This is a genomic window from Clostridium sp. 16K-1-R1 (genome assembly GCF_023921145.1).
Lineage (GTDB): Bacteria > Bacillota > Clostridia > Clostridiales > Clostridiaceae > Sarcina > Sarcina perfringens.
This window is the reverse complement of sequence record NZ_CP046515.1, coordinates 2,710,555-2,768,225: the sequence shown is the minus strand read 5'-3', so window position 1 is coordinate 2,768,225 and position 57,671 is coordinate 2,710,555. Positions and strand designations below refer to the sequence as shown.

The following is a 57,671-nucleotide window of genomic DNA, read 5'->3' as shown; positions in this document are numbered from 1 at the left end:
GTATTTTCTTTGTAATTAGTGGATTTGATCACATAAATAATAATAAATTAGGATTGGGAGATAAATTTAAAGAGGGTATGATATCCATGGGATCAATAGCTATATCCATGGTAGGGATATATTCTCTTTCGCCTTTAATAGGAGAAGGCATAGGATTCTTATTAACTCCAATAAGCAATTTTATAGGAATTGATTCATCCATATTTCCATCAATGTTTTTAGCTGTAGATATGGGAGCCTTAGGGATTGCAGAAAGTTTATCATCAAATATTCACATGTATTGGATTTCTGGGGTAATAATAGCTTCGACTTTAGGGGCTACCATAAGCTTTTCTATTCCCTTAGCTTTAGGAATTATAGAGGAGAAGTATCTTGAAGACCTAACAACAGGTTTATTATATGGAATAATGACTTTACCTATAGCGCCAATAGTTGCAGGTTTATTTTTAGGAGTTGATATTAAATTATTACTATTTAATATTTTGCCATTAATAATATTTGCTATATTATTAGCAGTTTTTATGAATAGGTTTAAAGATACGACAGTGAAATTCTTTATTAAATTAGGTAAGCTTATACAGCTTGTTAGTATATTAGGGCTTTTAGTTTTAGGATTTTTATCTATTATAGGAATAAAGCCTATAGGAAGTATTTTACCTATAGATGAGGCTTTAAGTGTGGTTGGTAAAATAGCTATATTCTTAGGAGGAGCATATCCTTTAATTAATTTTATAACAGAAAAGTTTTCAAAGGTCTTAAGTAAAATAGGAGAAAAGATAAATATAGATGAGTTTTCTATTGCGGCTTTTTTAGGAACTCTTGCTTCAAATATAATATTATTCCAAAGTTTTAATAAGATGAGCTCTAAGGGAAGAATAGCCTTAACTGCTTTTAGCGTAAGTGGAGCCTTTGTAATTGGAGGACAGCTAGGTTTTGTATCTCTTAAGACACCTGAGATTATAAATATTTATATAGCATCAAAATTAATAGCTGGTATAAGTGCCATGGTTGTAGCTTTAATAGTACATAGAAAGACAGAAGAAAACTTAAATGATGAAAATCAAAGTGAAGAGAATATTCCAGTTTTAGAATCTTAATTTTTTAAGGATAAAGTCCTATAGTTTTTTTAAAAATAAACATTTAATTAGAACATAGCTTTTTATTTAAAGGAAATATTAATTTTAATAAAAAGCTATGTTTTAATAATTTATATAAATTTTTGTTTAATTTGCTATTTTAAAAGAATTATCAAGTAATTTAAAATTATTTTTTAGTCCCTTTGATATGAAGATTTCTTTAGATTTAGTTACAAAAATACCTTCTATTTCAGGAAGTGATTCAATTAGCTCTAAGCCATCTGAAAGGCCCATACCAAAGGTTGAGGTGGAAAGGGCATCACCATCTATAGATTTTGAAGAAACTATGGTTACAGAAGCTAAATTATTATCATAGGGATATCCAGTTTTAGGGTTTAAAATGTGATGATATTTAGTATTATTAATTTCTAAATAACGTTCATAGATCCCAGAGGTAACTACTGATTTATTGCATATACTTAAAGTTCCTAGGGGAGCACCTCTGTTTTCAAAAGGATTTTGTATTCCTATTGTCCAATTTTCATTTTTATTTTTCTCACCTAGGGCAAAAATATTGCCACCTAAATCAATAATAGCTTTAGATACACCTTCATCTATTAATATATCTGAAATAAGATCTGCTATATATCCCTTAGCTATAGCACCTAAGTCTAAAACCATATTTTCTTCTTTTAAAAATACAGTGGTATTTTCCTTATCTAAAATAATATTTTCATAATTTATTAATTTTATAGTATCTAGTATTTCATTATCATCAGGAACTCTTGCATCTTCACTTCCTATTCCCCATAGCTTAACTAAAGGCCCAATAGTTATATCAAAGTTTCCTTTAGAAGCTTTAGAGTATTCTAGTGATTTTTCTATTATGTCAAAGGTAGTTTTGGTAACTTTTACTGGTTCTATACCAGACTTTTCATTTGTTTTATTAATTTCAGAGTTTTGTATATTTAAACTTAACAATGATTCAATTTCACTTATTTTATTAAATACCTTATCTATGATTCCTTCATCAAATTTATCATATAAAGTTATATTTACTATTGTCCCCATAAAAAAACTAGATTTACTTATAGGTTCTTTTTTTATGGAGCATCCATTTAAAGTGAAAGTTAAAACCATACATAGAAAAATACAAATATGTCTTAAGTTTTCCATTTTACCCTCCTAGAAATAAGATAATATGTTTTAACTAGTCTACTAAAGTTGCTTCAGTTTTTCCCTCTTCAGCATTCTTTAATACTTTCTCAGCTAATTTTTTGAATTGATCAGAAGAACTTGTTGCTCCTGTAATAACATCTATGTTAGAAGATTGTTTTTCTATTAAGGCTTTCTCAAGTTGAGGTTCATATTCAGCAGGTCCAATTCCTGAAACTCCTGTCATTTTTTCATTATAATCTTTATCTTCACGTTTCATAGCATTAGTTTCACCATTAAATTCATTATATTTTGCTTCAGTTATTTTACCATCTGAAACTTTTATACTTAGTTTAGCCTTATAGCCATGGTCATCAGCCTTAGCAGTTTCTACAGTATAGTCCCCATCTTTTAATTTAGAGTTGTTTAAAGCTCCACAAGCAATAAAGTTAGAAGCTACTAAAGTAGATAATATAAGAGCAAAAAATTTCTTTTTCATAAATTCCTCCTAAATAATTTTGTTACTATAAATATACTTTTTAATATTAAAAAAATTCCTTAAAGAGCAATAAAACAAATAATTTTAACTTTAAAATCATATATACATAACAAGGAACTGTTAATAGGGGAGAGTTTATTATGAAAAAGTGGGATTTGATTATAATTATAGTTTTAATAATTCTATCTTTAATGCCTATTAGACTTCTTATTTCAAGTAATAATAGTGGAGATTTAAAAAGAGTAATTATAAGTGTTAATGGAGAAGAATATGAAAGTTTAGAGCTTAAGGAAAATCTTAATAAGATTATTAAAATTGAAGAGGGATTAGGGGTTAATGAGATTTGTATAAATAAAGGACAGGTATATATGAATCATTCAAATTGTACAGATAAAGTGTGTATGAGACAAGGAAAGATAAGTAAGATAGGAGAAAGTATAGTATGTCTACCTAATAGGGTTTTTATTGAAATTAAAGGTGAGGAAGAAGGAGAATGCATATTATCTTACTAAGAAATTAAGTTTAAATCAAAAAGCTTAGGATTTAAATTTTATAATACTATAGAATTTTAGTAACAAAATTTAGTATTTAATAAAATAGAATTCTAATAAGGTGCAACAGCTAAGATGGCTAAGACAATACGGTGTTTAATAAAATAAAATTCTAATTGGAGTATTAATAATTAAAAAGGGGAGTTATATATCATGAAGACTAAAAAGTTAATTTATATAGGGGTATTAGTTGCACAAGCTTTAGTTTTATATATTTTTGAAAGTATGATACCTATGCCTTTTATTACTCCAGGAGCAAAGTTAGGATTAGCTAATTTAATAGTAGTTATAGGACTAAATACCTTAGACAATTATAAAGAATGCCTATGGTTAATATTTTTAAAATTAATTTTATCAACCCTTATTATGGGATCAGTTTCTACATTTATTTTTGGATTAGGAGGAACAATTTTAAGCTTCTTAGGAATGATTTTAACTAAAAATATATTAAAAGAAAAGGTGTCGGCTATTGGAGTTAGTACTGTTGGGGGAGTATTTCATAATTTAGGACAATTAATTGTTACAGCTATAGTAATTAAAAATATAGGCATACTAAGTTATCTTCCTTTTTTATCTATAGCAGGTATAGGAACTGGCATTTTTATTGGAATAACAGCTAACTACCTATTAAAGCATATGAAAGCTTTAAATAACTTAGATTATCATAGAAACATGGCAAATTAAATTGCTTTTAGGAAAAATTATAAAGTTATCAATTAAAATATCTTTATGAAAATAAAAACTTATAAATAATATTAAGATAATATTTAAATGAATTTTAGATATTAATCTAGTTTATAAAATAATTGGTATAAAGTTTTAAATTAAACTTTAGACTTTCGGTTAAAATTCATTAATTCTCATAATATATTTATAAGTTTTATTTATTAACTGTAATTTTTAAAAAAATAAATTTTTATGCTTTTATTAATGAGTTTTTAGAGATTTCTATTACCTTCTTATATACCTCTAAGGTTTTCTTTGCTGTTTTTTCCCAAGTAAATTCTTTGCTTCTTTCAAAACATATATCTTCTAAATTATTTCTAAGTTTTGAATCATTTAATAGATTTTCTAGTTTTGAAGATAATTCCTTAGGATTATTTGGATTAACTAAGCTTTCTTTAAAGGGAACCACTTCAGGAATAGAAGTTATATTTGAGGTTAAAACGGCAGTCTTACAACTCATAGCTTCTAAAGGAGGTAAACCAAAGCCTTCATATAGAGAAGGATAAACAAAGAGGGTAGTTGCGTTATACAAGGTTGGTAAATATTCATCCTCTATAAATCCAGTGAAAATAACCTTATCTTTTATAGGTAAACTTTCAGTATAGGCCTTTAATTTTAATCCCTCGTCTCTTAATCCACCTACAATTAAAAGTTTATAATTTTCATCAATATTTTTATGAATATTGTTAAAGGCATCAACTAGTCCCTTAACATTTTTTCTTAAGCTAAAGCCACCTATATACATAATAAATGGTCCATTGAAATTAAATCTTTTATTAACATCAAATAGGCATTTTTCCTTATCTAGAGGTTTATAATTTTCATTAGCTGCTAGTGGAGTTACAAAAATATTTTCAGCAGGAAAGTGTGGGAAAAATCTTAGAATATCACTTTTAGAGTATTCTGATACAGTGATTATTCCTGTTGAATTATCAATTATTTCAGGCATACTTTGAAGAAATTTTTTTAAGTAACCTTTACCAACGGTTTCAGGTAAAATGTAAGGAATTAAGTCATGAATAGTAACCAATTTTGCAAAGTTTCCTTCAGAGGAAAGTCCAAGTCCATTTTGAGGAAGGTGAAGTAAATCTATATCCTCTTTTATTCCATAGGATGGTATATAGTAATCTTCAAAAAAACGTTGATGTTTTCTAGAAGACATTATTATTTTAGTATTTTCAGTTTCAAACTCAGGTATTTTTTTTCCAGAGCATAATAAATCATAAGATGAATCCTTATCTAATTTTAATATGTTTGTTAATAGGTTATATGTGTATGTTCCTATACCTGTCCCTCTATACCAAGTTGCACCTCTTGCATCTATTAAGTTATACATTAAGATTCCACTCCTTAGAAATATAATCATTATAATTAATAATATTAATAAATAATATAAAATGTGCATGTAACAAGAAGAATTTAAGGAACATATACTAATTAAAAAGTGAAAGTAGGAGTAAGTTTATGGAACATGATTATATAAAGGATAAAATCTTACTTAACTATGGTATAGAAGTCAAAGAAGTAATAAAAGTGAAAAACACATATAAAATTATAACCAGTGATGAGGAGTATTGTTTGAAGGTAATAAAGTATCAATATCCTCATTTTTATTTTATAGTTTCTGCTCAAAAGCATCTTATGAAAAATGGCTTTAATTCAATTCCTAAAATATTAGATACTATTGATGGAAAAGATTATGTAAGGCTAGATGATAAATTAGCTTATTTAACTCCTTGGGTAAAATGTAGAGAATGTGATTATAAAAATAAGTGGGATTTAAGCTTAGCAGTGAAAAAGCTTAGTGAACTACATAATAGTAGTGAAGGGTTTGTTATAAATAGAGATCTTAAGCCTAGAATAGCATGGGGTAAGTGGTATAAGATCTTTGAGACAAGGGGAGAAGAAATTCTTGATTTTAAAAAAAGAATATATCAGAAAGCATATATGTCAGACTTTGATAAGTTATATCTTTCTATTATGGATGAGGAGTTAAAAAGAGTTGAGAGAACACTTTTTCATATAAAAACTAGTGGATATTTTGACTATATGAAAAAGGAAGTTAAAAAATTAGGCTTTTGTCATCATGATTATGCAAATCATAATGTGCTTTTATTAGAAAACAATGAAATAAATATAATAGACTTTGATTACTGTATTTTAGATTCTCACTTACATGATTTAAGCAGCCTATGCATTAGAACAATGAAAGAGGGGAGATGGGACTTAAATTTATTTAAATATATAATAGAGAGTTATTCAAAGAATAAAGAAGTAAGAAATGAAGATTTCCCTATTATGGCTTCTTTTATTGAATTTCCTCAAGCTTATTGGCAATTAGGACTTCAATATTATTGGGAACAACAGCCTTGGGAAGAAGAACATTTTTTAAAGAAACTAGGTAAATACGAAAAAGATAGAGAGTTTAGACAGAACTTTGTTTATGAATTAAGCAATTTTACTTTGAGGTGATTTAAATTTGAGTGAAAAATTAGGATTGTTTTTAAGAGAAAATAATATAGAGGTATTACCTAGAAAAGAAATAGAAAGAGAAAAAAGAGAATTAAGATTTTATGATCCATTAGAGTATTTAAATACACTAAGTGAGATTCACAAGGAATTTTTAAAAGAGGAAAATAGGATAAGATTTAAATTTAGAAATGATATATGGAAACAGGTTCAAATTTTTAAACTTTGGAGTAGAAGAGTAGAGAGATTAGAAGACAGTAATAAATTGATTAATAAGGCCTTAGATGCCTCAAAAAAAAGTTTAGAATGTATTTATAATATTAGTTATAAAGAGCTTATAAGAAGAGCTATGGAAAGGGAAGAAGTATGTATTGGTAGGATATATTATGAAGTTAAGAATGGGGAGAAAAGGATTTTTATAAAAAATACAGAGGATATAAAATTTAATATGGTGGAAGAGGATTATTATAACTATTTAAAAAAGATAAGAGGAAACTATAAGGATGAATTAAAGGATTTACTTCTTGAAGTAGTAGAGAAAGAAAGCTTAGATTTTAAAAGTTATGTTTATATAAACTCATTGATTCAGTATCCATATAATTCAATGAGGTATTTGCAAAATAATTATATAAAGGATTTAAAGATTAAAAGTAATGAATTAGAAGAATTATTACTTAAAGATTATCTTATATAGTAGGGGGAGAGGTTTATGAATAAGATTAGATATAAAGATGAGAAATATTTATGTAGATATGATTTAGATATTAAATTATTTGAAGCTTTAGGACTAGATATATTTGATTTAAGACCAAATAGAAATGTATTTTTATTAGATACAAAGCAAGGTAAGAAGATTTTAAAGATGATAAATTATGATGATGACAGATTAAACTTCATAATCCATTCAACAGAGTACTTAAGGGAAAGATATGATGGTATATTAAAAATAAATAAGCTTCCAAATGGAGAGTGGAGATTCAAATGGAAAGGAAATTATTATATATTATTAGACTACTTTGAAGGAACTGAATTTAATATAGCTAATCCAATCGAATTAGAAATAATAACAGATGCAGTAGCTAAACTTCATAATGCAGGAATGGGAATTCAAGAGGCTACTTCAAAGGAAATGAATGAAAAAAATAGTGAGCTTTTTAAGTTAAAAGATTATTTTAAAAATAGTAAAAAAGATTTAGAAAAACTAAAGGAAATAGTGGGAAGCTATAAGTATAAAAATGAATTTGATGAAATCTTTATAAAAGAAGTAGATTATCATTTAAGTGATGTAGAGAAGTGTATAGATTTATTAGAAAAGAGTAAATATGATGACTTATGTAGAGATAAAGAAAAAATAACTTTATGCCATAATGATCTTGCCTATCATAATATATTATTTAATCAAAATAAGGTAAGCTTTATAGACTTTGATTATTGCAATATAAATTTAAGGGTAATAGACTTATGTAATTTTATAATTAAGAGTATAAAAAGATTTGGATTTAGTTTAGAAATGTATGATTCTATTATAGAAAAGTATGATAAGTTAAACAACTTATCAAAGGAAGAAAAAGAGTTAATGTATATATATTTAAGATTTCCTCATGATTTTTATACTGTTTCAATGCAATATTATTATAAATTAAAGGATTGGAAATATGAGTCCTTCTTAAATAAATTAGAAAGGAAATTAGAATATACAAAGGAAAAGGAAATTTTATTAAATCATATAAATAACTAATAAAACTAAGTAAAAGGTACCGTATAAAATAACTAATAAAACTTATAAATTGATTCTTAGAAGTAAGAAATTCTATTAAAGTTTATAAGTTTTATGTTTAAATTTTTATACAGTACCTTTTCATTTTAAAATAATAAATTTTTTTATAAGACATATTAGAACTAAATTTTAGAGAGTATATTTTAAATTTGTGAAGAAATATGTTTGTAGACCTCAAGTGTATTATAAGCAGTTTTTTTCCAATTAAATTTACTTGAATGACTTAGCCCTTTATAAATCATAAGGGAATAAAATTTATGGTTATTTAATAAGGTCAGTATATTTTCCTTTATTTCATCAACATCATAAGGATCAACTAAAAGAGCAGCATCTTGGCATACCTCAGGCATTGAGGTTAAATTAGATGCTATTACAGGGGTTCCGCAGGCCATGCATTCTATAGGAGGTAATCCAAAGCCTTCATAAAAAGAAGGATAAACTAATGCTTTACTAGCACTATAGAATATAGGCATATCATTTATAGGAATAAATCCAGTAAAAATAACAGATGAAGATAAATTTAACTCATCTACTTTTTTTCTGTAAATTTCATATGAAGGTCCCTTAGTTCCTATAATAACAAGCTTTAAATCTCTTTTATAAGAATTTTTTACTAAGTTAAAGGCTTCAATAAGTCCTAAAATATTTTTTCTAGGGCTAAAACCACCTACATATAATAAAAAATCCCTATCTATACCATAGTGTTTTTTTAGATATTGAGATGAGTGGAATTTATTTAATGGGGTATATATTTCTTCAGCAGCCAAATGAGTAACAAATATTTTTTCCTTTGGGTAAGAAAAAGTTTTACTTATATCTTCTTTAGAAAAGTTAGAAACTGTAATAATTCCATCTGTGTTATTTAAAATATTTTGTATATTTTCATTAAAAATTTTTAAAAAGGTTTCACTAACTGTATCAGGCATTTTCATAGGGATAATATCATGTAGGGTAATTACGGTCTTTATATCATTAGGTTTTGAAAAGCCTATACCATTTTGAGGAATATGATATATATCACCTATAATATTTTCTTTAGGATTTTTTGTATTTATAAATTCCCAAAAGTTTTTCTTATCATTTGTACTTGAGGATAAATAATTAAAGTTATTCTTTTTAGGTAATTTTAGAGAGGATGCTTCTGGAGTAAGTATGTTATATTCATTTAAAAAATCTATCTGGTGTAGATTATTTATTATTTGATAAGTGTAGTTACCAATTCCAGTACCACGGTATAAGGTAGCTGCCCTTCCATCAATACATATTTTCATAGCATATGTCCTTTCAGTATAAATATATATTATTATATTTATATATGGAATAAAATGTTAATAAAACAAGAGGTTGTTACATATAAATATGGTAGGGGGTGAATAGATATGATGAGAGAGTTTGAAATAGAAAGACAATTTGATATTAAAATAGAAAAATTAAAACCTAATAAGGGTGTATATTATTTAAAGAGTAATAAGGGTGACAGGTGTTTAAAAAGGATAAACTATGGAACTCAAAAACTTCTTTTCGTTTATGGAGCAAAGGAGCATTTAGCTAAAAATGGATTTGAACATATAGATAGATATTTCTTAAATATTGAGGGTGAACCTTATGCTCTAGTAAATGAGGATTTATATACTCTTTCAAATTGGATAAAGGGAAGAGAGTGTGATTTCACTAACATAGAAGAGGTTAAATTAGCTGCTAAAAAGTTAGCTGAATTACATGAAGCCAGCAAGGGATATGATCCACCAGAAAACTCAAAATTAAAAAGTGACTTAGGAAGATGGCCATATCTTATGGAGAAGAGAGGAAAAGCCTTAGAAAAAATGAGAGGAATGGCTAGAAAGAAAAATTTAAAAAAAGATTTTGACATTATTTATATAAAAAATGTTGATTTTTATAAGGAGTTAGCAATAAGAGCCACAAAAATATTAAATAATTCAAAGTATTTAAGTTTATGTGAGGAAGCAGAGGCTGAGAAAGTATTTTGTCATCATGATTATACTTATCACAATATAATAATTGGAGATGATAATGAAGTATATATAATAGACTTTGATTATTGTAAAAGAGAAATAAGAACATATGACATAGCTAACTTCATGAAGAAGGTTTTAAAAAGAGTTGACTGGAATATTGAATATGCAGAGGCCATAATAGATGCTTATAATACAGTAAGTCCATTAAGAGAAGAAGAATATGAGGTATTATATGCATACTTGTTATTCCCACAAAGATATTGGAGACTTGCAAATAGATACTATTATAATGAAGTTATGTGGGGACAAAATATCTTTATAAATAAAATAAACAACATAATTAATGAGAAAGAAAGTTATATGAAATTTATTGAAGAATTTAAAAGTAAATATAACCAAGTTGGATAATTATATTTTAGGTGCCTACTAATTAGGCACCATTTTTTATTTTGCTTTATAGTTGATTTAATATTATATTGGATTTTTAATAGATATTTTTTAATTTAAATAAAAAAAACAATAAATTACATGAGTATATAGTATCAGCACACTTACAAATAAATCTTCATATTATGATAATAGGACTATATAAGTTAGGAGAAGGTATATGAAAGTTGGAGATTTAGTAGTAAGAAAATCATATAGTAAGGATATAACTTTTAAAATTATAGATATTAAAGAAAATGATGAAGGAATAACTTATATTTTAAAGGGGCTTCATATAAGGATAATAGCTGACTCTAAGGGAGAGGATTTAGAAAAAGTTGAGGATGACTTTGCTGGAGATAAAGATAAATCCTTTGATTCTAAAATGAATGATATCATTAAAAAAGTAATTTTGAGTAGAGAACAGAAAAATAATCAATTAATGACAAGAGGAAGTGAAGAGGATAATTTAAAAAGGACAGAAAAAGAAAAAGGGTTGGTATTTGGAAGGCCTGGGAGAATACTTCATATAGATGGAGATCCATCATATATGGAAACCTGCTTAAAGGCGTACAAGCAATTAAACTTAAATGCTGTAGGAATAGCAGTATCTGAAAGAGAACAACCTTTAAAAATTTTATCTTTAGTTAAGGAATATAATCCAGATATAGTTGTATTAACTGGCCATGATGGGGTTCTTAAAGATTCCAAGGGAATGCTTGATTTAAATAATTATAGAAACTCAAAGTATTTTATTGAATCTGTAAAAATTTTAAGAAATTATAATTCAAGTTATGATGAGCTTGTTATTTTTGCTGGTGCTTGTCAATCTTGTTATGAAAGTATTTTAGAAGCAGGGGCTAATTTTGCAAGTTCACCTAATAGAGTACTTATACATTGTTTAGATCCAGTTTTAGTATGTGAAAGAGTTGCATATACAAGAATAGATGAAATTGTTTCAATAAAAGATGTTATAGAAAATACAATAACTGGAATAAAGGGAGTTGGTGGATTACAAACTAGAGGAAAATATAGAGAAGGTTATCCAAAATCCCTATATTTAAATTAATAGAATAAAATAAGACATTTAAGTTAATAATATAATTGGATGTTTTAGTTTAAATATAGTATATTTTTGTTGACAAGACATGGACTTATATAGTAAAATTATTTATTTATTGAAAAAACATCCCCTTTAGTGTATAATGTATAATAGAAAGAGGGTGTTAAAATGAGTACCAGACTTACATTGAATTCCATCAGAAAAAGCATAGAAGATCACGTAGGTGAGAAAGTTAAGCTAAGAGCTAATGGTGGAAGAAAAAAGATTTTGGAAAATGAAGGAATACTAGAAAGTGTTCACCCAAGTATTTTTGTAGTTAGATTACAAAAAGACACCCAAAGGAAAGTGACATACAGTTATTCAGATGTACTTACAAAAACGGTTCAACTAGATTTTGTTGGTTAAATAAAAAAGTTAGCTAATTAATTAGCTAACTTTTTTGTTTTATTTATTTAACAAAAAAAAGAAAGATGGTGGGTTTCCATCTTTCAACTATGGTATAAAAGGGTATTGAGAATTTATGAGAGGTTATATGGTCAATAACCATCTTTATAATACGACATATTTTTTAGTATGTCAACACTTTTAATAAAAAAATGTCGAAAAAAGATAAAAAATTTTAATTTTACTTTAAAAAGTTATGTAAACGTTTATAAAATATGGGTTTCAATAAAAAATAAATAAAGTATCAATAATAAGAATTATCATAAATTAATTATCATACATATATATTATAGTATTAGATTATTTAGGAGGGATAAATTTGGTTAATTTAGATATTATTAAAGAAAGTCTTGGGTTTGAGAAGGTCTTAAGTGAAAACTCTTTAGATATACCTTTTAGAGAAGAATACTTAATACCAGATACTCAACCAGATGTTCATGATGTACTTTCAGTTGATACTAAAGTATATGTACTTAACAGAGAAGTTCAAAGTGATAGAGTATTATTAGAATATGAAGTTGAGTGTAATATTATGTACTTAGCTAGAGAAGAAGAAGGTTTAGGGATAAATAGCGTTATTTATAAAGAAAAAAATTCTAGCTTTATTGATATAGCTGGGGCTGAACATAGTATGATGTGTGATATGGAATGTGATTTAGAACATATCGATGCGAACATAATCAATGAAAGAAAGATAAGAGTAGAAGGAAAACTAAGAACCAAGTACAGGGTTTATAAAGAAGAAAAAATAGATGTTGTTAAAGAATTAGATGGTTTAGGAGATTTACAAATAAAAAGAAAACCAGAAAGTATAGAGAAAAATATTACAAATATGGTTTGTTCAATGAGTGGAGAATTACCTATAAACGTAGGTATGGATAAACCTCAAATAGGAAAAATAATAAAATGTGGATATATGCTTCATAGACAAGAGATAAAATTAGGAGAAGATAAAGTACAAGCATCTTGCTTGGCTAAAATTAACGTTCTTTATAGAGCTTATGATTCTAGAGAAGTTGTAGCTTTAGAAGAGGATTTATATTTATCTAATGATGAAGAGGTTGTAGGTGTAAATTCAGATATGAATTGTAATGGATATTTTGAAATCAAAGGTCATGATGTGAAGATTTCTCAAAATGATTTAGGGGAAAGTAGAATAATAGATGTTAATTTATCTGTTGATGCAAATGTTGCAATATCAAAATTAGAATTTGCAGAAACAGTTGAGGACTTATATTCACCAACGCAAAATGTAATGCCTTTAAAAGAAGTTTGCAAGATTAATATGGCTGTTAGTGAAAATTCAAATGAATCAGTAATAAAAGGAAATATAGACTTAGGAAAAAATGGAGTAGATGCTACTCAAACAGTTGATTGTAAAGGTAAAATAGTAGATATGGAAAGCTATTTTATGGATCAAAAGGTTGTTATAAAAGGTAATTTATCTGTTGAATCAATATACAAGACAACTGATGAGGAAAAGGGACTTAATAAAGTAAGTGGAGAAATTCCTTTTGAAGTTGCTTTAGATATGCCAAATTCTCAGTCTGGTATGACTTTTGATACTAAGGCTAATTTAGAAGATTTACAATGTAGTATAGAAGGAAATAGCTTAGCAGTTAAAGCAGTAGTATATTTTTATGCTAAATGTTCAGATGTTTTTGATAAAGAATATGTTAAAGACATTGAACAAAATGATGACACTGTTGAAAAGAAAGCATCCATTACTATATACACAATTCAAAAAGGTGATACTTTGTGGAATTTAGCAAAAAAATACAAGACAACAATAGATACTTTAGTTAAATTAAATGATATAGAAGATCCAGATTCTATATATGCTGGCGATAAAATTATGATTCCAGGAAGAGCAGTTTTATAAAAAAAAGAGTTTTACGATATTATGTCGTAAAACTCTTTTTTATGAATAAATATAAATTTTATGGCAAAAATAAGAAATGCATGATTTGAGGTGAATAATTTGAAAAGTAGTAGTAAAAAAAATTTAATAATAATAGGTGGAGCAGAAGATAAAAAAGGGGAAAAGATTATATTAAATTTTGTAGCAGATAAATTTAAAGAATCTGAAGGAATTATGTTGATTGCAACCATAGCTACAGAATCACCTAATATAGTCATAGAACAGTATAAAAATATATTTTCAAGTATGGGGATAAGGGAAATCAAAGAGCTTCGTGTCATAGAAAGAGAAGAAGCTTTTGATGAAAATAATATTTCTTTAGTAAATGAGGCTTCAGTAATATTTTTTACTGGAGGAGATCAGCTTAGAATAACTAGTTTAATTGGGGGAACTCCTCTTTATGATACATTACAAAAAAGAAGTAATGAGGGATGTTACTTTGTAGGAACATCAGCAGGGGCTTCTGTTATGAGTGATGTTATGATAGTTGGTGGAGAAGAAGAGGAATCACCTAAAAAGAGTACACTAAATATGTCTGCAGGATTAGGTTTAATTAAAAATACTCTTATAGATCAACACTTTGCTCAAAGAGGAAGGATAGGTAGATTATTATCAGGAGTGTGTCAAAATCCTGAAGTTTTAGGAATTGGTATAGATGAAGATACTGCTATAGTAATTAATGATGATGAATTAACTGTAATTGGTAGTGGAGCAGTTTATTTTGTAGATGGAAGAAATATTGAATATACAAATGTATCTGAGAAAAAACAAGATGAGGTATTTAGTATATTTAATATAAAGTTACATGTATTAACAGCAGGCAAAAAAATGAATTTATCAACTAGGGTGCCTTTTGAGGAGGAAAGAAATAAAAATGAAGATAAATAATCAACGTATCTTTGAGGGAAGAAACATATATTCACATAGAAAATGTATTAGATTAGATGTTGATTTAGAGGGATATTGTGAAACTCCTACTAAAGATATTGATGGATTCAATGAAAGGTTATTAAGTTATGTTCCAGAGTTATATACTCATAGGTGTGGAATAGACATAGAAGGTGGATTTGTTCAGCGTTTAAAAGAGGGAACATACTTAGCTCATGTTTGTGAACATACAATTATAGGAATACATAATAAACTAGGTATAGATATAAAATACGGAAAAGCAAGAGAAATAAAGGATGATTTTTATTACATAATATTTGAATATAAATTAAAAAGAACAGCAATATTAATAGCTGAATTAGCCATAGATCTGATAAATTCAATAATAAAGAAAAAAGATATTAACTTTGATGAAAGAATAGAAATAATAAAGAGAGTTATTATGGAAGAGAGCATAGGGCCATCAACAAAGGCTATATGTGATGCGGCTAAAGAAGTTGGTCTTCCTATAATTACAGTAGGAAACGAAAATTTATACCAAATAGGTTATGGAAAAGCAGGAAAGAGGTTTAGTGCCACTATTGGCAATAATACAAAGGGAATTGCTATAGATATAGCCTGTGATAAAATGCTTACAAAAGAACTTTTAGATATACAGAACTTGCCTGTTGCCAGAGGAGAAAAGGTATTTAACACAATACATCTTCTTGAAGTGGTTAATAGAATTGGGTATCCTGTAGTATTAAAACCACAATGGGGAAGCAAGGGGAATGGAGTTTTTGTAAATATAAATAGTGAAAAAGAACTTTTAAGAGCCTATGCTGAAATCACAAAAGAATGTAAAGAAATAATGATAGAAGAATATAAGGTTGGAAATGACTATAGAGTAATGTTAGTGGATTATAAGGTAGTAGCAGTTTCTTTAAGAAAACCTCCATATATAACAGGTGATGGAGTAAGAACTATTAGAGATTTAATAGAAGCTATGAATGCTAATCCACTAAGAGGAGAAGGACATGAAAAACCTTTAACAAAGGTTAAAATAGATGAAGAATTAATAAATAGATTAAGCAAGCTAGGATATTCTCTAAACTCAGTTTTAGAGTATGGAGAAAAAGTTACCTTAAGAGGAAATGCAAATCTTTCTACAGGTGGAAGTGCTGAGGACTATACTGACTTAATATGTAAAGAAAATATTGAAATTTGTGAAAGAGCAGCTAAAACTATTGGATTAGATATATGTGGTATAGATATTTGTGCAAAATCGATAGCAGAACCTCTATATGAAAATGATGGAATAATCTTAGAAGTTAACGCAGCCCCAGGAATAAGAATGCATCATTTTCCTACTATAGGCAAAGAAAGAAATGTAGGAAGAAAAATTTTAGATAATATGTTTAAAGAGAATTATTCTAATATTCCTGTTATTTCAGTTACGGGAACAAATGGAAAAACTACTACAGTAAGATTAATATCTTATGTTTTAAATTTAATTGGATTTAATGTAGGGTGTACAACGACTTCCGGAGTTAAAATAGGAAATAAGTATATACATAAAGGTGATGACACAGGATATAATAGTGCAAGGTCTGTATTATTAAATCCAGAGGTTGATATAGCAGTTTTAGAAAGTGCAAGAGGTGGCTTGGTAAGAAGAGGATTAGCTTATGATTTAGCAGATGTAGGAGTAATAACTAACATAAGAGAGGATCATTTAGGAATAGATGGAATAAATGATATGGAAGATTTGTCTTTTGTAAAATCTTTAGTTGGTGAAGCTGTAAAAGATAATGGATATTCAGTTATAAATGCTGATGATGAATGGAGCTTAAAAGTTTTAGATAGAATTAAAAAGCCTAAAATATTATTTTCAATGAATGAAAATAATAAATATCTACAGGAAAATTTAAAACATGGAAATCCTATTGTGTTTTATAGAGATGAAACTATATATGTAAAAAATAGAAGTAAAGAATACAAAATAGCTTCTGCAGAGGAAATGAAGTTTACTATGAATGGTAAACTAAAGCATAACATAGAGAATGCTATGGCAGCTTGTGCAGCCTTAGTTGGGATAGAAGTTGATTATTGCATCATATCTAAAGGGCTGAAACAGTTTAAATCTTGTGAAGAAGACAACAGAGGAAGATTTAATATGTTTGACGTTAATGGTATAAATGTAATATTAGATTATGGTCATAATATTGATGGATACAAGGTGGTTATAGACTCTCTTAAAAATCTTGGTTTAAAAAATATAACTGGAATAATAGGGGTTCCTGGAGATAGAGATTTAAATACTATGAAAGAAGTCGGTAGAATAAGTGGAGACTTTTTTGATTCCATAGTTATAAAAGAGGATAAAGACTTAAGAGGAAAAGATAAAGGTGAGGTTGCTAGTATAATAAACGAAGGTGTATTATCATCAAATAGAAAAGATTTAAATGTAAAAATCATATTGTCAGAGGAAGAAGCACTTAGAGAAACTTTAAAGTTAGCTAAAAAAGGTGAAACTATTATAATGTTTTTTGAAGATTACGAATCTCTATATGATATAATAAATGAATTTAAAAATAAGGGCACAAAAGATTTAAAAAGTGCTAGCATATAGTAAAAATAATTTAAAAGAGAAATCTTCTAGTAGGTAATTTAGAAGATTTCTCTTTATTTTAATTAACTCTTTATGTTTTTAGAAGAAAATAATATAATTATATTTAGCTTTAATTAATGTAAGAAGGGTGATTATATGAAAATGAAGGCTTATGCAAAAATAAATATAGCCTTAGATGCTATTGGAAAAAGAGAAGATAACTATCATTTATTAAGAATGATAATGCAAACAGTAGATTTGTATGACGTTATAGATATAGAGAAAAGTAATGATAGTAATATAAGCATTTCTTGTAATAAGCATTATGTCCCTACAGATGAAAGAAACTTAGCATACAAAGCGGCAGTGTTATTTAGAGATGAATTTAATATAAAAGATGGTGTAAAAATTAATATTAAGAAGAATATACCTGTAGCTGCAGGTATGGCTGGTGGAAGTACTAATGCGGCGGCAGTTTTAGTTATAATGAATAAGCTTTTTAATGTAAATGCTAGTTTAGAAGTGTTAAAAGAAATAGGACTAAAAATAGGAGCAGATGTTCCATATTGTATTGAAGGTGGAACTGCTTTATGTGAAGGAATTGGAGAGATTATAACACCTTTAAAACCTTTTGAAAATAAAATATTAGTTGTATTAAAACCTAATTTTGGGGTATCTACTAAAGAAGTTTATACAAATTTAGATATAAATAAGATAAGAAAACATGTTAATATAGAAGGCTTAATTCAAGCTATGGAAAATGATGATTTAGATTATGTATCAAAAAATATGAAAAATGTTTTAGAAAATGTAACTTTAAAGAAGCATACTATATTAAAAAATATAAAAGAAGATATGAGAAAAAGTGGAGCCTTAGGTGCAATGATGAGTGGAAGTGGACCTACTGTATTTGCTTTTTTTGATGATATGCTAACAGCTCAAAGAGCTTTTGAATTTTTAAAAGGAAAATATAAATATTCAGATGTATATATAACAAGAACTATAAATAGCAATAATTTATAAAAAAATATTTTTTTATTGTATATAAAAAATACTCCTTGGTAATAATCAAGGTATCAGGGGGTGTTTGTTATGAAAAAAATATTATCAGTTTTATTTTTAGGAGTTATATGTTTATTTATAGTAGGAAGTTCTTTAAATATTAAACAAGCTTTAGGTGTTACAGAGGAAAATGTTGTTGAGGATATAAGTGAAAAGTTAATAAGATTTCATGTTTTAGCCAATAGTGATAGTGATATAGATCAAGACTTAAAACTTAGAGTTAAAGATGAGGTATTAAAATATATTTCACCTATATTAAATGAATCACAAAGTTTAGAGGAATCTAGAGAAATATTAAAAAGAGAAGATAAAAACATTATAAAAATAGCTGAAGATTATATTAAATCACAGGGATTTGATTATACTGTTGAAACAACATTAACAAGAGAAAATTTTCCTGTTAAAGAATATGGCAATATAGTTTTACCACAAGGAGAATATGAGGCTTATAGAATACTAATTGGCGAAGGAAAAGGTCAAAATTGGTGGTGTGTTATGTTTCCACCTTTATGCTTCATAGATGTTACTAAGGGACAAGTTGCCTATGATGAAACAGAGAAAAAGATGAAGGATGTATTATCAGAAGAAGAATTTAAGAGTGTTAATAAAAAGGAAAATAACGTAAATTTTGAATTTAAGGTAATTGATTTATTTAAATAAAAGAATTAACATATGATAATAAAGTGATTTTTAGGAGGAAAAAATATGACTAGAGCATTAGCCATGGTTTCAGGTGGATTAGATAGTATATTAGCTGCAAAGTTAATAAAGGATCAAGGAATAGAGGTAATAGGAATATGTTTTAAATCTTATTTCTTTAATGAAGAGAATGCAAAGAGAATGTGTAAACAAATAGATATGCCTTTAGAGGTAGTAGATTTTTCAGAAGAACATTTTGAAATGGTTAAGGACCCTAAACATGGTAGAGGAAAAAATATGAACCCATGTATAGATTGTCATGCAATGATGATGAGATATTCAGGAGAATTATTAAAAAAGTTTGACGCTGACTTTATAATAACTGGTGAAGTTTTAAATCAAAGACCAATGTCTCAAAATAGACAAGCATTAAATACTGTTAAAAAAGAATCAGGATTTAGTGAAAAAATCTTAAGACCATTATGTGCTTTAAACTTAGAGCCTACAGAGATGGAGTTAAATGGCTTAGTAGATAGAGAAAAATTATTAAAAATATCAGGTAGAAGTAGAAAGACTCAAATGGAGCTTGCTGAAAAGTGGAATATAGTTGATTATCCATCACCTGCAGGGGGATGTAAATTAACAGAGCCTGGATATGCAATAAGATTAAGTGATTTACTTGATAATCAAGAAACAGTAGCTAAGGATGAAATTGAAGTTCTTAAGTATGGTAGACATATGAGAATATCACCAAAAAATAAAGTTATAGTAGCTAGAAATGGTGAAGAGTGGAAAGAAATAGTTAAGTTTAAAAAAGAAGATGATATTTTAGTAACATCTAAAAATTCTACTGGGGCTCCTGTTATATTAAGAGGAGAATTTAATAAAGAAGATTTAGAAACTGCTGCTAGAATATGCGGAAGATATTGTAAAGAAAAAGATAGCGACGCTGTTGAAATAAATTATGAGAAAAATGGAGAGATTAATACAATAACAATAACTCCATTTAAAGATGAAGAACTTAAAAAATATATGATAAATCAATAATTGATTTAGAAAGGATATTATTATGAGTAAAAAAGCTATAATATCAATATGTAGCACTCAAGATATTGGAGAAAAAGAAAAAATAGAAGTTGTAACTGTTGGAGAATTTTCTATTAATGGAGATGAATTTATAGCTACTTATGATGAAACTGAGATATCAGGAATGGAAGGAACAAAAACAACTCTAAAAATAAAGGGCGATAAAGTTGTATTACATAGAGAAGGAACAACTAGCACAAAGATGGAATTCCAAAAAGATAATACACAAGTGGCTCTTTATAATACTCCTTATGGAATGTTAGAGCTTAAGACATCAACAAAAGAGTTAGATTTAGATGTTAATGAAAAGGGAGGAAATATATCTATAAAATATCATCTAATAGCTGGTGGACAAGAACCTATAAAAACAAATCTTGATATGAAAATAAAAGTAGAAGATTAGTCTATAAATAGATAAATAAGGCTGTACCTTTTGGTACAGCCTTATTTTTATAAATTATTTATTTTTAAAATAAAAAAAGTTGAAACTAATTTCAACTTATGAATTCCAATATTAATAATTAATTTTATTAAATGTGAGCAAAATATAAATAGTAAACGTTCTATAAATAAAAAATTTAAAAAACACAAAAAAAGTACTAGACTTCTACATTAACTTTTGATAGAATATCTACTATGTTATTAAAACAAGCAATAAAAAACCCATTCTAAATGAGGTAATTATCATTATAAATGAAATAAAGAACGATGTCAAGAATAAATTTACATTAGGAGGAAGAGATATGAGCAAAAATACTAAGTATGTATTTGTAACAGGTGGAGTTGTTTCTTCATTAGGAAAAGGAATAACAGCTGCTTCATTAGGAAGATTATTAAAAAACAGAGGATTAAGTGTAAGTATTCAAAAATTTGATCCATACCTAAACATTGACCCAGGTACAATGAGCCCATACCAACATGGAGAAGTTTTCGTAACTGATGATGGTGCTGAAACAGACTTAGACTTAGGTCACTATGAAAGATTCATAGATGAAAACTTAACTCAAAACTCAAACGTTACTTCAGGTAGAGTTTACTGGTCAGTAATATCAAAAGAGAGAAAAGGTGAATACTTAGGAGGTACTGTACAAGTTATACCTCACATAACTAATGCTATAAAAGATAGAGTACATAGAGTAGGAAAAGAAAGAGATGTAGATGTAGTAATCACTGAGATCGGTGGAACAATAGGTGATATCGAATCATTACCTTTCTTAGAAGCTATAAGACAAATCAAGTATGATGTAGGTAAAGAAAATGTTTGTTTCATACATGTTACATTAGTACCTTACTTAGGAAAAGCTGGTGAGTTAAAAACAAAACCAACTCAACACTCAGTTAAAGAGTTAAGAAGTATAGGAATTCAACCAGACATAATAGTTTGTAGATCAGAAAAAGAATTATCAGAAGATATCAAAAAGAAAATCGGATTATTCTGTAATATAGATGCAAGCGAAGTTATCCAAAACTTAGATGCAGAGCATTTATACGCTGTTCCTCTAATGTTACACAAAGAAGGATTAGATAGATTAGTTTGTGAAAAATTAGGTCTTGGATGCAGAGACATAGATAATGCTGAATGGATAGACATGGTTCATAGAATAACTCACTTAACTCATACAACTAAGATTGCTTTAGTTGGTAAATATGTTGAGTTACATGATGCATACATATCAGTAGTTGAAGCTTTAAATCATGGTGGATTAAGCAATGACACTAATGTTGAAATAGAGTGGATAAATGCTGAAGATGTAACTAAAGAAAATGTTGATGAATTATTAAGTGGAGTAGATGGAGTTCTAGTTCCAGGTGGATTCGGAGACAGAGGAGTAGAAGGAAAGATCGAAGCTATAAGATGGGCTAGAGAAAACAAGAAACCATTCTTAGGAATATGCTTAGGAATGCAATGTGCTGTTATAGAATACGCTAGAAACGTATTAGGATTAGAAGGAGCTCATTCATCAGAGTTAAATCCAGAAACTCCATTCCCAGTAATCGACTTAATGCCTGAGCAAAAAGATGTTGAGGATTTAGGTGGAACAATGAGATTAGGATTATATCCATGTAAATTAGAAGATAATACATTCTGTAAGGATGTTTATGCTTCAGATTTAATCTACGAAAGACATAGACATAGATATGAGTTCAACAATGAGTACAGAACTCAATTAATAGAAAGCGGATTAACTATAGCTGGTACTTCACCAGATGGAAGATTGGTTGAGTGTGTAGAAGTTAAGGATCATCCTTGGTTCGTAGCAGTTCAATATCATCCAGAGTTAAAATCAAGACCAAACAGACCTCACCCATTATTCGTAGGATTTGTTGGTGCTGCATTAAACAATAAATAATTTTAGAAATATTAAGGATATCTAACTTAAATGTTAGGTGTCCTTTTTTTATTTAATAATATTAGAAATAAAATCTTATAAAAATATACTATATGTAGATTAGATTTTATGTGATATGATAATAATATAAATATTTAACATAAGAAATTTATACATTTTTAAATAGGATATTCGAAAGTTTCTATATATAAAAGTCTTAAGGCAATCTAAAACAACTTTTCTTTACCTTATTCCACTAATTAAAAAAGCAGGAGGTGCTTAAATTGAATATAGAACAATATGAAAATATGACTTTAGTTCAGCTAAAAGAGCAGGCTAAAGAATTAGGAATAAAAAATATAAGTAAAAAGAAAAAAAGCGAATTAATTGAGGAATTAAAAGCTGAATTCAATAAACAAAATAGCAATACTAAAGTAATACATAAAGATGGTGTTATTTTAAGAGAAAAAATATCTCAAAAAGAGCAAGGTGGAAATAAAGAAAGTTTTTCTGGTGAAAGAGTAGTTAGAAATAGCAATAATTATAATAACAATAATAGTAATTATAATAATTCAAATGATGAAGGAAAAAAAGAGCAATTAAAGGACATGATAAGTTCATCAGACTCTGCTAAGGGAATACTTGAAATACTAGATAATAATAATTTTGGTTTTTTAAGATGTAGAAATTATTTAACAAGTGAAGATGATATATATGTTTCTCCATCACAAATAAGAAGATTTGGATTAAGAACTGGGGACGAAGTCCAAGGTAAAGTTAGAATACCAAAGGATGGAGAAAAGTTTAAAGCTTTACTTTATGTAGAGAGAGTAAATGGTGAAAGTCCTGAAAAAGCAGTTGGAAGAAAAAAATTTGAAGAGTTAACACCAATATATCCAAAAGAGAGATTAAGACTTGAGACTGAAAATGGAAGAGATTTAAGTTCAAGACTTATGGATATAATTTGTCCAATAGGTAAGGGACAAAGGGGGATGATAGTTGCACCACCTAAGGCTGGAAAAACAACTCTTTTAAAAAGAATAGCTCAAAACATATCAAAAAATAATCCTGAAGTTAAACTTATAGTACTTTTAATAGATGAAAGACCAGAAGAAGTAACGGATATGAAGAGAAGTATAGATGGAGAAGTAATCTATTCAACTTTTGATGAAGAACCACAAAACCATGCTAAAGTTTCAAGTATAGTATTAGAAAGAGCTAAAAGAATGGTTGAACAAGGAAGAGATGTAGTTATCTTAATGGATTCTTTAACAAGATTATCAAGAGCCTATAACTTAACAGTTACTCCATCTGGAAGAACTTTATCAGGGGGACTAGATCCAGGGGCACTTATAATGCCTAAGAAATTCTTTGGAGCAGCTAGAAATTTAGAAGAGGGCGGAAGTTTAACAATTTTAGCAACTTCTTTAGTTGATACAGGAAGTAGAATGGATGATATGATTTTTGAAGAGTTTAAGGGTACTGGAAATATGGAGGTACACTTAGATAGAAAGCTTCAAGAGAGAAGAATATTCCCAGCTATAGATATTTATAAATCTGGTACTAGAAAAGAAGATTTATTATTTAATGAAGAAGAAAGAGAAGCTTCATATAAAATAAGAAGAGTATTACAAAAGGAAAATAATATAGAGGATGTAGCTGAAAAGCTTATAAATTTATTATCAAAAACAAAAAATAATAAAGAGTTTTTACAAGTTGTTTTAAAAAGCAATTTAGAAAATTAAATAAGTTTTCAAAACAAAAGAAGATATTAAAGTCTATAAACTTTAATATCTTCTTTTATTATAAGAATCATTTAGCATCTTAGTGCAAAGTTTAATTGTCCCTTCTAGAGAATAAGAACTTAATACATCTAAAATACTTTTTCTCATATTAATTAATTTATCATTATCTTTATTTAAATCATTAATTACCTTATTTAATTCTTCCAAGTGGTTGATAGTAATTGCACAATTACTTTTAGATAAAAATTCTCTATTTTCACTTTCTTGACCTGGAATTATAAATGGAATTATCATTGGTAAATGACTTAAAAGTGATTCTGTAGTAGTTAGTCCACCAGGTTTTGTAATAATTAAATCCGAACTTTTCATTATCTTAGGTATTTCATTTGTGTATCCTAAAATATTTAACTTTTTATTACCCTTTATATGCCCATATTCTTTACACAATTCTTTCTTTAACTCAGCGTTGTTTCCACAAACAATAGTTAAATTTAAAGGGTTCTCATTTTTGATTAGGGTTTTTAATACTTTAGATATGTTATCTAACCCCATACCGCCTCCCATTAAAAGAATATTTAATGGTGATTGGATAATATTTTCTACATAGTTATGGTAATCTTCTTTATAAAAATCTTGCTTTACAGGTATACCAAAAGGAGATATTTTTTCTTTAGGTATTCCCTTTGAGGCTAGATTTTCTTTTGTAAAATCACAAGCAACTATGTAATGATCAATTATTTTAGAAACATAAGTATAATGACATTTAAAATCAGTAACAACAGAAATAACTGGTACTTTTATAATTTGTCTTTTCTTTAAATAAGAAAGAATACTTACGGCTAAAGGATGGGTTGTAATTATTAAATCTGGATTAAAACTATGAATGAATTTAGCTAATTTATTTGCAACTGGCAAAAATAAAAAACTAACTAAATTATTTATAAATTTTATATTACTAATTTTGTAAAGTAGACCATAAAGAGTTCCAAGGGAACTTGCACATAAATCGTATCCATTTACTATTGATCTATCAAAGAAACGGTTCTCCTTAAGAAAATCGTGTACAAGAATTTCTGTATCATCATTCTTTATAAGTTCCATTAAAGAGTTAGCTGCTTGATTATGACCATAACCAGTAGATGTACTTAAAATAAGAACTTTTTTCATCATATCCACTCACTTTTACTAAAAATCTATTTGCAAAAACAAACTTTATTTGAAAAATATGCCTTATAAACAAAAATGGGAAAGATTTGAGTCTTTCCCATAAAGAAATTATTTATTAAGATTAAATCTCTTGTTGAATTTATCAACTCTTCCGCCAACATCAACGATTTTTTGTTTTCCTGTGAAGAATGGGTGGCACTTAGAGCATATTTCAACTTTAAGTTCTGGTTTAACTGAACCAGTTGTGAAAGTGTTTCCACATGCACACTTAACCACTGTATCGTGATGGTATTCTGGATGTATGCCTTGTCTCATGTAATTCACCTCTTTCAAAAATAAAAAAATGTTGCTAAACAACTATTAACAAGTATATCATGGGGATATTTAATCGTCAATAGTTTAAAAGCTTTCTTATTTAAGTTATAATCATATTTAGAATATTATAAAAGGATAAGGAGTTTAAAGTTAAAATGAGCAAATTATATTTTAGATACGGAGCTATGAATTCAGGTAAATCTACACACCTTATGCAAGTAGCACATAACTATGAGGAAAGAGGTATGGAAGTTATAATAATTAAACCATCTACTGATAAAAAAGGTGGAGATAAGGTTGTTTCAAGACTAGGTGTTGAGAGAGTTGTAGATATTTTAATAGATAATGATGAGAATATTATAGAAACAATTGAAGATAGACTTGAAAAAGGAAGAAAAATAGATTGTATAATAGTTGATGAAGTTCAATTTTTAAAAGCTCATCACATAGATGAATTATTTGAAATTGCAGTTGGTAAGGGAATACCAGTAATTTGTTACGGATTAAGAACAGACTTCCAAATGAATGGGTTTGAAGGAAGTGAAAGACTTTTATTATTAGCACATAGTATAGAAGAAATGAAAACTATATGTAGATGTGGAAGAAAAGCTATATTAAATGGAAGAATGATAAATGGAAAGTTCACATTTGAAGGAGAACAAGTGGCTATAGATTTAGTTGATAATGTAGAATATCAATCTCTATGTGGACAATGCTATTTTAAATATAAATATGGTAAGGATTCTGATAAGTAGTTAATGAAAGGATAGGGTTCAAATTATGAGAAAATGCCAAGTAGGCGGTCAAGCAGTATTAGAAGGCGTTATGATGAGGGGATCAAAAGGAACAGCCACAGCAGTTAGAACTCCAGAGGGAGATATAGAGGTTTCTTTTGAAAAAACTATACCATATACAAAGAAAAATAAAATTTTAGGACTACCTTTTATAAGAGGATTTGTAACTCTTATAGAGTCTTTAATTGTAGGATTAAAATCATTAAATTATTCAGCAAGTTTTTTTGATGATACAGAACCATCTAAATTTGAAGATTGGTTAAATAATAAATTTGGTGAAAAAGCTAATAATGTAATAATTACACTTACAATTATGCTTTCCTTTGTATTTGCCATAATTTTATTTGTAGCAATACCAACTGGAATTACTTTTTTACTTAAAAAACTTAATCTTCCAGATTGGAGTTTAAGTGCTATTGAAGGAATCATAAGTATTGGTATGCTTTTAGGATACATGTACTTAATGGGAAAAGTAGATGATATAGAAAGAGTATTTCAATATCATGGAGCAGAACATAAGACTATATTCTGTTATGAAAATGAAGATGAACTTACAGTTGAAAATGTAAGAAAATATCCTAGATTTCATCCTAGATGTGGAACAAACTTTCTGTTTTTAGTTGCTATTGTAAGTATATTTATATTTTCCTTTACTAAATGGGATTCAGTTGCTCAGAGAACGGCTATAAGAGTAGCAATGTTACCAGTAATATCAGGAATAACTTATGAACTTATAAGATGGCTTGGCAAATCTCAAGGAAATTTTGCAAAGATAATAGCAGCGCCAGGATTACAATTGCAAAAATTGACTACAAGGGAGCCTGATGATTCACAAATTGAAGTAGCGATAGCTTCTTTAAGGAGGGCTGAAGGATTGAAAGAACCAAATAAAAAAGTTGGAGAATTGTTAAATTTAGGAAATGAAACTTTAAAAGAAGTGGGTATAGATACATATATATTAGATACTCAATTATTATTAGGAAAAGTTTTAGAAAAAGATAAAATATGGCTTATAACGAATAAAAGTGAAGAAGTTAAAAAGTCAGATGAAATACATTTCTTAAACTTATTAGAAAAAAGAAAATCAAAAATGCCTATGCAATATATTTTAGGAACTTGCGAATTTATGGGATTAGATTTTTATGTAGAAGAAGGAGTTTTAATTCCAAGAGGAGATACTGAAATAATTGTAGAGGAAGTATTAAACAATATAGATGAAGATGCAGAGATTAATGTATGTGATTTATGTTGTGGAAGTGGAGCTATAGGCTTATCTTTAGCTAATTATAGAAAAAATATTATTGTAGATTTAGTAGATATAGATGATATACCAGAAAAAGTTACAAGAAAAAATATAAGAGAATTAGAATTATCAAAAAGATGTGGCTTTATTAAGAGTGATCTTTTAAGTGAGGTCATTAAAAAAGGAAATAAGTATGATATTCTAGTTTCTAATCCACCATATATAAGAACGGAAGTCATAAATACTTTAATGGAAGATGTTAAGGATTATGAGCCGCACTTAGCTTTAGATGGGGGAGAAGATGGTTTAATATTCTATAGAAGAATTATTGATGAATCTTTAGAAATATTAAAAGAAAATGGTATATTAGCTTTTGAAATAGGACATGATCAAGGTGAGGATGTTAAAAATCTTATGATTGAAAAAGGATACTACGATGTTAAGGTCATAAAAGATTTAGCTGGTTTAGATAGATGTGTTATAGGAAGAGTAAGCCTTGAAAGATAGCATAGTAGTGTGCTATAATTGTAAAATATGAAAATCTGTATACGGAGTGATAATAGATGATACTTGATAGATTAAATTTTATTGAAAATAAATATGATGAACTTTCAGTTAAGATTAGTGATCCTTCAATAATGGCTAACCAAAAAGAGTGGAGAAAGCTTTGTAAGGAACACGCTGACTTAGAAGTTATAGTTAATAAGTACAAAGAGTACAAAGAAGCGACAGAAGAATTAGAAGCTAACAAAGAGATGCTTTCAGAAGAAAGTGATCAAGAAATGAGAGAAATGATAAACTCTGAAATCAAGGACTTAACAGAAAGAAAAAAAGAATTAGAGGACGAAATACAAATTCTTTTACTACCAAAAGATCCTAATGATGATAAAAACGTATTTGTTGAAATCAGAGGTGGTGCTGGTGGAGATGAAGCAGCACTATTTGCAGCTAATCTTTTCAGAATGTATACTAAATACGCTGAAAAGAATAGATGGAAAGTTGAACTAATGAGTGCAAATGAAACTGACATTGGAGGTTTCAAAGAGGTTGTATTCATGATAAAAGGAGCAGGTGCTTATTCAAAACTTAAATATGAGAGTGGAGCACACAGAGTTCAAAGGGTTCCTGATACAGAAAGTTCAGGAAGAATACATACTTCAACTGCTACAGTAGCTGTTTTACCAGAAGTTGATGATGTAGAAATAGAAATAAACGATAAAGATATTAAAATAGACGTATTTAGAGCATCAGGTAATGGTGGTCAGTGCGTTAACACAACTGATTCAGCTGTAAGAATAACTCACTTACCTTCAGGATTAGTTGTTTCATGTCAGGATGAAAAATCACAGCTTAAAAATAAAGAAAAAGCTATGAAAGTATTAAGAGCAAGATTATTCGAGCAAGCTGAAGCTGAAAGATTAGCTGGTATTGCTGAAGATAGAAAGAGTCAGGTTGGTACTGGAGATAGAAGTGAAAGAATAAGAACTTACAACTATCCACAAGGAAGAGTAACTGATCACAGAATAAACATGACTTTATATAAATTAGATAGTTTCTTAGAAGGTGACATAGACGAAATATTAAATGCTCTAATTACTGAAGATCAAGCTCAAAAGATGAAAGCAATGGGTAATACTGAATTTTAATATACAAAGCCTTACATGAATAATGTAAGGCTTTAAAAATACATAGTTTTAAAATGGTAATTAAAGAGGAATATAATTATGGATATAGATAAAGCTATAAAAAAACAAAAAAAATCATATAAAAGATTCATGTTTGTTATGGTAATACTTCTAATATTATTACCTCTTTTGGTTTGTTTTTTTGAAGTTTATAAGGATTTTCTTATAGTATATTTAATCTTTTTAGAAATTTTTATAGTTATTGTTATGATTAAAAATTTTAATAATATAAGATTAGAATATACTTGTGAAAATGGAATTCTAAGAATAAAACCTAATGTGTTATCTAAATATAAGTATATATACTGCGATAGAGTAGGTTTAGTTCATACAGAAAATGAACTTGAAGATATGAAAATTATAATTGTCTTTACTAACAAAGGAAGAAAAGGTAAATTTGGAAAGCAAGTAGGAGAGTACTTTTGTAAAGTTCATCCTGGACTAAGCAAGGATTATAATAAGATGATTAAATTAAACAAGGAAACACAATGGTATTATATAATAATAAAAAGAGGGGCTTTAAAGAAATTTAAACTTTTAGATGACATTTATAAAAATTGTGTTACAGCAACTTATACAAATGATAGTATTGAAAATATAAAGATCGCAAGAGGTCAGAAGAATTTATAAAAGATGAAGGTGATATTGTTTTATGAAAACAAAAGTACAATTCATAAAAGATATAGATAAAGATATAAAATATTTAGAGGAAGCCGCTGAAATAATAAAAAATGGTGGTATTGGGGCATTTCCTACTGAAACAGTTTATGGATTAGGCGCAAATGCTTTAGATGGAGAAGCTGTTAAAAAGATTTTTGTGGCAAAGGGAAGACCGCAGGATAATCCTTTAATAATACATATAGCTGATAAAAAAGATATAGATAAATATGTTGCTGAAATACCTAAATATGCACAGGAGTTAATGGATAAATTTTGGCCAGGTCCTTTAACAATAATATTAAAGAAAAAAGATATAGTTTCAGATGTTACATCAGCAGGTTTAGATACAGTTGGCGTTAGAATGCCAAATGATGAAATAGCCTTAAAGCTAATAGAACTATCAGGGGTTCCAATAGCAGCGCCATCAGCTAATATATCAGGAAGACCAAGTCCTACAGATATAGAAAGATGTGAAGAAGACTTAAATGGAAGAGTTGATTTTATAATAGGAGCTAAAAAAAGTGAAATAGGAGTAGAATCAACTATAGTAGATGCAACTGGTGAACATTTATGTGTTTTAAGACCTGGAGGCATAACTTTAGAAATGTTAAAGGATATAGATGAAGGAGTATATATAGATAAAGCTATATTAACTAATTTAGATAAAGATACAAAACCTAAGGCACCTGGAATGAAGTATAAACATTATGCACCAAAGGCAAAAGTTAGAATGGTTCAAGGTCCAATAAATAAAATGGTTGAAAAAATTAAAGAAATAGTGCATAATTACATAGATGAAGATTTAAAAGTCGGAATTATGGCAACTGATGAAACAATTTCTATGTACAATGAAGGAATAGTAAAATCATTAGGAACTAGAGAAGACTTAACTTCTGTAACAAAAAATTTATTTGAAATGCTTAGAGCTTTTGATGACTTAGGGGTAGATGTTATAATAACTGAGGCTTTTGAGGAAAAAGATTTAGGTGTAGCCATAATGAATAGATTAAAAAAATCCTGTGGATTTGACATAACAATAGTTTAAGAATATATATGGAAGGAGCTAGATAAAAATGAAACTTTTGAGAAAAAGGAACTGTTTTGAATTTATATTTTTTAAAAATTCTATATTTGTTTTTTTTGAAAGTTTAATACCTTTATTTAGTGTTCTTCCAGTTAATAAAAAAAGTGCTTTTTTATTTGACTTACTATTTAATTTTTTAAATTAAGTAGTGTTATTAGTCATTGAAAAAGCACTTTTTTTAAAATAATATATTAAAACAAACAGGTATAATGGAGGTTAATGAAATGAAAATAGCAATTGGTTGTGATCATGGTGGATTTAATTTAAAAAACACAGTGATAAAACATTTAGAAGAAAAAGGTATTGAGGTAAAAAATTTTGGTACATACAGCACAGATTCTTGTGATTACCCTGATATATCTATACAGGTTGCAGAAGCTGTAGCTAAAAAAGAATTTGAATATGGTATATTAATCTGCGGAACTGGTATAGGAATATCTATAGCAGCAAATAAAGTGCCAGGAATAAGAGCAGCATTATGTTCTGATACATTTAGTGCTCATGCAACAAGACAACATAACAATGCAAATATTCTAGCTATGGGTGAGAGAGTTGTAGGACCAGGATTAGCGTTAGATATAGTTGATACTTTCTTAAATTCAGAATTTGAAGGTGGAAGACACCAAAATAGAATAGATAAAATAACAGCTATTGAAGAAAAGTATTCAAAATAATTTGATAAAAAATATTTTTATATAAATTTTAGGAGGAAGATACAATGAGTAAAGTAACAGAAATAACACATCCACTTATATTACATAAGTTAGCGTTTATAAGAGATAAAAATACAGGGTCTAAGGATTTTAGAGAACTAGTAAGTGAAGTTTCTATGCTTATGGCTTATGAGGTAACAAGAAATCTTCCTATGGAAGAAATAGAAATAGAAACTCCAGTTTGTAAAACTAAATGTAAAGTTTTAGCTGGTAAAAAAGTTGCTATAGTTCCAATATTAAGAGCAGGATTAGGTATGGTAGATGGTATGCTACAACTTATTCCAGCAGCAAAAGTAGGGCATATAGGATTATACAGAGATGAAGAAACTCTTCAACCTGTAGAATATTTCTGTAAGTTACCACAAGACATAGCTGAAAGAGATGTAATAGTTGTTGATCCAATGTTAGCTACAGGTGGTTCAGCTGCAGATGCTATAACTCTTTTAAAGAAAAGAGGAGCTAAGCAAATAAGACTTATGTGTTTAATTTCTTCACCAGAAGGAATAGAGTTTGTACAAAAAGCTCATCCAGATGTTGATATATATGTTGCATGTATTGATGAGAAATTAAATGATCATGGATATATCGTTCCTGGATTAGGTGATGCAGGAGATAGACTATTTGGAACAAAATAGTTATAATTTAAATAGCTACTTAATTTTAAGTAGCTATTAATTATTTTTGGAGGTAAATGATTCATGGAAAAGATAAAAGTTTTAACTATCTTTGGAACAAGACCGGAAGCTATAAAAATGGCTCCATTAGTAAAAGAATTAGAAAAAAGACCGGAAATAGAATCAAAGGTTTGTGTAACTGCTCAACATAGAGAAATGTTAGATCAAGTTTTAGAACTATTTGATATAAAGCCTGACTTTGATCTAGACATAATGAAAAATCGTCAAACTCTTACTGGAATAACAAATAGAGTTTTAGAAGGATTAGAAAAAGTATTTACAGAAGAAAAACCAGATATGATACTTGTACATGGTGATACTACAACAACTTTTGCGGGAGGATTAGCAGCATTCTATCAACAAATAAGAGTAGGCCATGTTGAAGCTGGACTTAGAACTTTCGATAAATATTTCCCATTCCCAGAGGAAATGAATAGAAAGTTAACAGGTGCTTTAGCTGATTTACACTTTGCTCCAACTAAAGGATCAAAAGCTAACCTTTTAAGAGAAGGAATAAATGAAAATGACATAAAAATTACAGGTAACACTGTAATTGATGCTATGGAACATACTGTAGAAGATAACTATGTTTTTGAAAATGATGAATTAAATAAAATAGATTTTGAAAACAAAAAAGTTATCATGATAACTGCACATAGAAGAGAAAACTGGGGAGAAGGTATAGAAAATATCTGTACAGCTTTAAATAAAATAGTTGAAGATAATAAAGATGTTGAATTAGTTTACCTTGTTCACTTAAATCCAGTTGTAAAAGATGTTGTTTATAAAAATCTTGATGGTAAAGAAAGAGTACATCTTTTACCACCACTTGATACAAAAGAAACTCATAACTTAATGAATAAATGCTTTATGGTTATGACTGATTCAGGTGGATTACAAGAAGAAGCTCCTCATTTAGGAAAACCAGTATTAGTTTTAAGAGATGTTACAGAAAGACCAGAAGCTGTTCAATCAGGAACAGTTAAATTAGTTGGTACTGATGTTGAAAAAATATTAGAAGAAGCTAATTCACTTATAAATGATGAAAAAGCTTATGCCAAAATGAGTAAAGCTATAAATCCATATGGAGATGGTAAGGCTTCTGAAAGAATAGTAAAAGCTATTTTAAATTACTTTGGAAAAAATGATGAAGAAGTAGAAGAATTTATAAGTAAATAAGACTTTGTTAAAAAGTTTAATAAATATAATTTGAATAAATGGTATAAATAGACAGATATTTAGAATATTATAGAAATTTTAATAAAAGACTTCTATAATAAAGCTAAATTATCTGTCTTTTTTTTCGAAAAGAGAAAAAATAATAAAAAAGATTGTTTAAAATTTAACAAAAAATATTGAAAGCTAGTAAATTTATGGTTATAATTAAATCAGTTAGAAAAAATATAGATTTTTGATAAATTTTTACCTAAATGGGAGGTTTTTGATATGAGAGAGGTAGTTATTGCAAGTGCAGTAAGAACAGCATTAGGTTCATTTGGTGGTTCATTAAAGGATGTTCCTGCTGTAGATTTAGGAGCTTTAGTTATTAAAGAAGCTTTAAATAAAGCTGGTGTAAAACCAGAATGTGTTGATGAAGTTTTAATGGGAAATGTAATTCAAGCTGGATTAGGACAAAACCCTGCAAGACAAGCAGCTGTAAAAGCTGGTTTACCAGTTGAAATTCCTTCAATGACAATAAATAAAGTTTGTGGTTCAGGTTTAAGATGTGTTGCTTTAGCAGCTCAAATGATAAAAGCAGGAGATGCTGACGTAATAGTAGCTGGTGGTATGGAAAACATGTCACAAGGACCATATGTTTTAAGAACTGCAAGATTTGGTCAAAGAATGGGCGATGGAAAAATGGTCGATGCTATGGTCAATGATGCTTTAACAGATGCATTTAATGGATACCACATGGGTATAACTGCTGAAAATATAGCAGAACAATGGGGATTAACTAGAGAAATGCAAGATGAATTTGCTGCAAATTCTCAAATTAAAGCAGAAGCAGCTATAAAAGCTGGAAAATTCAAAGATGAAATAGTTCCAGTAGTAATTCCACAAAGAAAAGGTGATCCAATAGTATTTGATACTGATGAATTCCCTAGATTTGGAACAACTGCTGAAAAATTAGCTAAGTTAAGACCAGCATTCAAAAAAGATGGTACAGTTACAGCTGGTAATGCATCAGGTATAAATGATGGTGCTGCTGCATTAGTTGTTATGAGTGCTGAAAAAGCAAAAGAATTAGGAGTAACTCCAATTTGTAAAATAGTTTCTTATGGTTCAAAAGGATTAGATCCTTCAATTATGGGTTATGGACCATTCTATGCTACTAAAAAAGCTTTAGAAGGAACTGGATTAACAGTTGCAGATCTTGATTTAATAGAAGCAAATGAAGCTTTTGCAGCTCAAAGTTTAGCAGTTGCTAAAGATTTAGAATTTGATATGAGTAAAGTTAACGTAAATGGTGGAGCTATAGCTTTAGGACATCCAGTAGGAGCTTCAGGGGCTAGAATATTAGTTACATTACTTCACGAAATGATGAAAAGAGATGCTAAGAGAGGTTTAGCAACACTTTGTATAGGTGGAGGAATGGGAACTGCTTTAATAGTAGAAAGATAATAAGTTTACCATTATTATAATATATATTTTAAAGATACTATCCTATCTTGGGATAGTATCTTTTTTTGTGAAAAATTATTTAAAATTCATGTTTAAGTTTAAAAATATATTTAAAAAAATGCACTAATTTGAGAATAAAAATTCATATTAGAAAACAGATAATTTATTTAATTTCCTATAAAAAACATGAATAATAGTAAGAAGAATAGAAAAAAATAGGATTAAAGTAAAGAAAAATATTTAAAATATTAGATTTTGAAAAAAAAAAATAAAAAAATGTGAATAAATATTAAAAAGGTTATTCAAAACCTTTTAAGTTGTATGTTTTATTCTTAATAGTGGTTTAAAATTTTTTTGATAAAAAACCCTATAAAATATACAATTTTATAACAAAAACTTTTAAAAAAGGATTTCAAAATCGAAAATAGTAATCGAAATTTAATTTAAGTTCTTATATAGTAATTTAAAAATTCAGAAAAATGAAATGATAAATTCAAAAACATTCATAAATAATTTGTAAAAGAGTAAATGAGAGTTTTTAAGAGTAAAAATGAAGGAAATAGTTAAAATCACTTTAAAATATCAGAATATTAATAAATTCAACCAAAATTTAAATTTTATTAATATTAGATTCGGGAATATAATTAGTAAAGTAACATTGCGGAACTATGGAGGTTATATGTGAACGCTAAAATTAAAAGTTTAGTTTTTTCAATTACGAAGACTAACATTTTATTAACAATAATAGCAACCCTATTAATTAGTTTATTTAATTTTAGATTTGGGGTGGCTTTTTTAGTTGGAAGTGCAATTGCAACAATTAATTTTACAGCAAATGCAATTGTAATTAACAAAGTCATAAGTAATAGAAGAGGAGCTTTAAAGATACAATTAAGTTTTGTATTAAGAATGCTTTTGATTCTTTTATTTACACTAATCTTTATGAGAGATGTTAAGGAATTAGCATTTTATTTAATAGGATTCATTTTACACCAGATATCAATATTTATTTATACTAAAAAAAATAAGGCCTTATAAAAAACAATAAATAAATATTTATATACATATATAAATTAATACTAAGATAGAAAGGGAGTGATTCCGTGGATATCTTTGCACCATTGTTTACAGTTAAGATTGGTAGTTTGACAATAAGCAGTACAATTATTTTTCAATGGGCAGCAATGCTTCTTATAATAGTTTTTGCTTTATTATCAACTAGAAATCTTAAAAATAAACCAGGTAAGTTACAAGTTGTTTTAGAATCAATCTATCAAACAGTTTATAACTTAGTAAAGAGCAACATGGGGGAAAGTTATATTGGTTTTGTGCCTTATATAGGAACTTTAGCAATATTCCTACTTGTATTAAACTTTTATGGGTTAATAGGGCTTGCACCTCCTACTCAAGATTTAAGTGTTGCAGTGGCATTAGCAATTACTTCCTTTGTTGTTGTTCATGTTAATGCTATACGTAGATGTCATATTGGAGGATATATCAAAGGATATTTTAAGCCTTATCCACTAATGTTACCTTTAAACTTAATGGAGAGAATTATTTTCCCAGTATCTCTTGCACTACGTTTATTCGGTAATATGCTAGCAGCTACCTTATTAATAGACTTAATGTATTCAGGTTTAGGACACATAAGTTGGTTTGCTCAATTAGGTATGCCAATACTAGCACATGGTTTCTTCGATGTATTTGATGGAACAATACAAATGATAGTATTTACTATGTTAACTATGGTAAATATTAAAATTATAGCAGATCACTAAGAAAAGTTAATTAAACAAATCAAAGTAACTTTATTTGATTTGAAAAAGGAGGAATTTTTAATGGATATGAAGTTATTAGCAGCAGGTATCGCTGTATTAGCAGGTATAGGAGCAGGAATAGGTATAGGTATTGCAACTGCAGGAGCATTAGAGGCAACTGCAAGACAACCAGAAGCATCAGATAAGATTCAAAGTTTATTCATCATGGGAGCTGGTCTTTCAGAAGCAACAGCTATCTATGGATTAGTTGTTTCAATAATCTTATTATTCGTTGCTTAATATCAAATTACGTACTTTTTATTAAGAACTTGTAGTAATTAATAAATAAAGATAATAGAGTTAATATAATTGACTCCGAAGGGAGGCTGTGATTGATATATGGAAATAGATTTTATGAGAATATTAGCTACAATCATTAACTTTATAATATTAATTCTTATACTAAAACATTTTTTCTGGGACAAAATCAAAAGAGCCATCGATGCAAGACAAGAGGCTATAGATGAAACTATCTTAAAGGCCGATGAAGATGCAGAAAAAGCAAGAAGATTAAGATTAGATAATGAAAGAATTCTTAAATCTGCTAAAGAAGAAGGCAGAAAGCTTAGAGAAGAACAGAAAAAAGAAGCTGATAGAATTTATAAAGAAATAGTTGATGATGCTCATAGAGAAGCTGAGGCTATAATAAATAGAGCTAATATTGAAATTCAAAGAGAAGAAGAAAAAGTAAAATACGAGTTAAAGCAACAAGTAGTTGATATTTCTGTAATGCTTTCAGAGAAAGCACTTGGAGAATCTATTGATGAATCTAAACATAGAGAATTAATAAATGATTTTATTGAAAAGGTAGGTATCTAATTATGTATGAATATTTAGATCGTAGATATGCCTTAGCTCTATATGAAGTTGCAGAAGAAAAGAATAAAGTTGAAGAATACTTAAATGATTTAAGAGAAATCTGTGATATCATTTATGGAAATAATGAACTTTATGAAATAATAAAACATCCTCAAATTAGTACTGTAAGAAAGAAAAAGACTTTCAGAAACATATTTGAAGGAAAAATAGATGATGAGTTACTTTCATTTTTAATGGTTCTTATAGAAAAAGATAGAATACTTTATCTAAGAGAAAAATTAAAAGAAATGGAAAAAATTCATCTAGAGAGAAACAATACTTTACTTGCAGAGGTAAAAAGTGTTGTTCCATTAACAGAAGATGAAGTTACAAGACTTGTAGCAAAGTTAGAAAATAAATACTCAAAGAAAATTTTATTAAAGCAAGAAATAGATAAAAGTATCATTGGAGGACTTTATGTCAGAGTTGGCGATGATGTTATAGATGGTACTGTTAAATCTAGACTTGACGATATGAAACAGATAATGCTTAAGAGAGAATAGAGGTGAGTCTATGCATATTAAACCAGAAGAAATAACTTCTATAATCAAGAATGAAATAAAAAACTATGAAAAAGAGTTAGAAACTGTTGATTCTGGTACTATCATACAGATAGGTGACGGAGTTGCCAGAGTTTACGGGTTAGAAGAATGTATGGAAGGTGAACTTCTTGAATTCCCTAATCAAGTTTTCGGTATGGCTCTTAACTTAGAGCAGGATAACGTTGGTTGCGTTCTTTTAGGATCTGAAGAAGGTATAAAAGAAGGAGACATCGTTAAAAGAACTGGAAAAATAGTTGAAGTACCAGTAGGAGAGGACTTAATAGGTAGAGTTGTTAATTCATTAGGTCAACCTATAGACGGAAAAGGTCCTATTAAAAATGATGGATACAGAGCTATAGAAGTACCAGCACCAGGTATCTTAGAAAGAAGTTCTGTTAATGAGCCTCTACAAACAGGTATCAAAGCAATTGACTCAATGATACCAATAGGTAGAGGACAAAGGGAGTTAATTATAGGAGATAGACAAACAGGTAAAACTGCTATAGCTATAGATACTATAATTAACCAAAAAGGTAAAGATGTTATATGTATATATGTTGCTATTGGACAAAAACAATCAACAGTAGCTAACATAGTTAACACTTTAACTGAAGAAGGAGCTATGGACTATTCAATAGTTGTAACTGCATCAGCATCAGAATCAGCTCCATTACAATACATTGCACCATATTCAGGATGTACAATGGGTGAATACTTCATGAATAAAGGTAAGCATGTATTAATAATATATGATGACTTAAGTAAGCACGCAGTTGCTTATAGAACAATGTCACTATTAATTAGAAGACCACCAGGAAGAGAAGCTTACCCAGGGGATGTATTCTACATCCATTCAAGATTACTTGAAAGAGCTGCTAAGTTATCAAAAGAAAATGGTGGAGGCTCATTAACAGCACTTCCAATAATAGAAACATTAGCAGGAGACGTAACAGCATATATCCCAACTAACGTTATATCAATAACAGATGGACAGATATTCTTAGAAACTGAGTTATTCAACGCAGGACAAAGACCAGCTGTTAACCCTGGTATATCAGTTTCAAGGGTTGGAGGTAACGCTCAAATAAAAGCAATGAAACAAGTTTCTGGTACATTAAGACTAGAACTTGCTCAATATAGAGAGTTAGCATCATTTGCTCAATTTGGTTCAGACCTTGATAAAGATACTCAAGCAAGACTTGAAAAAGGTAAGAGACTTATCGAGATCTTAAAACAAGATCAATATAAGCCAATGGCAGTTGAAAAACAAATTATGATAATATACGCTGCAGTTAACAATTTCTTACTAGATATCAAAGTTTCAGATATTAAGAGATTTGAAAAAGAATTCTTAGAATATATGGATACTCATCATAGAGAAATTGGTAAAGCTATATTAGATAAGAAAGTTTTAGACGATGAATTAAAATCTGCTTTAGAAAGTGCTATAGTAGAATTTAAAAAAATATTCTTAATGTAAAATAAGAGCATAGCTTTTTAATTAAAGCTATGCCCACATTTTTAAGAATGGAGGTGGAGCTTAAATGGCAGGTGCAGGACTTTTAGAAATTAAAAGAAGAATAAAAAGTATCAAAAACACAAGAAAAATAACAAAAGCTATGGGACTTGTTGCCACTTCTAAGTTAAGAAAAGCTAGACAAAAACTAACTGAAAACAATCAATATTTTAGTAGTCTAGATGAAATTGCTAGAGAATTAATCGGATCATTAAATAGCAATAATAATCCTTTACTTAAACCCAATGATAATCCTAAAAAGTTAATAATATTATTAGCATCAGATTCAGGATTATGTGGTGGATTTAATGGTAATACTGCGGCTTTTGTAAGAGATAACTATGAAAATAATCTTGAAAACATAGAAGCAGTAGTAGTAGGAAAAAAAGGTATCCATTATGTTAAGAAAAACAAGATTTCTACTTTAGCAGAATATGTTGATTTAGGAGATACACCAAACGTTGGTGATGCATCAACTATAGTGAATAAAGCTGTTAAAGAATTTACTGATGGAAATTTTGGAGAAGTAAGTTTAGTTTATACTAAATTCTTTTCACCTGTTAAGCAAGAGGTTGTTGAAGAAAAATTATTACCACTAGACTTAACTGGAGAAAAAGGTAAAGTTTCTTTCTTAATCGAACCTGATGAGGATGAAATAATAGATTCATTAGTTTCATCATACTTAAAAGGTAAATTCATGAATGCTATGTTTAATTCAAAAGCTAGTGAACAAAGTGCTAGAATGCAGGCAATGGACGGAGCAACTAAAAATGCCGATGATTTATTAAACTCATTAGATGCTAAGTACAATAGAATAAGACAAAGTATCATAACACAAGAGATATCAGAAATCGTTGGTGGAGCAGAAGCACAAAAATAAGGAGGTACTCAAAATGTCTAATAATATAGGTAAAGTAGTTCAGGTTATTGGACCAGTTGTAGATATAAAATTTGCAAATGATGAACTTCCTAATATATTTAATGCAATACACATAAAAATGGACGATGGAAAAATCTTAGTTTGTGAGGTAGAGCAACACGTAGGAGACGATATAGTTAGAACTATAGCTATGGAAGCTACTGAAGGACTAAGAAGAGGTGTAGAAGCTGTTGATACAGGAGCACCTATATCAGTACCAGTTGGTGAATGCGTATTAGGAAGAATATTTAACGTATTAGGTAAACCACTAGATAGTGGAGCTGAAGTTAATAACGAAGAAAAATATCCAATTCATAGACCAGCTCCATCATTTGAAGAACAATCAGTTGTTCCTCAAATGTTTGAGACAGGAATAAAGGTTATCGACCTTTTAGCACCTTACCAAAGAGGGGGAAAAATCGGTCTATTTGGAGGTGCAGGTGTTGGTAAAACAGTTCTTATCCAAGAGCTTATAAACAACATAGCTAAAGAGCACGGTGGACTTTCTGTATTCACAGGAGTTGGAGAAAGATCAAGAGAAGGTAATGACCTTTACTATGAAATGATGGAATCAGGAGTTATAAAAAATACAGCATTAGTATTTGGACAAATGAACGAACCACCTGGAGCAAGAATGAGAGTTGCTTTAACAGGACTTACTATGGCTGAGTACTTCAGAGACCAAGGTCAAGACGTGTTATTATTCATAGATAACATATTCAGATTCTCACAAGCTGGATCAGAGGTTTCAGCTTTATTAGGAAGAATACCATCAGCTGTTGGTTACCAACCAACTCTTGCTACAGAGATGGGAGCTCTTCAAGAGAGAATCACATCAACTACCCATGGATCAATTACATCAGTTCAAGCGGTATACGTACCAGCCGATGACTTAACTGACCCAGCTCCAGCTACAACATTCAACCACCTTGATGCTAAAACAGTTTTATCAAGAAGTATAGCTGAAATAGGTATTTACCCAGCTGTTGATCCTCTAGATTCTTCATCAAGAATATTAGACCCAAGAGTTGTTGGAGAAGAACACTATGAAGTTGCTTCAAAAGTTAAGCATATATTAGAAAGATATAAAGAACTTCAAGATATCATAGCTATCCTTGGTGTTGATGAGCTTGCAGATGAAGATAAATTAATAGTTGCTAGAGCAAGAAGAATACAAAAATTCTTATCACAACCATTCACAGTAGCAGAGCAATTTACTGGAATGCAAGGTAGATATGTTCCAATAAAAGAAACTATAAGAGGTTTCAAAGAAATATTAGAAGGTAAACATGACAATGTTCCTGAATCAGCTTTCTTATTTGCTGGAACAATAGAAGAAGTACTAGAAAAAGCTAGAGCAATGGCCCAATAAAAGGGGTGAATAAAAATGAATAAATTTAAGTTAATTGTTACAACACCAGAAAGAGTTCTTATTTCAGGTGAAGTTTCAAGAGTCTTATGTAAAAATGCTGTTGGTGAGTTTGAAATATTAGCTGGTCACCAACCTTATTTAACAGCAACTGTTCCTACTGTTACAAGAATAGATGATGAGAATGGTGAAAGTAAATACTTATTTACTTCAACAGGATTAATGAAGGTTCAAAATAATGAAGTTACTTTTTGTGTAAATTCAGCAGAATGGCCTGAAGAAATCGATGAGGCAAGAGCTATGAATGCTAAGCAAAGAGCAGAGGAAAGATTAAAAAATAAGACTGATGAACTAGATGAAAAGAGAGCTAAGTTAGCCTTAGCAAGAGCTATGTCTAGATTAAAGTTAAAAGAAATGTAATTTATATAAAGCATACAGGAAACTGTATGCTTTTTTTATTATGATTATTCTTCTTAATAAATATTTTTATGTAATTAATAGAACTTTTTCAGATTATTATAATATATTGATAATATAACAGGAAGTAAATGTATAAAAATACTACTCTTGACAATAATTAGATTGGAGGGGTGGTATATTAATGAATAATAATATTTTTATAGCAGCATTATTTTGTTTCTCGCTTATTTTTAGTCCAAGCACTATGAACTTAGATAACAAAGTTTATTCTAAGGTGGAAGAGGAAATTTGTAATATAGAAGAGTATGGTATGAAAATAGAATATATTACAGATGAAAATATAAAAGATGAGTTTAACAATATTAGTGATTATATTAAAATTGAAGATTTTGATAGTATAGTAGAAAAAGAAAATGAGATATATTTAAATACTTCAAAAGAGCAATTTAATTTAGATATTAATCTAATAGAAGAAAATTCAAAAAGTAGAGTTCAAATAGTAATTGTTTCTAAAAATAGAATTGATTTTAATGATATTAAGGAATATTTTCAAGTTATTCATAATAAAAACATGAAAAATATAAAATATTATACTTATATAAAAGGGAATATTAGAGAGAATAATAATATAGATGAAATTGAAGAAAAACTTATAAAATCGATTGGTAAGAGTAAGGTAAAGAAAAACAAAAGAATAAATCTAGAGAAAGGCACTACAGGAATAATTAATCTTAAGAGTGATTACCAGTTTAATTACTCCATTATGACATATGAGGAAGATAGGAAGTTGATTTTAGGAACTCCTATTATATTCACAACATATTAAAATAATTTTAATGGAGGATAATATGGATAAAATAGTAGTAAAAGGTGGAAAGAAATTAAAAGGAGAAGTAAATATAAATACAGCTAAGAATTCAGTTTTACCAATAATCGCAGGAAGTATATTAGCTACTGATGGTGTACTAATAAATGAATTACCAATGTTACAAGATGTTTTTACAATTTGTAATGTTATGGAGCAATTAGGATATGATTTGAAAATAGATAAGAAAGAAAATAAATTAATTGTACCACCATTAAATAAAGATCCTTTAATTCCAAGTGAGGATTTAGTTAAAAAAATGAGAGCTTCATTTTTAATAATGGGGCCAATGATAGCTAAATATGGGGAGTTTAAATTAGCTAGGCCAGGTGGATGTAATATAGGTTCTAGGCCTATAGAATTACATTTGAAAGGGCTTAGAGCATTAGGTGCTGAAGATAGTAATTGTGGCAATGGATTTGTATGTATAAAGGCAAAAAAATTAACAGGAAGTAAAATATATTTAGACTTTCCATCAGTTGGAGCAACAGAGAATATAATGATGGCAGCAACTATGGCTAAAGGGACTACGGTAATTGAAAATGCAGCTCAGGAGCCAGAAATAACTGATTTAATTAATTTTTTAAATTCTATGGGAGCTAAAATTTATATTGAAAAACCAGGTAAAATAATAATAGAAGGTGTTGATTCATTAACTTCAACTGAGTACACTCCTATATATGATAGAATAGAAGCTGGAACATTTATGGTTGCAGCAGCAATAACAGGATCAGAAATAAAAATAAATGGAGTAAATAAAGATCATTGTTCAGCTATAATATCTAAGTTAAAAGAAGCTGGAACAGAGTTTTTTGATATCCATAATGATGAAAATAGTATAATAGTAAAGGGTAATGAAGAAATAAAGCCAATTAATATAAAAACAATGCCTTATCCAGGATATCCTACTGATATGCAATCACAAATGATGAGTTTATTGAGCATAGCAAAAGGAAGCAGTATCATAACTGAAAGTGTTTTTGAGAATAGATTTATGAATGTAGATGAATTAAGACGTATGGGTGCAAACATACAAGTAGAAGGAAGAACGGCTTTAATTGAAGGAGTAGATAACCTCACTGGATGTGAAGTTAAGGCAACTGATTTAAGGGCAGGAGCTGCTTTGATTTTAGCTGGACTTGTAACAAAGGGAGAGACAATAGTTACTGATATATATCATATAGATAGAGGTTATGTTGAAATAGAAAATAAGTTCAGGGCCTTAGGTGCTGACATAAGTAGAATATAAGTCAACAGCAGTGCTGTTGACTTTTTTTACTTTAAATAATTTTATTATAAGTTCGAGTTTTAGAAAACTTAGCATATACATAAACTGTATTAATAAGTTTTAGGAGGATTTATGATAAATAGAAAAATTTTAGAATCAGTAATTTTTATTGTAACAATTATAGTGAGTATAGTTTTTATACCAATACTTTTTGGTTTTTTATCTAGTTCAAGTATGGCTGAAAGTAATAATAAAGTAGAGAAAGTTAAAAATAAAAAGTTAGTTGATGTAGTTAACTTAAAGGAAGTTGAAGTTTACATATCTAAAGAAAATAAAGTGGAAAAAGTACCATTAGAGGAATATGTCTTATCTGTAGTTTCAAGTGAAATGCCAGCTACTTTTCATGAAGAGGCATTGAAAGCTCAGTCTATTTTAGCAAGGACATTTGTTATAAATAAATTAATTACTGGATGTAACAATATAAAGGAAGGAAATATATGTGATACTACTCATTGTCAAGCATATTTAAATATTAATGAAAAGAAAAAAGCTTGGGGTAAAGATGGGGATGAATATTTAAAAAAATTAAAAAAAGTTGTTAAAGAAACAGAGGGGAAAGTTCTATCATATAATGATCAGTTAGTAAAATATCCTCAATATTTTTCTACAAGTTCAGGAAATACAGAGGATGCAGTTGCTGTATTTTCAGAAGATGTACCTTACTTAAAGTCAGTTGAAAGTCCAGGGGAAGAAATATCACCTAAATATGAGAGTGAAATCAGTATTTCTATAAGTGATTTTAAGAGTAAAATTAAAAAATCTATTCCTAATAGTGATTTAGGAAATAATATAACTGAAGAAGTTAAAATATTAAATAGGAACACAGGAGGAACTGTAAATGACATAAAAATAGGGGAAGCTACCATTAAGGGGAAGGAATTTAGAAAAATATTTGGACTAAATTCTGCCAATTTTACATTGGAAGTTTTAGATGACAACATAAAAATAAAATGTTTAGGATATGGACATGGTGTTGGCATGAGTCAATGGGGAGCTAATGTAATGGCAAAGGAAGGCAGTAAATATGATGAAATATTAGAACATTATTTTAAAGGAAGTAAAATTGAAGAAAGTAATAAAATTTTAATAGAGTAATAAGAAGAACAAGCAAATAAATTTTGCTTGTTCTTTTTTTATAAAAAAGATTTATATAGGTGTATTAATTTAGGATAAATGGACAGAATTAGAAACGGAGGTGTTGAAAATGAATAAAAAAGACCAATTTAAGAGATTTATTAAAAAGGATGGATTTTATGTAGTTTTATTTGTTTGCCTATGTTTAGTAGCAACAGTTGGAGTAGTGGTAGCAAATAAAAGCACAAATAACACAGTAGAAGAAAATATAGCAGAAAACACTATAGAAAATACAGAGGATAATAGCACTACAACTGGTAATACTTTTGATGATGCTGAACTAGTTGAAGGAAAAACAGATATAGCAAATGATTCAGAAGAGATTGCATCTAATGAAGCTAATGGTGAAGAAGTAAAACCTGAAGCAAATAATGCTGATAAGTCAGTTGCAACTTCAAGCCAAAGTCAAAGCTTTACATCACCAATTAAGGGTGGAGTTATAACAAGATTATATAACTTAGAACCTAGATTAAATGAATCAGGTCAAAGTGCATCTGTTTATAAAGGAATAGATATAGAAGCTGCTGAGGGAACTGAAGTTTTAGCAATTGGTGATGGTAAAGTTGTAGAGGCTGGAAAAGGAAACTCAAAAGAAGGTTGCTTTGTTAAAATAGAGCATCAAAACGGTATTGTTGGTTTTTATGGAAACTTAGATCCAGAGATTAAAGTTAAAGAAGGGGATAATGTTAAAAAAGGAGATTCTATAGGTAAGATTGGAAAAACTATTCAAAATAGTCCAAGTGATAGAGTTTCTGAAAATTATTTAATGTTCCATATGGAAAATTCTAAGGAGCCAGTAGATCCACAAAAATACTTAAAAGATATTCCTGTAAAAGAATAATTTAATACATAATCAGCTGCTTATAAAAAAAGCAGCTGATTAAAAATTTAAGAATATTTTTAAGGAGGTAAGGTTCTTGAAAGATTATATTGAGGAGAGAGTTTTAGAAGTGGCTCAGTACATTATTTATTCAAGGGCTACTATAAGAAAAACAGCTAAAGTTTTTGGTGTAAGCAAGAGTACTATACATAAAGATATGACTGAAAGATTGCCTAAGATAAATCCTGATATAGCTGAAGAAGCAAAAAGTATATTAGATTTAAATAAAGCTGAAAGACATATTAGAGGTGGAAAGGCAACTAAGTTAAAATATAAAGTTGTTGAATGATGAAAATATTCCTTATATAATAAAAGTTAGTATTTATGTATATTTTTATAGAAATTAATAATTATTATTATATATTAGGGAGTTGTAAACATGTGGTTTTGGAGAAAAGGTACAGATATGGGTATAGACCTTGGAACAGCAACTGTTCTTGTCTATATGAAAGATAAAGGTATAGTCTTAAAAGAGCCCTCAGTAGTAGCCATAGACAAAAATAAGAACAAAGTTCTAGCAGTAGGAGAAGCTGCAAGACAGATGATAGGAAGAACACCAGGTAATATAGTAGCATTAAGACCTATGAGAAATGGTGTTATATCAGATTACGAGATGACAGAAGCTATGTTAAAGTATTTTATCAAGAAGGGTGTTGGAAATAGAAGAATATCTGCCCCTAAAGTAATGATATGTATACCTTGCCAAGCGACTGGGATTGAGAAAAGAGCAGTTATAGATGCTGCAAAGAATTCAGGAGCTAAAAACGTATATCTTATAGAAGAACCCTTAGCTGCTGCAATAGGAGCAGGATTAGATATATCAAAGGCTAGTGGACATATGGTTGTAGATATAGGTGGAGGAACTGCAGATATAGCTATAATATCCTTAGGCGGAATTGTTATAAGGGAGTCTGTAAAAGTAGCTGGAGATAGATTTGATGAAGCTATAATTAAATTTGTTAGAAGTAAATATAAACTTATGATTGGTGAGAGAACAGCAGAGGAATTAAAAATAAATGTTGCCACAGCTGTTGAAGGTAATAGAAAAGAAAGTATGGAAGTAAAGGGAAGAAATCTAGTTACAGGTTTACCAGGAATAATAACAGTAGATAGTGAAGAACTTAGAATTGCTTTAAAAGATGATGTTAGCATAATTGGTGAAGCCGTACATTCTGTTCTTGAAAAAACACCACCTGAGTTAGCAGCTGATATAATAGAAGAAGGAATTCTTATGACTGGTGGAGGCGCTTTATTAAATGGCTTAGATAAGTTTATTGAACAAAGGACAGGCGTTAAGGTTAGAGTTGCTGATGATGCTGTAAAATGCGTAGCTGAAGGAACAGGTAAAGTATTGAAAACATTTGAAAAATTAAATTTAGGTATGGATGATTTAGAAGTGAAATTAATTGATGAGTAAAATTAACTATATATCTCTTAATATTAAGAGATATATAGTTAATTTTTTTTGTTTTTTAAATAATAGGAGTGAATTAAAGAATCTACAATAACTTTAGACATATCTAATATAAAGCTTAACCTAATTGGTCTACTTGTAAATAGGTCTATATTTTCGGAGGAATCAACTATAGCTATTATAGACATATCTCCAACACTTCTTAAGGATTTACCAACGCCCTTTCCAGGGTGAATAGGTTCATTTCTAGCATGAATTTCACCAATAGAGTTAGAATCTCCTAGGCAAGCATCTATGGCTAGTATTTTATAACCAGGATAAGTTTTTAATATTTCAGTTATTTTTTTGTCAAGATTAAGAGCATGTATAGGAGAATCAAGTGTACCAAATACTTTTAAAGGAAAGAATTTTTCTCTTAGTAGGGTACCAACTAATGGACCTAAGCAATCACCTATACATTTATCGGTTCCTATACATACTATAATGGTTTTTTCATCTATATGATTTTTTAAAAAATTTGAAATCTCGTAATATGCCAAATAATTTTTGTAGTAAGTTTTTATTTTATTCAAGGCTTCACCTCCTCATTAATTATATGAAGGAAGTGTTAGAAATATTAAATGGAAGTATAAAAAAGATTTTAGGTGGTAATTATTAAAATGGAGGTGAATATACTTATGAATAAAGGGCTTTTAAGTTTTTTAGTACTATTTTTTACTACATTAATAATGGGAGCAATGACGTATTTTGTTAACTTAAATTATGAAGAAGCTAAATTAAAAGCAGAGAGTGTAAAAAATCAAAAGAATGAAATTTTAAATATTAATGAAGAGGAAAATGGACAAAAGGCTATAGAAAACAATAAAGAAGAGTTAAAAGAAGATAGAGAGAAAGAAAATATAAGTGAGAATAACAATAAGCAAAGTAATGATTTAGATAAATCTCAATTAAAAGAAGAAAAAGAAATAGAAGGTAAGTCTAAAGAAAATGCTACAAATATCAAAAAAAATGAAAAGTCTAAAGAAAAGGTAGCTGAGGAGAAATCATCAAAAGAAAGCAAAGAAGTATTTAAAGTAGATAAATATTCAATTCCTAAAAAGATAAATAAAGCAGATAAGTTTAAATTAATGTCTATTGCTAAGAATTTATCTTTAACTGATTACGGAGTTTTATTAGAGCATATTAAGAGAAATGATGAGTTAGATGCTGCTATTGATATATTTAAAATACTTAAGGATAAATTAGAAGAGAAAGAATATAAAGAAATGAAAGATATATTAAGTCCATACATAAATATTGAGTTAATTGAAGAGAAAATATAAATGAAAAAAGAAGTAAAATAAAGAAATTGAGAGAAATTTAAAAATAGATTAACATAATGTTTGAAAATAGCCTAAAATTGAGTTTGAAATAAAAAGCATAACAATATATACTAAGTCTTGTCGATTGGCGATGAGCCAAAACGACAGAGAAAAATAATAAATGTGCTGGTGTGGCTCAATTGGCAGAGCAGCTGACTTGTAATCAGCAGGTTATCGGTTCAAGTCCGATCATCAGCTCCATAAGTGGTGGAATTCCCGAGTGGCCAAAGGGGGCAGACTGTAAATCTGTTGTCGGACGACTTCGAAGGTTCGAATCCTTCTTCCACCACCAATAAGGTCGCATAGCTCAGCTGGGAGAGCACCTGCCTTACAAGCAGGGGGTCACAGGTTCGATCCCTGTTGCGACCACCATTAAAACATAATAAATGCGCTGGTGTGGCTCAATTGGCAGAGCAGCTGACTTGTAATCAGCAGGTTATCGGTTCAAGTCCGATCATCAGCTCCACAAGTGGTGGAATTCCCGAGTGGCCAAAGGGGGCAGACTGTAAATCTGTTGTCGGACGACTTCGAAGGTTCGAATCCTTCTTCCACCACCATTTATAAAAAACAAAATATTGATATGCTGGTGTGGCTCAATTGGCAGAGCAGCTGACTTGTAATCAGCAGGTTATCGGTTCAAGTCCGATCATCAGCTCCATATGTGGTGGAATTCCCGAGTGGCCAAAGGGGGCAGACTGTAAATCTGTTGTCGGACGACTTCGAAGGTTCGAATCCTTCTTCCACCACCAGAAAGAGACACTATTAATTAAGTGTCTCTTTATTAAAATAATATCTTAATAAAATAGAATAATTAGTATTTATATACTCTTATCCAGAGAGGTGGAGGGAAAAAGGCCCTATGAAACCCGGCAACCAGTGAGAAATCACTACGGTGCCAATTCCGGTAAAGAAATTCTTTACAAGATGAGAGAAGATAAATTTAGTGTATAACTAAAATCTCTTCTTAAATCTTTAAAGGTTTGAGAAGAGATTTTTTTATTAACAAAAATATTTTAAAGGCGCGCATTAAAATAAAGTTTGTTAATTAAGCTTTAAAGATATTATTTTGAATCGTGGGAAGATAAATTAAGTTATTTGTTTAAATAAACAGGGTTGGAATAAATAAAATGAAAGGGGTGAATTAGCTATCTTATTATGATAGTAAGATAGCCTTAGCCATGAGAAGATTATTTACATCAGAATCAGTTACTGAAGGGCATCCAGATAAAATATGCGACCAAATTTCAGATGCAGTTTTAGATGCTATATTTGCAAAAGATCCAAACGCAAGAGTTGCTTGTGAAACAGCTGTTACTACAGGATTAGTAATGGTAATGGGAGAAATAACAACTAATTGTTATGTTGATATCCCTAAAATAGCTAGAGAAACTATAAAAAGTATAGGATATGATAGAGCTAAATACGGTTTCGACTGTGAAACTTGTTCAGTTATGACTACAATAGATGAGCAATCATCAGATATCGCTATGGGTGTTGATGAAGCTTTAGAATCAAGAGCTGGAGAAAAAATTGACATAGATGCAGTTGGAGCAGGAGACCAAGGAATGATGTTTGGTTTTGCTACTAATGAAACTGAAGAATTTATGCCAGCACCAATAGCTATGGCTCATAGATTATCAAGAAGATTAACAGAAGTAAGAAAGAACGGAACTTTACCTTACTTAAGACCAGACGGAAAAACACAAGTTACTGTTGAATATGAAAATGACAAACCAGTTAGAATAGATGCAATAGTAATTTCAACACAACATGGTCCAGAAGTATCTCAAGAACAAATACAAGCTGATTTAATGGAACATGTTATAAAAGCTGTTATACCAGCAGAGTTATTAGATGAAAATACTAAGTATTATATAAATCCAACAGGAAGATTCGTTATCGGTGGACCTCAAGGAGATGCTGGATTAACAGGAAGAAAGATCATAGTTGATACTTACGGTGGATATGGAAGACACGGCGGTGGTGCTTTCTCAGGAAAAGACCCAACTAAAGTTGATAGATCAGCTGCATACGCTGCTAGATGGGTAGCTAAAAACTTAGTTGCTGCAGGAATCGCAGATAAATTAGAAGTTCAAGTTGCTTATGCTATAGGAGTTGCTAAACCAGTATCAATTATAGTAGATACTTTTGGAACTGGAAAAATATCAGACGAAGAAATAGTTAATATAATAAATAAAGTGTTTGATTTAAGACCAGGAGCTATAATAAGAGATTTAGATTTAAGAAGACCTATATATAGACAAACTGCTGCTTATGGGCACTTTGGAAGAACAGATTTAGATCTTCCATGGGAAAACTTAAACAAAGTTGAAGAAATAAAGAAATATCTTTAATATATAGAAAAGCTTAGGATTTTATATCCTAAGCTTTTTATTTTTCTATAAATTTATTATTTTAAGATGAACTAGTAATTTTAAAATTAAGATAAAATAAAAAAGCACTTTGAAAAATCAAAGTACTTTTTTTATATTAAGCTTTATAAACTAATTTTCCATTAACTATTACATATTTTATATCTATATTATCATCAAAAAGAATTAAGTCAGCATCATAGCATTCTTTAATTAATCCTTTTTTATCATCAACTTTACAGTGTTTAGCTCCATTATAAGTAGCCATTTTTATAACTTCATTAAGTGGATAATTAGTGTTTTTAAATATATTTTTAACTGCCACATCTAAAGTTAAAATTGATCCTGCTAAAGAGCCACTCAATAATCTTGCAGCTCCATTTTTAACTTCAACATCTTGTCCTCCTAATGAATACATTCCATCAGGCATACAGCAAGCCATCATAGCATCAGTTATTAATAAAACCTTATCTGTTCCTTTTTGTTTATAGGCAACTCTTAAGCTTGGATATGCTATGTGAATACCATCTGAGATTGTTTCAGTAGTTATTTCACTATCAAAAACAGCACCTACAACTCCAGGTTCTCTATGAGTAAATGGAGTCATTGCATTGAATAAATGAGTGGCATGAGAGCATCCACACTTTATTCCTTCCATAGCTTCTTCATAAGTAGCTTTAGTATGTCCCATTGAAACAACTATACCTTTTTCACTTAAGAATTTAGTAAGTTCTTTAGCACCTTCTACTTCAGGAGCAAGAGTTATTGAAACAACATCATCTTCATGTTCTCCAACTAATTTATAGAAGTTTTCTTTTGTTGGAGGGATTAAGAAATCAGGATTTTGAGCACCTATTGCACTTGGGCTTATAAATGGGCCTTCTAAGTGAGCACCTAAAACATTAGCTCCATCTGTTCCTTCAGTTTTTGCTTTATGAATAGCTTCCATTGATTTGCATACGTCTTCAGCAGCTACAGTCATTGTTGTTGGTAAAAATGAAGTAGTACCATGTTTAACTATAACCTTTGATATTTCATTTATAGCTTCATAAGTGCCATCCATAGTATCGTGACCACCAGCACCGTGTATATGAACATCTATAAATCCTGGAGATAGGAATAAGCCTTCTCCATCAATTACTTCACAATCACATTCTTCTTTAGGATTTATAGCCTTTATCTTTCCGTTTTCTATAAGTATATTTCCTTTTTCAATCTTATCTAAATATACTATATTACAGTTTTTTATTAACATACGAATCACCTTCCTCATAATAATCTTAAAATTTTAATTTGTGTAAGTCAACAAAATAAGCACTATGATTTAAATTTAATAATTGTGATATAATTAATAGTAATAACAATTCAAGAGAAACCTTTTAGGAGGTAATATGGAAGCATTAAATGGAATAGTTGAGAGTATAGTATTTAAAAGCTCAGATACAGGGTATACAGTTATAAAATTTAGAGAAAATAATATTATTCATACAGCAGTGGGAGTTTTACCACATGTAAAAGAAGGTCAAAATTTAAAAATTACAGGAAGTTGGGTTAACCATTCCCAGTTTGGAAAACAATTTAAGGTAGAAGAATGTGAAGAGATATTACCTACTTCAAAGGATGGAATAGAAAAATATTTATCTTCTGGGATAATACAGGGGATAGGGCCTGTTACGGCAAAAAAAATTGTAAATAAATTTGGAGAAGATACTCTTAATATTTTAGATAATAATATTGAGAGATTAAAAGAAATAGAAGGAATAGGTAAAAAGAAGTTAGAGACCATAATTGAGTCTTATAGAGAACAAAGAGAATTAAAAAATATAACTATATTTTTGCAAACCCATGGATTAAGTGTAAATCAATGTTTGAAGATTTATAAAAAATATGGAGCTAGTTCAGTTGATACAGTTAAAAATAATCCATATATACTTTGTGATGAAATTTCAGGAATAGGATTTAAGACTTCTGATAAGATTGCTAGAAGTTTAGGAATAGAAATTGACTCACCTTTTAGAATTCAAAGTGGTATAAGATACGTAATAAATGAATTTTGTGCTAATGGACATACTTTTATGCCAAAGGATGAACTTATAAAGGAAGCAAGTAATGTATTAACTGTAAGTGGAGATATAATAGAAGAAAATATTAAAAATGCAGCTTTAGATAGAAAAATAAAGTTAGAGAAAGTTAATGATAAAGAAGGTGTTTTCACAATACCTAATTATTATTGTGAGCTTGGAATAACTAATAGGATTTTAACTTTAGCTATAAGCAATTTCCAAGATATAAGTGTAGATGTTGAGCACTTAATACTTCAATTTGAAAAGAAAAATAATATAACTTTTGCAGAATCCCAGAAAGATGCTATAATAAGTGCTTTTCAAAATGGAATAGAGATAATAACTGGGGGACCAGGAACAGGAAAGACCACTATAATAAAGTGTATAATTGAAATTTTTGAAACTTGTGGTTTGAAGGTTCTTTTGGGAGCACCTACTGGAAGAGCGGCTAAAAGAATGAGTGAATCTACAGGAAAAGAAGCTACTACAATACATAGAATGCTTGACATGGGAGTCTTTGAAAAAGAAGAAAGTGTTTTTGTAACCAATGCAGAGGAACATTCCTTAGAGGCTGATGTGGTTATAATAGATGAGGCATCAATGATTGATATAACTTTAATGAATGCTTTACTTAAATCTATTAAGGTAGGTACTAGGCTTATAATAGTAGGAGATGTTGATCAGCTTCCATCAGTAGGAGCTGGAAATGTATTAAATGATTTTATAGAGAGTGGATTTACAAAGGTTGTACGTCTAAAGGAAATATTTAGACAAGGAAAAGAGAGTATGATTGTAGTAAATGCACATAAAATAAATAAAGGTGAGATGCCTAAGTTAAATGAAAAAGGTACTGATTTCTTCTTCATAAGAAATGATATTCAAGAGGGAATATTAAATACTATTATAGATTTAATAAATACTAGGTTGCCTAAGTTTAACTCAAATTGGGATAAGTTAAAAAGTATACAGGTTTTAGTTCCTATGAAAAAGGGTGTATTAGGAGTTACAAATTTAAATGAAAGAATTCAAAATGTCTTAAACCCAAAGGCTCCATATAAAAAAGAAAAAGAATTTAGAAGTATGGTATTTAGAGAGGGAGATAAGGTTATGCAGATAAAGAATAACTACTCTCTAAAATGGACCAGAATAGCTGGAAAAGGTGAGCATGAAGGCTTGGGTGTATTTAATGGAGATATGGGATTTATAGAAAGTATAGATTTAGAAGGGAAAAAACTATCTATAATCTTTGATGATGAAAGAAGAGTTATTTATGATTTTATGTATTTAGATGAATTAGATTTAGCTTATGCAATCACAATACATAAAAGTCAAGGAAGTGAATTCCCTGTAGTAATAATACCTGCATATATGGGTGCACCATTACTTATGAATAGAAATTTATTATATACAGGAATAACTAGGGCAAAAGAAATGGTTGTAGTAGTTGGAATACCTAAAGCATTAAAATATATGGTTGATAATACAAGGAGTATGGAACGTTATTCCTCTTTAAATTGGAGAATAAAAGAAGTAATATCTAATGAGGTTTTTGAACAAGATTAAATTAGGGGGATTTAAAAGTGAGCTTATATGGCAATAATTTAAGGGTTGAGAATAGATATAGTCATATATTAAAGAAATGGTATGTAAAAAGCAATGATAGGTTTATAAATTTGATATGTGAGCCCTATCAAAAGTTGAACTTTATTGAAAGTTTAATTGGTGATTGTTTAATAAATAATGAAAAAGTTTTGTATGTAGGTAAGAGTAGAAAAGTTTGTAAGAATGAGCAATTAAATTCTATGAATTTTGATTTTATAAATTTTAATAATATTTTTAATATAAAAAAGAATTTTGATTTAATAATATATGATGATGTAAGCTTATATTCAAATAAGAGTAGTATTGAATGCAACGAGGATTTAATGTACTTAAAACGCCTATCTAAGAAAATAGTAATATGTTCAGTAGATAAGGTATTTAATAATATAAAGCACATAGAAATATTAAATAATCAAAGAAAAACACATTTCTTAGAGCCGAGACTAATAACAACTAGAGTTAATTTAGAAACTTCAATGCCTTATACCTTATATGATTATATTGAATGGTTTATAAGAGAAAAGAGAATCTTGGTTGTATATGTTCCAAATAAATTTAACTTAAATAAAATTTATGAATATTATACTGAGGATTTAAATTTAGAAAATAAGGTTAAAATAGTAAAAGAAGATAAAAAGAATTCCTTTTTAAATATAGTAAATGAAAGTAGATTTAAAAAAGAAGGGATTATTTTTATAACAGATTCATTACATGAATATTTTGATTCTATTCCAGAATGTGATATGGTGATCTATTCTTTTGAAAAAGATATTGTTGATTACAAAAAAATAATATTTGCCTGTGGAGCTTTATGCAAAGATAAATGCACTGGAAGAGAAGTAATATTATTAAGTAATGAAGAGGGAGATAACATAGAAACTGCTAGGAGGTTAGCAAGAGGCTTTAATAAAACTTTATGGAGAGAGTCAGAGATAAGGTAGATTATTTATTTCAATGTTTTTTAGAAGCTATTTATCCAACAGAAGAAAAGTGTTATGTATGCAATAAAGATGGAGAAAAAATAATTTGTGATAAATGCAAAGGTAAAATACAAAAGTTAAATGAAACTCTGATTATTGAAGAATGTGAAATGTTAATCTGTTCTTATTATTCTTTTATAGTTAAGGATTTAATATTAAGACTTAAATATAAAGGAGATTTTCATGCTGGTGAAATATTAGTTATGTTACTAGAAGAAAAAATAAAAGAATCAAATTTAGATGTTGATTTTATAACATATGTTCCCGTAGCTAAGGATTCCCTTAGAAAGAAGGAATTTAACCAATGTGAATATTTATCAAAAGAATTAGGAAAGCGACTAGGGATTAAATCCATAGAAACTTTAAAAAAGAAAAATAAAGTAAAAGAACAAAAGTCATTATCTAAAGAAGAAAGAGAAAAAAATGTGAAAAATGCTTTTTATCTTAAAAGATATAGGAATTTAGAAGGAAAAAGTATTATACTTTTAGATGATGTAATGACTACTGGTTCTACATTAAAGGCCTGTGTAAGAGAACTAAAAAAAATTAAAGATATTAAGATTTTTTTATTGACTATTGCTAAAAGTAATATATAATAGTAATGTAGCTAGGTTTGTGGTTGAAAGTCGATGCCAGTCGCAGGCGAAACGATCCACGTAAGTTAAACAAAGTTTTAATGAGCATGGTGCGGCTTAGAAGTAAGACCTACCAGCCAATAAAGGCTGAGAGGGTTAGTAGTGAGAGGTTAACTCCGGGTAGCGAAAGCTCCAGTAGGCGAGTGTGGGGTCAAAGACCAGGTCAACTAGCTATAAAAAGGGACTATGATTTTCATGGTCCTTTTTTATTTTTTGTCAAGTTACATCTGTTATAAATAAATTAAGTAAAGAG

General features: G+C 28.9%; 55 protein-coding genes, 7 tRNA genes and 1 riboswitch (1 of these 63 running past the window's edge). Of the genes, 54 read left to right on the top strand and 8 right to left on the bottom strand.

What is annotated here, in order from left to right:
• Positions 1-1,097, top strand: the 3' portion of a protein-coding gene (gene eutH, locus GOM42_RS12285; RefSeq protein ID WP_110016092.1) for an ethanolamine utilization protein EutH. The gene continues 28 nt to the left of window position 1, outside the view; only the last 1,097 of its 1,125 coding nucleotides appear in the window; the start codon falls outside the window, past its left edge; it ends in the stop codon at positions 1,095-1,097.
• Positions 1,098-1,223: 126 nt separating this feature from the next.
• Here eutH and GOM42_RS12280 read toward each other — a convergent pair whose 3' ends face one another.
• Positions 1,224-2,252, bottom strand: a complete 1,029-nt coding sequence (locus GOM42_RS12280) for an FAD:protein FMN transferase (protein ID WP_110071594.1) — start codon at positions 2,250-2,252, stop codon at positions 1,224-1,226.
• 34 nt (positions 2,253-2,286) lie between these two features.
• Positions 2,287-2,730, bottom strand: a complete 444-nt coding sequence (locus GOM42_RS12275; protein WP_110077277.1) for an FMN-binding protein — start codon at positions 2,728-2,730, stop codon at positions 2,287-2,289.
• A 140-nt stretch (positions 2,731-2,870) separates the two neighbouring features.
• On the opposite strand from GOM42_RS12275, the gene GOM42_RS12270 reads away from it, so the two are divergent.
• Both GOM42_RS12270 and GOM42_RS12265 read left to right on the top strand, forming a co-directional pair.
• On the top strand, positions 2,871-3,242 hold the full coding sequence (locus GOM42_RS12270; protein WP_057232002.1) for a NusG domain II-containing protein: 372 nt from the start codon (positions 2,871-2,873) through the stop codon (positions 3,240-3,242).
• 192 nt (positions 3,243-3,434) lie between these two features.
• On the top strand, positions 3,435-3,965 hold the full coding sequence (locus GOM42_RS12265) for a Gx transporter family protein (RefSeq protein WP_078209963.1): 531 nt from the start codon (positions 3,435-3,437) through the stop codon (positions 3,963-3,965).
• 232 nt (positions 3,966-4,197) lie between these two features.
• On the opposite strand, the gene GOM42_RS12260 is transcribed toward GOM42_RS12265, so the two are convergent.
• Complete coding sequence (locus GOM42_RS12260; RefSeq protein ID WP_110026352.1) at positions 4,198-5,343, bottom strand: glycosyltransferase family 1 protein; 1,146 nt, start codon at positions 5,341-5,343, stop codon at positions 4,198-4,200.
• 128 nt (positions 5,344-5,471) lie between these two features.
• On the opposite strand from GOM42_RS12260, the gene GOM42_RS12255 reads away from it, so the two are divergent.
• The 3 genes from GOM42_RS12255 to GOM42_RS12245 are packed head-to-tail and all read left to right on the top strand — an operon-like array spanning position 5,472 to position 8,214.
• Entirely contained in the window at positions 5,472-6,479 is a 1,008-nt protein-coding gene (locus GOM42_RS12255) for a CotS family spore coat protein (protein WP_110071593.1), read from the top strand.
• A 7-nt stretch (positions 6,480-6,486) separates the two neighbouring features.
• Entirely contained in the window at positions 6,487-7,170 is a 684-nt protein-coding gene (locus GOM42_RS12250) for a hypothetical protein (RefSeq protein WP_110077276.1), read from the top strand.
• Between the two features lie 15 nt (positions 7,171-7,185).
• Complete coding sequence (locus tag GOM42_RS12245; protein ID WP_011010825.1) at positions 7,186-8,214, top strand: CotS family spore coat protein; 1,029 nt, start codon at positions 7,186-7,188, stop codon at positions 8,212-8,214.
• A 182-nt stretch (positions 8,215-8,396) separates the two neighbouring features.
• On the opposite strand, the gene GOM42_RS12240 is transcribed toward GOM42_RS12245, so the two are convergent.
• Entirely contained in the window at positions 8,397-9,524 is a 1,128-nt protein-coding gene (locus GOM42_RS12240; RefSeq protein ID WP_011010824.1) for a glycosyltransferase family 1 protein, read from the bottom strand.
• A 108-nt stretch (positions 9,525-9,632) separates the two neighbouring features.
• Here GOM42_RS12240 and GOM42_RS12235 point away from each other — a divergent pair, with 108 nt between their 5' ends.
• The 12 genes from GOM42_RS12235 to rho all read left to right on the top strand — a co-directional run bounded on the left by GOM42_RS12235 (position 9,633) and on the right by rho (position 24,423).
• Positions 9,633-10,637, top strand: a complete 1,005-nt coding sequence (locus GOM42_RS12235; protein ID WP_003452387.1) for a CotS family spore coat protein — start codon at positions 9,633-9,635, stop codon at positions 10,635-10,637.
• Positions 10,638-10,836: 199 nt separating this feature from the next.
• Entirely contained in the window at positions 10,837-11,724 is an 888-nt protein-coding gene (yabG, locus tag GOM42_RS12230) for a sporulation peptidase YabG (protein WP_110077275.1), read from the top strand.
• A gap of 162 nt (positions 11,725-11,886) precedes the next feature.
• Positions 11,887-12,123 carry a Veg family protein gene (locus GOM42_RS12225; RefSeq protein ID WP_003462688.1) on the top strand — a complete coding sequence of 79 codons (237 nt, stop codon included), beginning with the start codon at positions 11,887-11,889 and terminating at the stop codon, positions 12,121-12,123.
• Positions 12,124-12,481: 358 nt separating this feature from the next.
• Positions 12,482-14,044, top strand: coding sequence for an SPOCS domain-containing protein (locus tag GOM42_RS12220; RefSeq protein WP_003457329.1), 1,563 nt, complete (start codon positions 12,482-12,484; stop codon positions 14,042-14,044).
• A 99-nt stretch (positions 14,045-14,143) separates the two neighbouring features.
• Positions 14,144-14,971, top strand: a complete 828-nt coding sequence (locus tag GOM42_RS12215; protein ID WP_025648404.1) for a cyanophycinase — start codon at positions 14,144-14,146, stop codon at positions 14,969-14,971.
• The gene (cphA, locus tag GOM42_RS12210; RefSeq protein WP_011591070.1) at positions 14,958-17,582 is read left to right on the top strand and encodes a cyanophycin synthetase; all 2,625 of its coding nucleotides are present in this window, start codon (positions 14,958-14,960) and stop codon (positions 17,580-17,582) included. Before GOM42_RS12215 ends, cphA begins: the two co-directional genes overlap by 14 nt.
• 135 nt (positions 17,583-17,717) lie before the next feature.
• Complete coding sequence (gene ispE, locus GOM42_RS12205) at positions 17,718-18,584, top strand: 4-(cytidine 5'-diphospho)-2-C-methyl-D-erythritol kinase (protein WP_003471015.1); 867 nt, start codon at positions 17,718-17,720, stop codon at positions 18,582-18,584.
• Between the two features lie 69 nt (positions 18,585-18,653).
• A complete protein-coding gene (gene spoIIR / locus GOM42_RS12200; protein ID WP_011591069.1) occupies positions 18,654-19,283 on the top strand; it encodes a stage II sporulation protein R in 630 nt (209 codons plus the stop codon).
• 45 nt (positions 19,284-19,328) lie between these two features.
• Positions 19,329-20,309, top strand: a complete 981-nt coding sequence (locus GOM42_RS12195; protein ID WP_011591068.1) for a tRNA 4-thiouridine(8) synthase ThiI — start codon at positions 19,329-19,331, stop codon at positions 20,307-20,309.
• A gap of 22 nt (positions 20,310-20,331) precedes the next feature.
• Positions 20,332-20,751: a DUF1934 domain-containing protein gene (locus GOM42_RS12190; RefSeq protein ID WP_003452275.1), complete on the top strand. Its 420-nt coding sequence runs from the start codon at positions 20,332-20,334 to the stop codon at positions 20,749-20,751.
• A gap of 340 nt (positions 20,752-21,091) precedes the next feature.
• Positions 21,092-22,699, top strand: a complete 1,608-nt coding sequence (locus tag GOM42_RS12185; RefSeq protein ID WP_003452392.1) for a CTP synthase — start codon at positions 21,092-21,094, stop codon at positions 22,697-22,699.
• A 263-nt stretch (positions 22,700-22,962) separates the two neighbouring features.
• On the top strand, positions 22,963-24,423 hold the full coding sequence (gene rho, locus GOM42_RS12180) for a transcription termination factor Rho (protein WP_003452426.1): 1,461 nt from the start codon (positions 22,963-22,965) through the stop codon (positions 24,421-24,423).
• Positions 24,424-24,465: 42 nt separating this feature from the next.
• Here the strand turns inward: rho and GOM42_RS12175 are convergent, their stop codons facing one another.
• Together GOM42_RS12175 and rpmE are read right to left on the bottom strand one after the other, a co-directional pair.
• On the bottom strand, positions 24,466-25,590 hold the full coding sequence (locus GOM42_RS12175) for a glycosyltransferase (protein WP_110077273.1): 1,125 nt from the start codon (positions 25,588-25,590) through the stop codon (positions 24,466-24,468).
• A 108-nt stretch (positions 25,591-25,698) separates the two neighbouring features.
• Positions 25,699-25,905, bottom strand: coding sequence for a 50S ribosomal protein L31 (gene rpmE, locus GOM42_RS12170; protein WP_003452406.1), 207 nt, complete (start codon positions 25,903-25,905; stop codon positions 25,699-25,701).
• A gap of 155 nt (positions 25,906-26,060) precedes the next feature.
• Here rpmE and GOM42_RS12165 point away from each other — a divergent pair, with 155 nt between their 5' ends.
• The 24 genes from GOM42_RS12165 (at position 26,061) to GOM42_RS12050 (ending at position 48,408) form a co-directional block, all read left to right on the top strand.
• A complete protein-coding gene (locus GOM42_RS12165) occupies positions 26,061-26,660 on the top strand; it encodes a thymidine kinase (protein ID WP_003452353.1) in 600 nt (199 codons plus the stop codon).
• Positions 26,661-26,685: 25 nt separating this feature from the next.
• Positions 26,686-28,449 (top strand): peptide chain release factor N(5)-glutamine methyltransferase, encoded by a 1,764-nt coding sequence (gene prmC, locus GOM42_RS12160; RefSeq protein WP_003457428.1) that lies wholly within the window; start codon positions 26,686-26,688, stop codon positions 28,447-28,449.
• A 56-nt stretch (positions 28,450-28,505) separates the two neighbouring features.
• On the top strand, positions 28,506-29,588 hold the full coding sequence (gene prfA / locus GOM42_RS12155; RefSeq protein WP_003452315.1) for a peptide chain release factor 1: 1,083 nt from the start codon (positions 28,506-28,508) through the stop codon (positions 29,586-29,588).
• Positions 29,589-29,666: 78 nt separating this feature from the next.
• The gene (locus tag GOM42_RS12150; protein WP_003452379.1) at positions 29,667-30,257 is read left to right on the top strand and encodes a hypothetical protein; all 591 of its coding nucleotides are present in this window, start codon (positions 29,667-29,669) and stop codon (positions 30,255-30,257) included.
• Positions 30,258-30,279: 22 nt separating this feature from the next.
• Positions 30,280-31,332: an L-threonylcarbamoyladenylate synthase gene (locus tag GOM42_RS12145; RefSeq protein WP_110077272.1), complete on the top strand. Its 1,053-nt coding sequence runs from the start codon at positions 30,280-30,282 to the stop codon at positions 31,330-31,332.
• Positions 31,333-31,595: 263 nt separating this feature from the next.
• Positions 31,596-32,045, top strand: coding sequence for a ribose 5-phosphate isomerase B (gene rpiB / locus GOM42_RS12140; protein WP_110077271.1), 450 nt, complete (start codon positions 31,596-31,598; stop codon positions 32,043-32,045).
• A 44-nt stretch (positions 32,046-32,089) separates the two neighbouring features.
• Complete coding sequence (upp, locus tag GOM42_RS12135; protein ID WP_003452430.1) at positions 32,090-32,719, top strand: uracil phosphoribosyltransferase; 630 nt, start codon at positions 32,090-32,092, stop codon at positions 32,717-32,719.
• A gap of 63 nt (positions 32,720-32,782) precedes the next feature.
• On the top strand, positions 32,783-33,937 hold the full coding sequence (gene wecB, locus GOM42_RS12130) for a UDP-N-acetylglucosamine 2-epimerase (non-hydrolyzing) (protein ID WP_003452343.1): 1,155 nt from the start codon (positions 32,783-32,785) through the stop codon (positions 33,935-33,937).
• A gap of 267 nt (positions 33,938-34,204) precedes the next feature.
• Positions 34,205-35,383 (top strand): acetyl-CoA C-acetyltransferase, encoded by a 1,179-nt coding sequence (locus GOM42_RS12125; protein WP_003457425.1) that lies wholly within the window; start codon positions 34,205-34,207, stop codon positions 35,381-35,383.
• A gap of 681 nt (positions 35,384-36,064) precedes the next feature.
• A complete protein-coding gene (locus tag GOM42_RS12120) occupies positions 36,065-36,421 on the top strand; it encodes an ATP synthase subunit I (protein WP_003482158.1) in 357 nt (118 codons plus the stop codon).
• A gap of 65 nt (positions 36,422-36,486) precedes the next feature.
• Positions 36,487-37,161 carry a F0F1 ATP synthase subunit A gene (locus GOM42_RS12115; RefSeq protein ID WP_003452429.1) on the top strand — a complete coding sequence of 225 codons (675 nt, stop codon included), beginning with the start codon at positions 36,487-36,489 and terminating at the stop codon, positions 37,159-37,161.
• Between the two features lie 60 nt (positions 37,162-37,221).
• Positions 37,222-37,440, top strand: coding sequence for an ATP synthase F0 subunit C (gene atpE / locus GOM42_RS12110; RefSeq protein WP_003452423.1), 219 nt, complete (start codon positions 37,222-37,224; stop codon positions 37,438-37,440).
• A 99-nt stretch (positions 37,441-37,539) separates the two neighbouring features.
• Positions 37,540-38,019, top strand: a complete 480-nt coding sequence (locus tag GOM42_RS12105) for a F0F1 ATP synthase subunit B (RefSeq protein ID WP_003452454.1) — start codon at positions 37,540-37,542, stop codon at positions 38,017-38,019.
• 2 nt (positions 38,020-38,021) lie between these two features.
• Entirely contained in the window at positions 38,022-38,561 is a 540-nt protein-coding gene (locus GOM42_RS12100) for a F0F1 ATP synthase subunit delta (RefSeq protein WP_003457416.1), read from the top strand.
• A gap of 10 nt (positions 38,562-38,571) precedes the next feature.
• Complete coding sequence (gene atpA, locus GOM42_RS12095) at positions 38,572-40,080, top strand: F0F1 ATP synthase subunit alpha (protein WP_003452357.1); 1,509 nt, start codon at positions 38,572-38,574, stop codon at positions 40,078-40,080.
• A gap of 64 nt (positions 40,081-40,144) precedes the next feature.
• Complete coding sequence (atpG, locus tag GOM42_RS12090) at positions 40,145-40,996, top strand: ATP synthase F1 subunit gamma (RefSeq protein WP_003452288.1); 852 nt, start codon at positions 40,145-40,147, stop codon at positions 40,994-40,996.
• A 13-nt stretch (positions 40,997-41,009) separates the two neighbouring features.
• The gene (gene atpD / locus GOM42_RS12085) at positions 41,010-42,407 is read left to right on the top strand and encodes a F0F1 ATP synthase subunit beta (RefSeq protein ID WP_003452277.1); all 1,398 of its coding nucleotides are present in this window, start codon (positions 41,010-41,012) and stop codon (positions 42,405-42,407) included.
• Positions 42,408-42,422: 15 nt separating this feature from the next.
• Positions 42,423-42,824, top strand: a complete 402-nt coding sequence (locus GOM42_RS12080) for a F0F1 ATP synthase subunit epsilon (protein WP_003452358.1) — start codon at positions 42,423-42,425, stop codon at positions 42,822-42,824.
• Between the two features lie 181 nt (positions 42,825-43,005).
• A complete protein-coding gene (locus GOM42_RS12075; protein WP_003457349.1) occupies positions 43,006-43,650 on the top strand; it encodes a hypothetical protein in 645 nt (214 codons plus the stop codon).
• Between the two features lie 22 nt (positions 43,651-43,672).
• Positions 43,673-44,938 (top strand): UDP-N-acetylglucosamine 1-carboxyvinyltransferase, encoded by a 1,266-nt coding sequence (murA, locus tag GOM42_RS12070; RefSeq protein ID WP_003457368.1) that lies wholly within the window; start codon positions 43,673-43,675, stop codon positions 44,936-44,938.
• A 111-nt stretch (positions 44,939-45,049) separates the two neighbouring features.
• Positions 45,050-46,072 (top strand): stage II sporulation protein D, encoded by a 1,023-nt coding sequence (spoIID, locus tag GOM42_RS12065; RefSeq protein ID WP_003457347.1) that lies wholly within the window; start codon positions 45,050-45,052, stop codon positions 46,070-46,072.
• Positions 46,073-46,181: 109 nt separating this feature from the next.
• Positions 46,182-46,952, top strand: coding sequence for a M23 family metallopeptidase (locus GOM42_RS12060; RefSeq protein ID WP_003457419.1), 771 nt, complete (start codon positions 46,182-46,184; stop codon positions 46,950-46,952).
• A 76-nt stretch (positions 46,953-47,028) separates the two neighbouring features.
• Positions 47,029-47,280: a sporulation transcriptional regulator SpoIIID gene (gene spoIIID / locus GOM42_RS12055; RefSeq protein WP_003452341.1), complete on the top strand. Its 252-nt coding sequence runs from the start codon at positions 47,029-47,031 to the stop codon at positions 47,278-47,280.
• A gap of 90 nt (positions 47,281-47,370) precedes the next feature.
• Positions 47,371-48,408, top strand: a complete 1,038-nt coding sequence (locus tag GOM42_RS12050; RefSeq protein WP_003452335.1) for a rod shape-determining protein — start codon at positions 47,371-47,373, stop codon at positions 48,406-48,408.
• 38 nt (positions 48,409-48,446) lie between these two features.
• Here GOM42_RS12050 and yyaC read toward each other — a convergent pair whose 3' ends face one another.
• Positions 48,447-48,977, bottom strand: a complete 531-nt coding sequence (yyaC, locus tag GOM42_RS12045) for a spore protease YyaC (protein ID WP_003468202.1) — start codon at positions 48,975-48,977, stop codon at positions 48,447-48,449.
• Positions 48,978-49,064: 87 nt separating this feature from the next.
• Between yyaC and GOM42_RS12040 the strand changes: the two genes are divergently transcribed.
• The 9 genes from GOM42_RS12040 (at position 49,065) to metK (ending at position 52,120) form a co-directional block, all read left to right on the top strand.
• A complete protein-coding gene (locus GOM42_RS12040) occupies positions 49,065-49,727 on the top strand; it encodes a hypothetical protein (protein ID WP_049039497.1) in 663 nt (220 codons plus the stop codon).
• Positions 49,728-49,891: 164 nt separating this feature from the next.
• Positions 49,892-49,967, top strand: a tRNA-Thr gene (locus GOM42_RS12035).
• Positions 49,968-49,972: 5 nt separating this feature from the next.
• Positions 49,973-50,058: transfer RNA gene (locus GOM42_RS12030), tRNA-Tyr, on the top strand.
• A gap of 4 nt (positions 50,059-50,062) precedes the next feature.
• Positions 50,063-50,138, top strand: a tRNA-Val gene (locus tag GOM42_RS12025).
• An 18-nt stretch (positions 50,139-50,156) separates the two neighbouring features.
• Positions 50,157-50,232: transfer RNA gene (locus tag GOM42_RS12020), tRNA-Thr, on the top strand.
• 5 nt (positions 50,233-50,237) lie between these two features.
• Positions 50,238-50,323 (top strand) — tRNA-Tyr (locus tag GOM42_RS12015).
• 25 nt (positions 50,324-50,348) lie between these two features.
• Positions 50,349-50,424, top strand: a tRNA-Thr gene (locus tag GOM42_RS12010).
• Positions 50,425-50,429: 5 nt separating this feature from the next.
• Positions 50,430-50,515, top strand: a tRNA-Tyr gene (locus GOM42_RS12005).
• A gap of 76 nt (positions 50,516-50,591) precedes the next feature.
• Positions 50,592-50,697: riboswitch (SAM riboswitch) on the top strand.
• Positions 50,698-50,944: 247 nt separating this feature from the next.
• Positions 50,945-52,120 carry a methionine adenosyltransferase gene (gene metK / locus GOM42_RS12000; RefSeq protein WP_003478628.1) on the top strand — a complete coding sequence of 392 codons (1,176 nt, stop codon included), beginning with the start codon at positions 50,945-50,947 and terminating at the stop codon, positions 52,118-52,120.
• Positions 52,121-52,256: 136 nt separating this feature from the next.
• Here metK and nagA read toward each other — a convergent pair whose 3' ends face one another.
• Complete coding sequence (gene nagA, locus GOM42_RS11995) at positions 52,257-53,393, bottom strand: N-acetylglucosamine-6-phosphate deacetylase (protein ID WP_110077270.1); 1,137 nt, start codon at positions 53,391-53,393, stop codon at positions 52,257-52,259.
• A gap of 136 nt (positions 53,394-53,529) precedes the next feature.
• Between nagA and GOM42_RS11990 the strand changes: the two genes are divergently transcribed.
• From GOM42_RS11990 to GOM42_RS11980, 3 genes are read left to right on the top strand one after another with little or no spacing between them, the layout of a single operon-like run.
• Entirely contained in the window at positions 53,530-55,764 is a 2,235-nt protein-coding gene (locus GOM42_RS11990; protein WP_003457380.1) for an ATP-dependent RecD-like DNA helicase, read from the top strand.
• 17 nt (positions 55,765-55,781) lie between these two features.
• On the top strand, positions 55,782-56,744 hold the full coding sequence (locus GOM42_RS11985; RefSeq protein ID WP_003457387.1) for a hypothetical protein: 963 nt from the start codon (positions 55,782-55,784) through the stop codon (positions 56,742-56,744).
• Complete coding sequence (locus GOM42_RS11980; protein ID WP_003457335.1) at positions 56,720-57,379, top strand: phosphoribosyltransferase family protein; 660 nt, start codon at positions 56,720-56,722, stop codon at positions 57,377-57,379. The genes GOM42_RS11985 and GOM42_RS11980 overlap by 25 nt, the downstream gene beginning before the upstream one ends.
• Positions 57,380-57,671: the final 292 nt, after the last annotated feature.

Coding starts and splice junctions, on each gene's coding strand:
- GOM42_RS12280 (WP_110071594.1), bottom strand. CDS start 2,252: ATGGAAAACTTAAGACATATTTGTATTTTTCTATGTATGGTTTTAACT.
- GOM42_RS12275 (WP_110077277.1), bottom strand. CDS start 2,730: ATGAAAAAGAAATTTTTTGCTCTTATATTATCTACTTTAGTAGCTTCT.
- GOM42_RS12270 (WP_057232002.1), top strand. CDS start 2,871: ATGAAAAAGTGGGATTTGATTATAATTATAGTTTTAATAATTCTATCT.
- GOM42_RS12265 (WP_078209963.1), top strand. CDS start 3,435: ATGAAGACTAAAAAGTTAATTTATATAGGGGTATTAGTTGCACAAGCT.
- GOM42_RS12260 (WP_110026352.1), bottom strand. CDS start 5,343: ATGTATAACTTAATAGATGCAAGAGGTGCAACTTGGTATAGAGGGACA.
- GOM42_RS12255 (WP_110071593.1), top strand. CDS start 5,472: ATGGAACATGATTATATAAAGGATAAAATCTTACTTAACTATGGTATA.
- GOM42_RS12245 (WP_011010825.1), top strand. CDS start 7,186: ATGAATAAGATTAGATATAAAGATGAGAAATATTTATGTAGATATGAT.
- GOM42_RS12240 (WP_011010824.1), bottom strand. CDS start 9,524: ATGAAAATATGTATTGATGGAAGGGCAGCTACCTTATACCGTGGTACT.
- GOM42_RS12235 (WP_003452387.1), top strand. CDS start 9,633: ATGATGAGAGAGTTTGAAATAGAAAGACAATTTGATATTAAAATAGAA.
- yabG (WP_110077275.1), top strand. CDS start 10,837: ATGAAAGTTGGAGATTTAGTAGTAAGAAAATCATATAGTAAGGATATA.
- GOM42_RS12225 (WP_003462688.1), top strand. CDS start 11,887: ATGAGTACCAGACTTACATTGAATTCCATCAGAAAAAGCATAGAAGAT.
- cphA (WP_011591070.1), top strand. CDS start 14,958: ATGAAGATAAATAATCAACGTATCTTTGAGGGAAGAAACATATATTCA.
- ispE (WP_003471015.1), top strand. CDS start 17,718: ATGAAAATGAAGGCTTATGCAAAAATAAATATAGCCTTAGATGCTATT.
- spoIIR (WP_011591069.1), top strand. CDS start 18,654: ATGAAAAAAATATTATCAGTTTTATTTTTAGGAGTTATATGTTTATTT.
- GOM42_RS12195 (WP_011591068.1), top strand. CDS start 19,329: ATGACTAGAGCATTAGCCATGGTTTCAGGTGGATTAGATAGTATATTA.
- GOM42_RS12190 (WP_003452275.1), top strand. CDS start 20,332: ATGAGTAAAAAAGCTATAATATCAATATGTAGCACTCAAGATATTGGA.
- GOM42_RS12185 (WP_003452392.1), top strand. CDS start 21,092: ATGAGCAAAAATACTAAGTATGTATTTGTAACAGGTGGAGTTGTTTCT.
- GOM42_RS12175 (WP_110077273.1), bottom strand. CDS start 25,590: ATGAAAAAAGTTCTTATTTTAAGTACATCTACTGGTTATGGTCATAAT.
- rpmE (WP_003452406.1), bottom strand. CDS start 25,905: ATGAGACAAGGCATACATCCAGAATACCATCACGATACAGTGGTTAAG.
- GOM42_RS12165 (WP_003452353.1), top strand. CDS start 26,061: ATGAGCAAATTATATTTTAGATACGGAGCTATGAATTCAGGTAAATCT.
- prmC (WP_003457428.1), top strand. CDS start 26,686: ATGAGAAAATGCCAAGTAGGCGGTCAAGCAGTATTAGAAGGCGTTATG.
- prfA (WP_003452315.1), top strand. CDS start 28,506: ATGATACTTGATAGATTAAATTTTATTGAAAATAAATATGATGAACTT.
- GOM42_RS12150 (WP_003452379.1), top strand. CDS start 29,667: ATGGATATAGATAAAGCTATAAAAAAACAAAAAAAATCATATAAAAGA.
- GOM42_RS12145 (WP_110077272.1), top strand. CDS start 30,280: ATGAAAACAAAAGTACAATTCATAAAAGATATAGATAAAGATATAAAA.
- rpiB (WP_110077271.1), top strand. CDS start 31,596: ATGAAAATAGCAATTGGTTGTGATCATGGTGGATTTAATTTAAAAAAC.
- upp (WP_003452430.1), top strand. CDS start 32,090: ATGAGTAAAGTAACAGAAATAACACATCCACTTATATTACATAAGTTA.
- wecB (WP_003452343.1), top strand. CDS start 32,783: ATGGAAAAGATAAAAGTTTTAACTATCTTTGGAACAAGACCGGAAGCT.
- GOM42_RS12125 (WP_003457425.1), top strand. CDS start 34,205: ATGAGAGAGGTAGTTATTGCAAGTGCAGTAAGAACAGCATTAGGTTCA.
- atpE (WP_003452423.1), top strand. CDS start 37,222: ATGGATATGAAGTTATTAGCAGCAGGTATCGCTGTATTAGCAGGTATA.
- GOM42_RS12105 (WP_003452454.1), top strand. CDS start 37,540: ATGGAAATAGATTTTATGAGAATATTAGCTACAATCATTAACTTTATA.
- GOM42_RS12100 (WP_003457416.1), top strand. CDS start 38,022: ATGTATGAATATTTAGATCGTAGATATGCCTTAGCTCTATATGAAGTT.
- atpA (WP_003452357.1), top strand. CDS start 38,572: ATGCATATTAAACCAGAAGAAATAACTTCTATAATCAAGAATGAAATA.
- atpG (WP_003452288.1), top strand. CDS start 40,145: ATGGCAGGTGCAGGACTTTTAGAAATTAAAAGAAGAATAAAAAGTATC.
- atpD (WP_003452277.1), top strand. CDS start 41,010: ATGTCTAATAATATAGGTAAAGTAGTTCAGGTTATTGGACCAGTTGTA.
- GOM42_RS12080 (WP_003452358.1), top strand. CDS start 42,423: ATGAATAAATTTAAGTTAATTGTTACAACACCAGAAAGAGTTCTTATT.
- GOM42_RS12075 (WP_003457349.1), top strand. CDS start 43,006: ATGAATAATAATATTTTTATAGCAGCATTATTTTGTTTCTCGCTTATT.
- murA (WP_003457368.1), top strand. CDS start 43,673: ATGGATAAAATAGTAGTAAAAGGTGGAAAGAAATTAAAAGGAGAAGTA.
- spoIID (WP_003457347.1), top strand. CDS start 45,050: ATGATAAATAGAAAAATTTTAGAATCAGTAATTTTTATTGTAACAATT.
- GOM42_RS12060 (WP_003457419.1), top strand. CDS start 46,182: ATGAATAAAAAAGACCAATTTAAGAGATTTATTAAAAAGGATGGATTT.
- GOM42_RS12050 (WP_003452335.1), top strand. CDS start 47,371: ATGTGGTTTTGGAGAAAAGGTACAGATATGGGTATAGACCTTGGAACA.
- GOM42_RS12040 (WP_049039497.1), top strand. CDS start 49,065: ATGGAGGTGAATATACTTATGAATAAAGGGCTTTTAAGTTTTTTAGTA.
- metK (WP_003478628.1), top strand. CDS start 50,945: ATGAGAAGATTATTTACATCAGAATCAGTTACTGAAGGGCATCCAGAT.
- nagA (WP_110077270.1), bottom strand. CDS start 53,393: ATGTTAATAAAAAACTGTAATATAGTATATTTAGATAAGATTGAAAAA.
- GOM42_RS11990 (WP_003457380.1), top strand. CDS start 53,530: ATGGAAGCATTAAATGGAATAGTTGAGAGTATAGTATTTAAAAGCTCA.
- GOM42_RS11980 (WP_003457335.1), top strand. CDS start 56,720: ATGGAGAGAGTCAGAGATAAGGTAGATTATTTATTTCAATGTTTTTTA.